This window comes from Allomuricauda sp. d1 (genome assembly GCF_039592695.1).
GTDB lineage: Bacteria > Bacteroidota > Bacteroidia > Flavobacteriales > Flavobacteriaceae > Flagellimonas_A.
The window spans coordinates 920,176-977,846 of sequence record NZ_JBBUTK010000001.1 but is presented as its reverse complement, the minus strand read 5'-3'; the positions used below and the strand labels follow the sequence as shown (position 1 = coordinate 977,846).

General features: G+C 42.5%; 52 protein-coding genes (2 of these 52 only partly in view). 43 read left to right on the top strand and 9 right to left on the bottom strand.

Going from position 1 to position 57,671, the window contains the following annotated elements:
* The 4 genes in view from AAAH86_RS04565 to AAAH86_RS04550 are tightly spaced (at most 59 nt apart) and all read left to right on the top strand, a layout consistent with a single transcriptional unit that may run on beyond the window.
* A protein-coding gene (locus AAAH86_RS04565; RefSeq protein ID WP_343486318.1) for a pirin family protein crosses the window boundary here: on the top strand, positions 1-171 show its end. Its footprint begins 705 nt before the window's first position; only the last 171 of its 876 coding nucleotides appear in the window; its start codon lies beyond the left edge, outside the window; the stop codon is at positions 169-171.
* A gap of 59 nt (positions 172-230) precedes the next feature.
* The gene (locus AAAH86_RS04560) at positions 231-611 is read left to right on the top strand and encodes a hypothetical protein (RefSeq protein WP_343486317.1); all 381 of its coding nucleotides are present in this window, start codon (positions 231-233) and stop codon (positions 609-611) included.
* Positions 612-618: 7 nt separating this feature from the next.
* Positions 619-1,290 (top strand): peptidoglycan recognition family protein, encoded by a 672-nt coding sequence (locus AAAH86_RS04555; protein ID WP_343486316.1) that lies wholly within the window; start codon positions 619-621, stop codon positions 1,288-1,290.
* Between the two features lie 4 nt (positions 1,291-1,294).
* Positions 1,295-2,737, top strand: coding sequence for a M14 family zinc carboxypeptidase (locus AAAH86_RS04550; protein ID WP_343486315.1), 1,443 nt, complete (start codon positions 1,295-1,297; stop codon positions 2,735-2,737).
* 11 nt (positions 2,738-2,748) lie between these two features.
* Here the strand turns inward: AAAH86_RS04550 and AAAH86_RS04545 are convergent, their stop codons facing one another.
* The 4 genes from AAAH86_RS04545 to AAAH86_RS04530 form a co-directional block, all read right to left on the bottom strand.
* On the bottom strand, positions 2,749-2,913 hold the full coding sequence (locus AAAH86_RS04545) for a hypothetical protein (protein WP_343486314.1): 165 nt from the start codon (positions 2,911-2,913) through the stop codon (positions 2,749-2,751).
* A 100-nt stretch (positions 2,914-3,013) separates the two neighbouring features.
* The gene (locus AAAH86_RS04540) at positions 3,014-3,943 is read right to left on the bottom strand and encodes a DUF1080 domain-containing protein (protein ID WP_343486313.1); all 930 of its coding nucleotides are present in this window, start codon (positions 3,941-3,943) and stop codon (positions 3,014-3,016) included.
* Between the two features lie 76 nt (positions 3,944-4,019).
* Positions 4,020-4,847: an OmpA family protein gene (locus AAAH86_RS04535; RefSeq protein ID WP_343486312.1), complete on the bottom strand. Its 828-nt coding sequence runs from the start codon at positions 4,845-4,847 to the stop codon at positions 4,020-4,022.
* 111 nt (positions 4,848-4,958) lie between these two features.
* Entirely contained in the window at positions 4,959-6,047 is a 1,089-nt protein-coding gene (locus AAAH86_RS04530; protein ID WP_343486311.1) for a VWA domain-containing protein, read from the bottom strand.
* 212 nt (positions 6,048-6,259) lie between these two features.
* Here AAAH86_RS04530 and AAAH86_RS04525 point away from each other — a divergent pair, with 212 nt between their 5' ends.
* The 11 genes from AAAH86_RS04525 (at position 6,260) to AAAH86_RS04475 (ending at position 16,680) form a co-directional block, all read left to right on the top strand.
* Complete coding sequence (locus AAAH86_RS04525; protein ID WP_343486310.1) at positions 6,260-6,721, top strand: (2Fe-2S)-binding protein; 462 nt, start codon at positions 6,260-6,262, stop codon at positions 6,719-6,721.
* A 16-nt stretch (positions 6,722-6,737) separates the two neighbouring features.
* Positions 6,738-9,032 (top strand): molybdopterin cofactor-binding domain-containing protein, encoded by a 2,295-nt coding sequence (locus tag AAAH86_RS04520; RefSeq protein ID WP_343486309.1) that lies wholly within the window; start codon positions 6,738-6,740, stop codon positions 9,030-9,032.
* Between the two features lie 4 nt (positions 9,033-9,036).
* A complete protein-coding gene (locus tag AAAH86_RS04515; protein ID WP_343486308.1) occupies positions 9,037-9,291 on the top strand; it encodes a MoaD/ThiS family protein in 255 nt (84 codons plus the stop codon).
* A gap of 169 nt (positions 9,292-9,460) precedes the next feature.
* Complete coding sequence (moaA, locus tag AAAH86_RS04510; RefSeq protein WP_343486307.1) at positions 9,461-10,447, top strand: GTP 3',8-cyclase MoaA; 987 nt, start codon at positions 9,461-9,463, stop codon at positions 10,445-10,447.
* A gap of 85 nt (positions 10,448-10,532) precedes the next feature.
* Entirely contained in the window at positions 10,533-11,165 is a 633-nt protein-coding gene (locus AAAH86_RS04505) for an NTP transferase domain-containing protein (RefSeq protein ID WP_343486831.1), read from the top strand.
* Positions 11,162-12,238 carry a HesA/MoeB/ThiF family protein gene (locus tag AAAH86_RS04500; RefSeq protein ID WP_343486306.1) on the top strand — a complete coding sequence of 359 codons (1,077 nt, stop codon included), beginning with the start codon at positions 11,162-11,164 and terminating at the stop codon, positions 12,236-12,238. Before AAAH86_RS04505 ends, AAAH86_RS04500 begins: the two co-directional genes overlap by 4 nt.
* The gene (locus AAAH86_RS04495) at positions 12,222-13,001 is read left to right on the top strand and encodes a sulfite exporter TauE/SafE family protein (protein WP_343486305.1); all 780 of its coding nucleotides are present in this window, start codon (positions 12,222-12,224) and stop codon (positions 12,999-13,001) included. The genes AAAH86_RS04500 and AAAH86_RS04495 overlap by 17 nt, the downstream gene beginning before the upstream one ends.
* A complete protein-coding gene (locus AAAH86_RS04490; protein WP_343486304.1) occupies positions 12,998-14,194 on the top strand; it encodes a molybdopterin molybdotransferase MoeA in 1,197 nt (398 codons plus the stop codon). The genes AAAH86_RS04495 and AAAH86_RS04490 overlap by 4 nt, the downstream gene beginning before the upstream one ends.
* Before the next feature lies 1 nt (position 14,195).
* Positions 14,196-15,203: an XdhC family protein gene (locus AAAH86_RS04485; RefSeq protein WP_343486303.1), complete on the top strand. Its 1,008-nt coding sequence runs from the start codon at positions 14,196-14,198 to the stop codon at positions 15,201-15,203.
* Positions 15,196-15,789: a nucleotidyltransferase family protein gene (locus AAAH86_RS04480; protein ID WP_343486302.1), complete on the top strand. Its 594-nt coding sequence runs from the start codon at positions 15,196-15,198 to the stop codon at positions 15,787-15,789. The genes AAAH86_RS04485 and AAAH86_RS04480 overlap by 8 nt, the downstream gene beginning before the upstream one ends.
* A 39-nt stretch (positions 15,790-15,828) precedes the next feature.
* Positions 15,829-16,680, top strand: coding sequence for a dienelactone hydrolase family protein (locus AAAH86_RS04475; RefSeq protein ID WP_343486301.1), 852 nt, complete (start codon positions 15,829-15,831; stop codon positions 16,678-16,680).
* 36 nt (positions 16,681-16,716) lie between these two features.
* Here AAAH86_RS04475 and AAAH86_RS04470 read toward each other — a convergent pair whose 3' ends face one another.
* Positions 16,717-17,352, bottom strand: coding sequence for a GntR family transcriptional regulator (locus AAAH86_RS04470; protein ID WP_343486300.1), 636 nt, complete (start codon positions 17,350-17,352; stop codon positions 16,717-16,719).
* 73 nt (positions 17,353-17,425) lie between these two features.
* Between AAAH86_RS04470 and treF the strand changes: the two genes are divergently transcribed.
* The 15 genes from treF to AAAH86_RS04395 all read left to right on the top strand — a co-directional run bounded on the left by treF (position 17,426) and on the right by AAAH86_RS04395 (position 35,181).
* Positions 17,426-19,018, top strand: a complete 1,593-nt coding sequence (treF, locus tag AAAH86_RS04465) for an alpha,alpha-trehalase TreF (protein ID WP_343486299.1) — start codon at positions 17,426-17,428, stop codon at positions 19,016-19,018.
* Positions 18,987-19,544 carry a hypothetical protein gene (locus AAAH86_RS04460; RefSeq protein WP_343486298.1) on the top strand — a complete coding sequence of 186 codons (558 nt, stop codon included), beginning with the start codon at positions 18,987-18,989 and terminating at the stop codon, positions 19,542-19,544. The genes treF and AAAH86_RS04460 overlap by 32 nt, the downstream gene beginning before the upstream one ends.
* 2 nt (positions 19,545-19,546) lie before the next feature.
* Positions 19,547-19,957 (top strand): DUF3052 domain-containing protein, encoded by a 411-nt coding sequence (locus AAAH86_RS04455; protein ID WP_343486297.1) that lies wholly within the window; start codon positions 19,547-19,549, stop codon positions 19,955-19,957.
* An 80-nt stretch (positions 19,958-20,037) separates the two neighbouring features.
* Positions 20,038-23,289: a glycosyl hydrolase gene (locus tag AAAH86_RS04450; RefSeq protein ID WP_343486296.1), complete on the top strand. Its 3,252-nt coding sequence runs from the start codon at positions 20,038-20,040 to the stop codon at positions 23,287-23,289.
* Between the two features lie 34 nt (positions 23,290-23,323).
* Positions 23,324-24,013: a protein-L-isoaspartate(D-aspartate) O-methyltransferase gene (locus tag AAAH86_RS04445; protein WP_343486295.1), complete on the top strand. Its 690-nt coding sequence runs from the start codon at positions 23,324-23,326 to the stop codon at positions 24,011-24,013.
* A gap of 67 nt (positions 24,014-24,080) precedes the next feature.
* Positions 24,081-24,998, top strand: coding sequence for an EamA family transporter (locus AAAH86_RS04440; RefSeq protein WP_343486294.1), 918 nt, complete (start codon positions 24,081-24,083; stop codon positions 24,996-24,998).
* A 130-nt stretch (positions 24,999-25,128) separates the two neighbouring features.
* A complete protein-coding gene (locus AAAH86_RS04435) occupies positions 25,129-26,346 on the top strand; it encodes a hypothetical protein (protein ID WP_343486293.1) in 1,218 nt (405 codons plus the stop codon).
* Positions 26,347-26,470: 124 nt separating this feature from the next.
* Positions 26,471-26,590 carry an EamA family transporter gene (locus AAAH86_RS04430; RefSeq protein WP_343486292.1) on the top strand — a complete coding sequence of 40 codons (120 nt, stop codon included), beginning with the start codon at positions 26,471-26,473 and terminating at the stop codon, positions 26,588-26,590.
* Between the two features lie 151 nt (positions 26,591-26,741).
* The gene (locus AAAH86_RS04425; RefSeq protein ID WP_343486291.1) at positions 26,742-27,521 is read left to right on the top strand and encodes a hypothetical protein; all 780 of its coding nucleotides are present in this window, start codon (positions 26,742-26,744) and stop codon (positions 27,519-27,521) included.
* 154 nt (positions 27,522-27,675) lie between these two features.
* Positions 27,676-28,242, top strand: coding sequence for a DUF4251 domain-containing protein (locus AAAH86_RS04420; protein WP_343486290.1), 567 nt, complete (start codon positions 27,676-27,678; stop codon positions 28,240-28,242).
* 75 nt (positions 28,243-28,317) lie between these two features.
* Positions 28,318-29,517 (top strand): PQQ-dependent sugar dehydrogenase, encoded by a 1,200-nt coding sequence (locus tag AAAH86_RS04415; RefSeq protein WP_343486289.1) that lies wholly within the window; start codon positions 28,318-28,320, stop codon positions 29,515-29,517.
* Between the two features lie 189 nt (positions 29,518-29,706).
* Positions 29,707-31,665, top strand: a complete 1,959-nt coding sequence (locus tag AAAH86_RS04410; protein WP_343486288.1) for a hypothetical protein — start codon at positions 29,707-29,709, stop codon at positions 31,663-31,665.
* Positions 31,666-31,668: 3 nt separating this feature from the next.
* Complete coding sequence (locus AAAH86_RS04405; RefSeq protein ID WP_343486287.1) at positions 31,669-32,496, top strand: DUF2490 domain-containing protein; 828 nt, start codon at positions 31,669-31,671, stop codon at positions 32,494-32,496.
* A 4-nt stretch (positions 32,497-32,500) separates the two neighbouring features.
* Positions 32,501-33,379 carry a hypothetical protein gene (locus tag AAAH86_RS04400; RefSeq protein WP_343486286.1) on the top strand — a complete coding sequence of 293 codons (879 nt, stop codon included), beginning with the start codon at positions 32,501-32,503 and terminating at the stop codon, positions 33,377-33,379.
* Between the two features lie 158 nt (positions 33,380-33,537).
* A complete protein-coding gene (locus tag AAAH86_RS04395; RefSeq protein ID WP_343486285.1) occupies positions 33,538-35,181 on the top strand; it encodes a tetratricopeptide repeat protein in 1,644 nt (547 codons plus the stop codon).
* Positions 35,182-35,199: 18 nt separating this feature from the next.
* Here AAAH86_RS04395 and AAAH86_RS04390 read toward each other — a convergent pair whose 3' ends face one another.
* Positions 35,200-36,180, bottom strand: coding sequence for a PHB depolymerase family esterase (locus AAAH86_RS04390; RefSeq protein ID WP_343486284.1), 981 nt, complete (start codon positions 36,178-36,180; stop codon positions 35,200-35,202).
* A gap of 146 nt (positions 36,181-36,326) precedes the next feature.
* On the opposite strand from AAAH86_RS04390, the gene fabD reads away from it, so the two are divergent.
* The 3 genes from fabD to AAAH86_RS04375 all read left to right on the top strand — a co-directional run bounded on the left by fabD (position 36,327) and on the right by AAAH86_RS04375 (position 44,651).
* Positions 36,327-37,202, top strand: coding sequence for an ACP S-malonyltransferase (gene fabD, locus AAAH86_RS04385; protein WP_343486283.1), 876 nt, complete (start codon positions 36,327-36,329; stop codon positions 37,200-37,202).
* A 79-nt stretch (positions 37,203-37,281) separates the two neighbouring features.
* Positions 37,282-38,751 carry a hypothetical protein gene (locus AAAH86_RS04380; RefSeq protein WP_343486282.1) on the top strand — a complete coding sequence of 490 codons (1,470 nt, stop codon included), beginning with the start codon at positions 37,282-37,284 and terminating at the stop codon, positions 38,749-38,751.
* Positions 38,752-39,089: 338 nt separating this feature from the next.
* Positions 39,090-44,651 carry a hypothetical protein gene (locus tag AAAH86_RS04375; protein ID WP_343486281.1) on the top strand — a complete coding sequence of 1,854 codons (5,562 nt, stop codon included), beginning with the start codon at positions 39,090-39,092 and terminating at the stop codon, positions 44,649-44,651.
* A 107-nt stretch (positions 44,652-44,758) separates the two neighbouring features.
* On the opposite strand, the gene AAAH86_RS04370 is transcribed toward AAAH86_RS04375, so the two are convergent.
* Together AAAH86_RS04370 and AAAH86_RS04365 are read right to left on the bottom strand one after the other, a co-directional pair.
* Positions 44,759-45,454, bottom strand: a complete 696-nt coding sequence (locus AAAH86_RS04370) for a response regulator transcription factor (protein WP_343486280.1) — start codon at positions 45,452-45,454, stop codon at positions 44,759-44,761.
* Positions 45,454-46,383: a histidine kinase gene (locus AAAH86_RS04365; protein ID WP_343486279.1), complete on the bottom strand. Its 930-nt coding sequence runs from the start codon at positions 46,381-46,383 to the stop codon at positions 45,454-45,456. Before AAAH86_RS04365 ends, AAAH86_RS04370 begins: the two co-directional genes overlap by 1 nt.
* Before the next feature lie 290 nt (positions 46,384-46,673).
* On the opposite strand from AAAH86_RS04365, the gene AAAH86_RS04360 reads away from it, so the two are divergent.
* The 9 genes from AAAH86_RS04360 to AAAH86_RS04320 all read left to right on the top strand — a co-directional run bounded on the left by AAAH86_RS04360 (position 46,674) and on the right by AAAH86_RS04320 (position 56,815).
* Positions 46,674-48,638, top strand: coding sequence for a serine hydrolase (locus tag AAAH86_RS04360; protein ID WP_343486278.1), 1,965 nt, complete (start codon positions 46,674-46,676; stop codon positions 48,636-48,638).
* Between the two features lie 503 nt (positions 48,639-49,141).
* Positions 49,142-51,217, top strand: coding sequence for a glycoside hydrolase family 172 protein (locus tag AAAH86_RS04355; protein WP_343486277.1), 2,076 nt, complete (start codon positions 49,142-49,144; stop codon positions 51,215-51,217).
* Between the two features lie 297 nt (positions 51,218-51,514).
* Positions 51,515-52,327 (top strand): deoxycytidine triphosphate deaminase, encoded by an 813-nt coding sequence (locus AAAH86_RS04350; RefSeq protein ID WP_343486276.1) that lies wholly within the window; start codon positions 51,515-51,517, stop codon positions 52,325-52,327.
* Positions 52,327-52,902, top strand: a complete 576-nt coding sequence (locus AAAH86_RS04345) for a nucleotide pyrophosphohydrolase (RefSeq protein WP_343486275.1) — start codon at positions 52,327-52,329, stop codon at positions 52,900-52,902. The genes AAAH86_RS04350 and AAAH86_RS04345 overlap by 1 nt, the downstream gene beginning before the upstream one ends.
* A gap of 60 nt (positions 52,903-52,962) precedes the next feature.
* Complete coding sequence (locus tag AAAH86_RS04340; protein ID WP_343486274.1) at positions 52,963-53,958, top strand: nucleotide kinase domain-containing protein; 996 nt, start codon at positions 52,963-52,965, stop codon at positions 53,956-53,958.
* Complete coding sequence (locus tag AAAH86_RS04335) at positions 53,939-54,439, top strand: TIR domain-containing protein (RefSeq protein WP_343486273.1); 501 nt, start codon at positions 53,939-53,941, stop codon at positions 54,437-54,439. The genes AAAH86_RS04340 and AAAH86_RS04335 overlap by 20 nt, the downstream gene beginning before the upstream one ends.
* A 1-nt stretch (position 54,440) precedes the next feature.
* Complete coding sequence (locus tag AAAH86_RS04330) at positions 54,441-55,067, top strand: hypothetical protein (RefSeq protein ID WP_343486272.1); 627 nt, start codon at positions 54,441-54,443, stop codon at positions 55,065-55,067.
* A 13-nt stretch (positions 55,068-55,080) separates the two neighbouring features.
* Complete coding sequence (locus AAAH86_RS04325; protein ID WP_343486271.1) at positions 55,081-55,494, top strand: hypothetical protein; 414 nt, start codon at positions 55,081-55,083, stop codon at positions 55,492-55,494.
* A gap of 877 nt (positions 55,495-56,371) precedes the next feature.
* A complete protein-coding gene (locus AAAH86_RS04320; protein WP_343486270.1) occupies positions 56,372-56,815 on the top strand; it encodes a hypothetical protein in 444 nt (147 codons plus the stop codon).
* Positions 56,816-56,903: 88 nt separating this feature from the next.
* Here AAAH86_RS04320 and AAAH86_RS04315 read toward each other — a convergent pair whose 3' ends face one another.
* Positions 56,904-57,233, bottom strand: coding sequence for a hypothetical protein (locus tag AAAH86_RS04315; protein WP_343486269.1), 330 nt, complete (start codon positions 57,231-57,233; stop codon positions 56,904-56,906).
* Positions 57,234-57,388: 155 nt separating this feature from the next.
* Here AAAH86_RS04315 and AAAH86_RS04310 point away from each other — a divergent pair, with 155 nt between their 5' ends.
* Positions 57,389-57,671: the 5' portion of a YceI family protein gene (locus AAAH86_RS04310; RefSeq protein WP_343486268.1), read on the top strand. It continues 242 nt past the right edge of the window; 283 of the gene's 525 nt are visible here — the first part of the coding sequence; its start codon is at positions 57,389-57,391; its stop codon lies off the right edge, out of view.

The following is a 57,671-nucleotide window of genomic DNA, read 5'->3' as shown; positions in this document are numbered from 1 at the left end:
GCCCATGTACTGCTTTTTGGGGGAGAGCCTTTTGAAGAGGAGCGACACATTTACTGGAATTTTGTATCCTCGAGCAAAGAAAAAATAGAAATCGCCAAAGAAAACTGGCGAGACAAGACCTTCCCCATGATGGCAGATGACAACACCTATGTTCCCTTGCCCAAAAGATGATACAGTTAAGGCGACATTGTGTTTTTATTATCCTCTGGGGTCTCTTACTACTTTTTGTTATGACTTCTTGTAAAAGAACCCAAAAAAAAGAATCCGCGCATGACTGGGTCGCCCTTGAAGTTACCGCGACTGCATACAATTCAGTGCCTTGGCAAACCGATGGCAAACCCACCTTGGCCGCTTGGGGCGATACTTTAAAGCCTGGCATGAAAGCCATTGCAGTGTCGCGTGACCTTATCAAAAGGGGGTTGACACATAATACGATGGTCAAAATCGATACCTTTCCTGATACGTTTTATGTGAAGGATAAAATGCATCGTAAATGGCGAAAAAAAATTGATATTTATATGGGCAACAATATCGATAGTGCCCGAAACTGGGGCAGAAAAAAATTGATGATCTGTTATGCGGTCCCTAAAAATGATTCGATTACAAAATAGTGGAAGTATGAAAAAGATTTTTGTAGTTCTATGGATGACTGCCGTTTTGGTTTCGTGTGGGGTCTCAAGTGACATTCCTCAGGTTATAGTTGACAAACCTATTGTTTTCAACGAACAGCGTATCGAATTGACCAAAGAATATTTAGAAGACCGATACAATTTAAGTGGTGATTCTGTTGAAATAACCCCTAAAATGATTGTACTGCATTGGACGGCCATACCAACTTTTGAGGGTTCGTACAGGGCTTTTTATGAGCCCACACTTCCCTCTTGGCGGCCAGATATTGAATCGGTGAGCGGGTTGAACGTTTCCACACACTTTTTGGTCGATAGAGATGGTACCATCTATCGTTTGATGCCCGAAACCTACATGGGGCGTCATGTGATTGGCCTAAATCATTGTGCCATCGGAATTGAAAATGTTGGAGGCACCGATAAAACCCCTTTGACGAGAAAGCAATCAAAAGCGAATATCTGGTTGGTAGAGTATTTGGTTGACAAGTATGATATTGACTATTTGATTGGCCATTATGAATATACCCAATTTGAAAACCATCCTTTATGGCTTGAGGTTGACGAAGGCTACCGTACTGAAAAGACCGATCCGGGAGAGAAATTCATGAAAAGGGTACGTCAGGCCACCAAAAAATATAACTTTAAGCCTGTTCCTGAAAAATGAAGCTATGAATCCACTGAAATTTGTTTTGCCATTTTTTATTTTGGCCACAACCTGTAACGCCCAAACTGATTTGACCAGCCAGCTGTACGAGACATACGAGAAATTTAAAGAACCATCTCTTGAAAAACGGCGCATTAAATACAATCAAATACAGCCGTTGATTGATAATTTTCGGAACAACCCAAAATTTGAAGTCCAAAAAGTGGGGGAATCCATCGAGAGCAGGGATTTGAACTTGATAAGCATCGGCGAGGGAGAAACCAATATTTTTCTTTGGTCACAGATGCACGGCGATGAGCCCACGGCTACCATGGCCACTTTTGATATTTTGAATTTTTTGGATTCCGAAGACTTTTCAGCGGAGAAAGAAATCATCCTATCCAAGTTAAAACTACATTTTCTACCAATGCTGAATCCCGATGGGGCAGAGGTCTATCAAAGGAGAAATTCACTGGGTATAGACATCAACCGTGATGCCCTTCGCCTACAATCCCCTGAAGGGCGAACCTTAAAAAAGATACGTGATAGCCTTAATGCAAAATTCGGCTTTAACCTGCACGACCAAAGCCGCTACTACAATGCGGAGCGAACCCCAAAACCCGCTACCATATCCTATTTGGCCACGGCATACAACTATGAGAAAGATATCAATGAAGTGCGTGCTGATGCGATGAAGGTCATCGTCTTTATGAACAACATCATCCAAAAATATGCACCGGGCCAAGTAGGGCGCTATAGTGACGATTTTGAACCACGGGCCTTTGGTGATAATATTGCAAAATGGGGCACGAGCCTGATTTTGATTGAGTCTGGGGGGTACAACGATGACCGAGAAAAACAAGAGATACGCAAGCTCAATTATGTTTCGATTTTGTCTGCATTGTATACGATTGCCAATGAAAGCTATAAAGAGATTCCGATTGGGGAGTATGAGAAAATCCCCAGAAATGACCGTAATCTATTTGACTTGAAGATTGAGAATGTCACTTATGAACTGAACGGTAACGATTATATCATTGATTTGGGCATTCTACGGCAAGAAATTGACAAGGCAGGGCATAATGACTTCTACTATAAAAGTATCATTGCGGATCAGGGGGACCTCTCTACCTATTACGGATATGAAACCTTTGACGCCACAGGATTTAAGATTGTTCCGCCTAAAGCTATCCCGATGAGCTCAGGAAAACAGAAACTCCTCGGAGAAGGATACGCTTATGTAAGCGGTGAATTACCAAAAACTGGATTTCACACAGAAAAATATGTACACTTAGTGGGTAAGGATTTTCAGTTGCCGAAAAAGTTTCAGTTACAACCAGGGGTCAATCCCACATTTTTCTTGGAGAAAGAGGGAAACATCACCCATGCGGTCATCAATGGCTTCCTACTTGATTTAAGCAAGCCGTTGAATCAACAAGGGTTTGGCAATGCCCTTATTTACCGTTAACGTAGTCTTGCTCAATATCCAAACTGTATGTTTTGGGGCATCGTGGCGAATAGCAAGACCATCATGATGACCAAGGTGCATACAATTGAGGTAAAGAGTGAGAGTACCACTCCCTTTGACCAATTTGAATATGGCCCTATGGCACTGTTCTGAATAATTTCTTTGATTACATCCATGACCTGAGTTTTTAGCATTAAACTTTATTCAGTCTTTAGGATGTTGGTAGTTGTAGTCTTTGTATATAGAACAACAGTTATGCCAAAAACCCTACTTTGTTCAATTCTTTATGGGGGTCACCACAAGTTTCTTGAACTCGATGGGGCCATGGTCACCTTGGATCATAATGGGGCCGGGTTCCCCTTCTTTGCTGTTCAATGCACCGCCCGTAATACCTGGAATGGTTTGGTCATTGATGACCGTTTTGCCATTGGCTATAATAGTAACCCGATTTCCTACCAAAGTGATGCCGTACGTTTGCCATTCTCCGGCAGATTTAGCGGTATTCTCATTGGGTTCTAGAAAGCCATAAATGCCGCTGAAATAGATGTCTGAGGGTTCAAGGTCTTTGTTGTCGGCGATTTGTACCTCGTACCGCCCACGCAGATATATTCCGCTATTGCTGCCTTCTGGGTAACGGAATTCGGCTTCCAGCTTAAAATCGGTAAATTTTTGGTTGCTGATCAGGTTGGCTCCTGCCTTTTTATTGGTCAATATGCCGTCAATGACCTCCCAATTGTCGTTTTCCCTATCAAAATACCAATTATCAAGGTTCTTGCCGTTGAACAGTTCAATCGGTTTTGCCCAAGTGGGGTTTTCATTATAAGGCAGGTTAGGTGCTCGAACGCCTGTCCAGTTTGAAACACTACCATCCGTATATATTATGGTGCCTTCCAAAGTATCATTCTCCAATGTTCCATGAAAAACCATGTCACTTCCTTCAGGCTCCCATTGTCTGGGGATGGTAAAAGTGAAGCTATTTCCGAAAGTTTCGATTTCAGAAACTGGTCTTGCGCTGCCGAAAGCAAAGACAAATCTGCCCACTAGGGTGTTGTGCCCTGAATGCCTGACCTCAAGCCATGAAGGTTGTGTTTTTCTCTGAAACTGCACCTCAAGGTCCCAACGGCCTTCCAACGGATGCTGTTTTTGTGCGTGTACAGCTGTGATTACAATTACCAGAAGAAGGGTCAGGGGTGTACGGATATTCATTATCAGATTTTTTTGAATTTGAAAGATAAAAAAAGGGAGGCAAAAACCTCCCTTTTAATTGATTTAGCTTTAAATTCTAGCTTTCGGAATCCAAAAGGGCGAAAAACTTATCCAAATCTGGAATGATCACGATGCGTGTTCTTCTGTTTTTTGCCATGCTTTCTTTATCGGTGTTCTCTACCAACGGTTGGTACTGGCTACGACCAGCGGCAATCAATTGTGTTGGATTGACATTGAACTCTTCTTGTAGCTTTCGCACTACCGAAGTTGCTCTTTTTACACTTAGGTCCCAATTGTCTTTGACAACCGCAGTGTTGATGGTTCTTGGGTCGGTATGGCCCTCGACCATGACTTCCATACTGGGTTCAGAATTGATGACCTCAGCCAGTTTGCCCAATACCTTATCGGCCTTTTCATTGATCCTGTAGCTGCCGCTCTTGAACAATAGGTTATCAGAGATGTTGATCATCACGACCGTTTTATCCACAAAGACATCGATATCACCATCAGCATCTTCTTCTGACAATGAATTTTTCAAGTTGTGCGAGATTGCCAAATTGACTTTGTCTTCCATGGTCTTGGCCTCGGCAACTTTAGCAGGATCGACCTTCGCCAATGTGGCATCAAGTTTCGCCCTGGTGTCATTGCTCATGACGGTACCGTCTTCTATGGTATATTGGCTGTCATTGATTTCTTTAAGGGATTCGATTTTTGCATTGTACTCTGCGGCACGGGCCTCAATTTTGTCCAATTTTGATTGAAGTTCTTCTTTTTCAACCTGAGTCTTGGTCAACTGGCTTTGGGTGTTCGCCAAATTCTCTTCAAGGGCCACATACTTTTTCTTTGAAACGCAGGCAGTCAGCAATAAAACGGCAGCTGCGCTGGAAAGAATCATTTTTTTCATTATAAATTTTTTAGTGTTCATAAAATGTTACGCCCTTATGTACGCATCAAAAGCAGCAATGGATTACGAAAGCCGTAATCCATTGCCATTTTAACTAATATTTTGATGGTATCACTCGCAGCCTCCAGTAAATCCGGCGGCATTGAACTTGGTCTGTACCGCTCCTTGCAGGGAACCATCGGTCAGTTGAATGACCAAATTGCTTTCGCCACTGCCATCGCGTTTGGGGGTACAGTACTCGAAAAGATAAAAGCTGTTGGCCTGTTCAGAAACACGCTGCGATATCTCATTGAAGGTTGCTTCAAGTTCTTCTTTGTTGTTGGCGAAGACACTTGCTGTCTTACCTATTTCGGTCAATACATCCACATCAATCTCTGCTCCAAGTCCGATACTGAAAAATGAAATGTTATTGTTGGCATTGTCCACAGCACGCAATGCGTTTTCTTCAGTAAATCGTGACGCTTGGTCAGTACCGTCGGTGAAGATAACTACTGAAGCTGCACCAATAACCGAGTTTTGGCTGTTATCACGAATCAATCCTTCAGCAATGTCGGTGGATTTGATCACCGCTCCATATAAATCTGTGGACGGATCGTTGCTAATGTCAGAAGTGATACCGTCAATGGCCGTTGTCAATTCTGTTCTTGAGGATGTCAGCTCATTCAGCAAATGCAACTCATTCTCACCATCAAACCAATAAATGGCCATTTTGAACGATTCCGTTTCTGAGGTAGGCATGACGTTTTCGACAAAACTGGTCGAAGCTGCCTTTAGTTCTTCCAGACTACCTTCGAGTACGGAATTGCTCAAATCTAGCACCAATAGGGTATTGTTATTGAATATCTGGGAATTTGGCGAAATACGTGCCAATGATTCAGACAACGAAATCGTGTTGAAACATTCGTCATTTCTACCCTGTTCATAAATGGTGAACTGATCAGCGGTCAAGCCAGAAATCGGGTTTCCTTGGGTATCGGAAACCTTAAATAGGATAGAGACCTTACCTGGCAGCGTGGTGAACTGTTCCTGTATTGACAATAGCAGCTCATTATCTTCAAAACCCAAACAATCATCGGGTTCTTCTCCCTTGCCCAATTCTCTTTGATTGAGGTCGAAATTGACATCATCATCAGCATTTCCGCAAGAAACAAATAGAATAAAAAGAGATAGTATTGGAAGTATTTTCAAAAAGCTTTTCATTTTCATCAGTTTTTCTGTTCTGCAACTTGAACGCAAAAACCAAGCCGATAGTATGCTGCACCAAAATTTTATAGTTTCATAATGCAATGCCAAAGCAAATCATAAACATTAAAGCTTTGTTAAATGAAGTCCTTACTTGTTAAAAAAAGGAGGCCAGAAAAATTTATTGGTAACTTGAACGAACAATCCAATGTCGAATCAATCTAAAGACTATGCCAACGTATCAAATCAAGATCAACGGTGAGAACACTTCCGTTGATGTTTCAGAAGACACGCCCGTATTATGGGTGCTTCGCGACCATTTAGACCTTGTGGGCACCAAATATGGTTGCGGAATCGGCCAATGTGGTGCCTGTACCATTCATGTAGACGGTACTGCCATGCGCAGTTGTTCACTTACCATGGGCCAAGTTGAAGGTAAATCCGTAACTACCATTGAAGGCCTCTCCGAATTTGGGGAACATCCTGTTCAGCAAGCTTGGAAAGAAATGGACGTGCCCCAATGCGGCTACTGCCAAGCTGGACAAATCATGACCGCCAGTGCTTTTTTAGAGAACAATCCAAATCCCACCGAGGAAGATATCAAGAATGCCATGCACGGCAACATCTGTCGCTGCGGCACGTACAACAGAATTTATAAGGCCGTTGAAAAAGCCGCCAGCAAAATGGGCTAACCTAAAAACAGCGAAAATGAAATCAAATAACAACATAGCATTTAGTAGAAGGGCCTTTATGCGCACCACAGGCTTGGCCGGTGGGGGCATGCTCATTGGTTTTAACCTCTTTCAGGCCTGTAAGCCCAAAACAACATTAAAAGCTCCAGTCGATTTATCACAATTGGATTATCGGGATTTCAATGCCTTTATCAAGATTGCCGAGAATGGGGTGGTGACGATCTTTTCACCCAATCCAGAAATAGGGCAGGGAGTCAAGACCTCTATGCCGATGATCATTGCTGAAGAATTGGACGTGGCTTGGAAAAACGTACACGTGGTACAGGGAAAACTGGACCAAGAAAATTACGACCGCCAAGTGGCAGGTGGTAGCCAATCCATCCGCCATGGTTGGGATGCACTCCGGCAGACCGGGGCCACTGCCAAGCAAATGTTGGTCAATGCGGCTGCCGCACGTTGGGGCATCGACGCTGCCGAATGTTCGGTCAGTGAAGGGGTGATCACCAGTCCTACAGGAGAAACGCTGGGTTATGGGGAAATAGTCAATGAAGCTGCCGTTTTGGAAAAAGAGCGAATGGAAAAAGGAGCAGCCTTAGTAGCATCGCTGTCAGAAGGCGAGGAGGCACCTGAAGATACGATTGAATTGAAAGACCCCAAAGACTATAAAATCATTGGCAAGGAAATCCCCAATGTAGACATCGATGAAATCATCACTGGCAAGCCTTTATTCGGATTGGATTACAAACCAGAAGGCATGGTCTATGCCGCTGTGGTACGACCTCCCGCTTTTGGGCAACAGTTGAAATCCTTTGATGCTTCAAAAGCGAAAGCAATGCCAGGTGTTATTGATGTGGTGACCATCGGCGAAAAAGCCAGAAAATTGATTGAAGCACAACCCAATGTCGGCGGCATTCTGTCATCGAGCGATAAAGTGGTCGTGATTGCAGAGACTACTTGGCAAGCTTTTAAGGCCAAAGAGGCCATTGAGGCTGAATGGGAAGATGACGAAAGAATGGAAAGTACGGCAGATCATGACACTGAATTGAACAAATTATTGGATGGCAAGGAATTTAATACCATGCGCGAGGATGGCAATGTAGTAAAAGCCTTTGCCGAGGCCGATCAGATTTTGGAGCGTACCTACGAAGCACCTTTTCTGCCGCACAATTGCATGGAACCCATGAATTTCTATGCAGACATCACGGACAGTAAGGTGCACTTGGTAGGGCCAATTCAAACTCCGGCTTGGAAGGCTGGAGCGGTCGCTGCCATGCTCGATAGAAAACCTGAAGAGATTGAATTGGAAATGACACGACAGGGCGGGGGTTTTGGTCGTCGCCTGTATGGGGATTTTGTGCTGGAAGCTGCCGAAATTTCCGATAAGATTAGAAAACCGGTCAAAGTAGTGTACACCCGTGAAGACGATATGAACGATGGCATCTACCGCATGGCTTTGAAATATCGTATCAAAGCAGGTGTCAAAGACGGCAAGGTCACCGCGTATCACTTAAAGGAAGCTGCGGTAAATTCGAACATGTACGGTTTGATTCCGAATTTCTTTCCCGCAGGAGCCATTGAAAATTATAAAGTCGATACGGCAGCCTATAGCAGCAATATCACCACTGGGGCCTGGCGGGCACCGTACACTAATTTCTTGGCGTATGCCGAACAGAGTTTCTTTGACGAATTGGCCGAGTTGATGGAGGTGGACAAAGTGCAGATGCGAATCGATTTGTTGAAAAAAGTGGATCCCAGTGCTGACGAGCGTATTCAATATTCCCCGGAACGTATGATTGAGGTCATTGAAACTGTGGTCGAAAAATCGGGTTGGGGCACCAAACCCAACAATGTATACCAAGGTTTTGTGAACTACTACTGCCACAACTCCCACGTTGCCGAGGTCGCTGATGTAGAAATTGAAAATGGAGAACCTGTCGTAAAGAAAATCACCTGTGTCGTAGACTGTGGTATTGTTGTCAATCCGTTGGGAGCTACGAATCAGGCTGAGGGTGGTGTGATTGACGGAATGGGCCACAGCATGTACGGTGACTACGGATTTGAAAATGGAAAGCCGTTGGCTACTAATTTTGACAAATACCGTTTGATTCGGATGAAAGAAGCACCAAAGGTAGAGGTGCATTTCATCAAGAATGAATTATCACCAACAGGTCTCGGTGAGCCGACCTTACCACCTGCAGGTGGTGCCATAGCCAATGCGTTTAAGGCAGCGACCGGCAATCGCCTCTACCAACAACCGTTCACTAAAAATCCTGATTTATTGAAACCAAAGAAACAGGAAATCATAGGTTAAAAACATGAATATATTATTGTTCGGGGTTACCAAAGACATTATTGGTAGCCCTTCGCTTTCTATACCGGCATCAACTTTTACGGGCAAAAAGCCTCCTAAAACCGTGGGTGAACTGCGTAACTTTCTAAGAAATGCGTATCCAGACCTAAAAAAATTGTCTTCCTTGGCCATCGCCGTGAACAACAACTATGCTGATGATGAAAAGAAAATCAATTCTTTTGACGAAATTGCATTGATTCCGCCAGTAAGCGGAGGATAAATTAAAATGCGAAGTACGAAATCTTAACGAGTTATGAACGCAGGGTCAAGAGTTATGAATAAATGACGGCAAGATGCGTATAGCGAAAAGCGAAACTGTCAAAATGAACAGTGGTACTGGAATAAATAAAATTTTGCGCTTGAACTTGATTCTTGAATTTGAATTTTAAATGCTGATAGACAACCACAACAGAAATATCAATTACCTGCGACTGGCCGTCACCGACCGGTGCAACCTGCGGTGCAATTACTGCATGCCCGCCGAAGGCATCAACTTTGCCAAAAAAGATGAATTGTTGACCACCAATGAATTAAAAACAGTGGCAAAACTTTTGGTTGATATGGGCATCGATAAAATCCGTTTGACTGGAGGAGAACCTTTTGTACGAAAGGATTTGATGGAATTGTTGCACTTTCTTTCGGGCTTAGAGGGATTGAATGACATTTCAGTGACCACCAATGCCACGCTGATTGGCCCCCATATTGTCCAACTGAAAAAAATGGGTGTTAAAAACATCAACGTAAGTCTGGATGCCATCAATAAAGACACCTTTGAGCACATCACCCGTCGCAACAATTATGATATCGTACGCGAGAATCTTTACCGATTGATTGACGGGGGTTTCAACGTGCGTATCAATTTTATTGTGTTGGATGGTCAAAATGAACAAGATATCATTCGGATGTTGGAGGAAATGAAAGATTTTCCCGTGGGAGTGCGTTTTCTCGAAGAAATGCCCTTCAATGGCGGAAGCAAAGCTTTTGGCAGCATCAAATGGGATCATAAGGCCATTCTGAATCATATTGTTTCCCACTATCCGAATTACAAAAAATTGGAATCCCCAAAAACATCCACTTCGGTCAATTATCAGATTGAGGGACACAGAAGTACGTTTGGTATCATTCCATCCTTCAGCAGAACCTTTTGCGGAAGCTGTAACCGATTACGGGTGACGGCCAAAGGTGACGTGATTACCTGTCTCTATGGAAAACCAAAGGCCAACATACGAGATTTGGTACGAGGGGAAAACTCCATCGAAAGAATTAGGCTTGCTATCGAAAATGCAGTGGGTACTCGGGCCAAAACGGGTTTTGAAGCCCAACGTGAACATGAAGCCTCAGTTTTTGAAGCAAGCATGACCTCAATCGGGGGATGATGTTCAAAGCATGAAATGCGAAGTTAGAAGTACGAAATGCTAAATTAGAGATAGATAAAGCGCATAGCAATATTAGAAATACAAAATTCCTTTAACCATTAACCCAATAGTAGAAAACATAGAAACCGGAAACCACATACCAAAACTAAACGGACTCATTCTCGCCGGAGGCAAAAGCACCCGCATGGGCAGGGACAAAAGCGTGTTGGAATATCACGGGAAACCGCAACGCAAAGTTTTGTTTGACCTATTGCACCAGTACTGCAATGAGACCTTTTATAGCATTCGTGAAGAGCAGCAAGAAGAATTTGCAAAACAGTCCGTGATTGTTGACCAGAATGAGTATCGAGGTCCATTCAATGGTATCTTGAGTGCCCATGAGAAATTTCCTGATGTGGCTTGGTTGGTCTTGGCCTGTGATCTTCCCCTTTTGGATGCAAAAAGCATCTCACAATTGATTGCAGAACGGGATTACCGTAAATCAGCCACAGCTTTTGCCACTAAAAAGACAAAACTGCCAGAACCTTTGGTAGCAATTTGGGAACCAAATGCACTGGATGAGGCCAAAGCGTACTTGAAAACCGCTGAAAGTTCATGTCCTAGAAAATTCTTGATCAATTCAGATGTCAAGTTGGTACACCCAAAAACTGACGAAGTGCTCTACAATGCCAATTCTTTGGAAGAATTTAAGGTAGCGCAATCAATTTTGAACCCATGAGCCAAAAGCAACGCTACATACGACAAACGGGGTTGACAAGATTTGGCCCAGAGGGTCAGAAGAAACTGGAAAACGGTAGTGTTTTAATTGTCGGTTTGGGCGGTTTGGGCATTCCCGCTGCGCAATATTTGAACAGCATGGGTGTGGGCACTTTGGGTCTTGTTGAGCAAGACGCTGTTGAATTGCACAACCTGCAACGGCAAGTGCTGTATGATGAAAAAGATGTTGGTAGGCCAAAATTGGAGGCCGCACTGGAGAAACTGCGTCAACAAAATACAGAAACCAACTTCAAGACTTTCGATACTTTTTTGACCAAAGACAATGCGCTGAACATTATCAAAGGTTTCGACCTGGTCGTTGATGCCACAGATAATTTTGCTACTCGCTATTTGATCAACGATGCCTGTGTGATTTTAAAAAAACCTTTCGTATACGGTGCGCTGCATGGGTTTGAGGGCCAAGTGGCGGTTTTTAACCAACAAGATGGGCCGACCTATCGTTGTTTGTTTCCAAATCCACCTGATAGCGATGAAATTCCCAACTGTGATGAAAATGGGGTGTTGGGGGTTCTGCCCGGTATCGTAGGAACGCTACAGGCCTTAGAGGCTGTCAAAGTCTTGACAGGAGTGGGCGAGGTGCTTTCTGGAAAACTGTTGTTGTACGATGGACTCATCCAATCCACCCAAAAAATCAACCTCAAAGCCATTCCCGAAAACAAGAATACCACCAAATTAAACACGTCATACGATGTCTCTGAATGTACTACGATTCATTCTGTTACCGCTGATGAGTTCATTTTTCACCACGGCAAGGGGGAACTACAGCTCATTGACGTCCGTACCGAAAGAGAATTTAAGAACCACCATCTTGATGGTGCGAACAACATTCCTCTACGTGAATTGGAATCCAGTCTTGAACGTATCAACTTCAATATGCCGGTGTACCTGATTTGCCAATCGGGCCAACGAAGCAAAATCGCTTTTGAAAAGTTGAGAAAACACCACCCAGAAGCAATTTTGTTTAATGTCTCAGGAGGCATGGCCAATCTTTCACTGCATGTTGGCACCGACTGAATTGCTAATTCTTACAGGAGCTTTCTTTATCATCGCCCTGCTCTATTCTAGTGTGGGGTTTGGGGGCGGTTCCAGCTACTTGGCCATTCTGACCTTGGCCCTGACCAGTTTTTTTCTCATCAGAAGCTCGGCGTTGCTATGCAACTTGGTCGTGGTCTCCAGCAGTTGTTTTCTATACTATAGAAAAGGGCATTTACCGTTCAAAAAGTTTTTACCTTTTATCATAACAAGTGTCCCGCTTGCATTTTTGGGTGCTACCTTTCGACTACAGGAAAGTGTGTTCTTTATCATCTTGGGGGCTTCATTGATTATTTCTGCCATTGCCTTGGTCGTACAGACAGTTCAATTAAAATCAGAGTATCAGCCCAAGGCATATCCAAAGTACATTCCATATTTTTTGGGTGGTGTCATCGGATTGCTCTCTGGCTTGGTCGGAATCGGTGGCGGAATTTTCTTGGCGCCCTTATTGAACCATTTAAAGTGGGAAAAACCGATTGTCATTGCATCACTGGCCAGCTTTTTTATTTTGGTAAACTCCGTTTCTGGTATTTTTGGGCTTTTGAACGCAGCGACCTTTGAATTGCCATTACCAGAAATTTTATATTTGGTAGGGGCCGTTTTTGTTGGCGGTCAGATAGGGGTACGCATAAGTTTGGGCAAATTCTCGGAAAAGACCATTCGCTTGGTGACCGCATTTTTGGTGTTTGTTGTGGGATGCCGTGTTTTGTTCAATAATGGACTACAAATACAATTTTTACCATGATTTCATTTGAAGAAGCCTATAAAATTGTACTTGATTCCTATATGGAATTTGGCACTGAAACTGTATCGCTTTCGGATAGCCATCACAGAATTTTGGCTGAGGCTATTTATGCGGACAGAGACTTTCCACCCTTTGACCGAGTCACCAAAGACGGCATTGCCATCAACTTTGCGGACTATCAAAATGGCGTCAGGGCTTTTGAGATTCAGGAAGTGGCGGCGGCCGGGGAGGCCCAAAAAGAATTGAAAGGTTCAAAATCATGCATCGAAGTGATGACCGGTGCCATCGTGCCAAAGGGTACTGATACTGTAATCATGTACGAACATGTAACCATAAAAGATAGTACGGCGCACCTACAAAAAGAAATCGCAAAAGGGCAAAACATTCATTATCAAGGCTCCGATGAACCAAAAGGAAACCTTTTGCTCAAAAAGGGTACGAGAATCACTGCCGCTGAGATTGGCGTACTGGCTTCCGTTGGAAAAGCTACTGTTTCCGTGAAAAAGATGCCAAAGGTCGCCATCATTTCCACCGGGGACGAGTTGGTGGATGTTGAAAAAACTCCGAAACTACATCAAATCCGTAAGTCAAATGCTCTTTCCATAGCAGCTGCACTAAAAGTTGAGGGTATAGAATCTAAAAAATTACATTTCAATGACTTAGAAGAAGAATTGATGGTTGGCTTGCAGCGTGCTTTGGAGGATTTTGATGTTTTGCTGTTGAGCGGTGGCGTTTCAAAGGGGAAGTTTGATTTTCTACCACAGGTGTTGGAAGATTTGGGGGTCACCAAGCTTTTCCATCGGGTGAAACAACGACCCGGAAAACCTTTTTGGTTTGGCAAACATATTGGTATGGACTGTACCATTTTTGCTTTCCCTGGCAATCCCGGTTCTACCTTTGCGAATTATCATGTCTATTTTTTGCCTTGGCTTTTAAAATCATTGGGAATTCCTGTTGACAATCATCATGTCATTTTGAATGAACTCTTTGAGAACAAAACCGGGCTTACAAGGTTTATACGTGCATCGTCACACTTGGTTGATGCACAGATAAAGGCTAACTTAGTAATGGGCAATGGTTCAGGTGATTTGACAAGTTTGAGCCAGTCCAACGGATTTATCTTGTTGGAACCGGAGCGCGCGTATGAAGTAGGGGAGTTGGTACCGTTTTTCCCCACGAAAAGATTGGTATAAGATGACGCATGAACTAAAAAAAATCATAAGGGCCTACGAGAAAGCCGCCGCATTGGGTGTCAAAAGTGTCTTGGCGACCGTGGTCGCTTTGGATGGGTCGTCATACCGAAGACCCGGGGTTCGCATGTTATTGTTGGAAAACGGTACCATGGTCGGGGCAGTGAGCGGGGGCTGTGTTGAAAAAGAAGTTTTTCGACAGGCGGAAAGTGTTTTCAAGTCCGGTATCCCAAAAATGATGACCTATGATGGAAGGTATCGCTTGGGCTGCGAGGGAATTCTCTACGTTCTTTTGGAACCCATGGATGTATCCACTGAGGCATTAAAAGCGTTCCACCAAGTCTTGAAGGCTCGCGAAACCTTCAATATCGAGAGTTTTTATCAAAAGGGACATGCTGAAAACAAGAAGTTTGGCTCTCAATATATCATTGGAGATTCCATTTTTCCCTTCCGGAGCGATACAAAACTGGATTCAAATCTGGATGCCTTCAAGCAAAAGATGAATCCCTGTTTTCGATTGGTGATTATCGGAGCCGAGCATGATGCCGTACAATTGTGCTCTTTTGCTGCAATGACGGGATGGGAGGTTACCATGGTGGTGCATCCGAAAGAAGAGAAGACCATTGAAGACTTTCCTGGAGCGACAACCTTGATAGCGGATGAGGGCGAAACCATGAATTTGGTCTTCGATGATACGACCGCTTTGATGCTCATGACCCATAGCTATGTGAAAGATTTAAAATATTTGATAGCCTTAAAAGAAGAAAAACCTAGCTATTTCGGACTTTTGGGCCCAGCCAGAAGACGCGAAAAATTGTTTGATGAACTGTTGGAGGTGGATTCTGACATCAATCCCAATTTTTTAGAGCAGATCAATGGTCCGGCTGGATTGGATATCGGTGCTGAAACGCCACAAGAGATTGCACTGGCCATCCTCTCAGAAATCATTGCGGTTGTCAATGAGAAAGAAGTCAATTCTTTAAAGGAAAAACAAGGAAAGATTCATGCCTAAAGTAGCTGCTTTAATCTTGGCCGCTGGCGCCTCTTCACGTATGGGTCAGCCCAAGCAATTATTGCCTTGGAAGCATACCACACTTTTGGGGCATGCCCTTGGAAATGCCAAAGCTGTTGCTGATGAGATTGTAGTGGTATTGGGTGCAAATGCCGATAAAGTCAAGAATAGTTTGTCCAAAGAATTTGAAATCATTGAAAACGAGCGGTGGAAAAACGGTATGGGCAGCTCCATTGCCGCTGGCGTCACTTATTTGGCTACGAAGTCGAAAATTGATAGTATTTTGATTATGACATCCGATCAACCATTGATTGACAAAGGCCATTTGACACAACTGCTCAATACATACCGGGCGCATGAGGATTTTATTTGTGCTACGGCATATAATGATAAGAGTGGAGTGCCCGCAATTTTTCCAAAATCTTTTTTTGGGGATTTAAAAAATTTGGATGAGGACTTTGGTGCCAGACAATTGATTGCCCAAAATATGAATCGGGTAGTGACCGTAGCCGCCAAGGGAAAAACAAATGATATTGATTACATGAAAGATTATGAAAACCTTTACAATACACATGGATTACAATAGAACAGTTTAAAATTACCTCAATAACTAAATACCACAATCATGAAAACACTAAAATTAATGGTATCACTTGCCATCATTGGAGCAATTACGTTCTCATGCAAAGAAAACAAGAAAGAAAGCGATGCTGTTGAGGAGGGAGCGATGGACCAAACAGAAGCTAAGGTCGATATTGTGGGCAAAGAGTTGACCTACGCCACAGACACGACCCAAATGAAGGGGTATATCGTTTTTGACGATGCACTTGCTGAAAAGCGCCCCGGGGTACTGGTCGTTCATGAGTGGTGGGGCCACAACGACTATTCGAGAAAGCGTGCCGAAATGTTGGCCGAATTGGGGTATACAGCATTGGCGGTTGATATGTACGGAGATGGCAAACAAGCGGACCATCCGGACGATGCCGGAAAATTTGCAGGGATGGTTATGTCAAACATGCCAGCAGCCAAAGCACGGTTTATGGCAGCCATGGGGCAGCTCAAAAATCATCCATCGGTTGATTCAACAAAGATTGCCGCCATCGGGTACTGCTTCGGTGGCAGCGTGGTATTGACCATGGCCAATGCGGGCATGGATTTGGATGCCGTGGCCGCTTTTCACAGCGGAGTGGCATTGCCCGTTATGCCTAATGAGGATTTAAAGGCAAAAGTACTGGTCTGCAATGGTGCCGATGACCCATTTATTTCCGAAGAATCTGTTGAAACGTTCAAAAAGAAAATGGATAGTATCGGTGCGGATTATAAATACATCGCCTATGAAGGGGCAAAGCATTCATTTACCAGCAAAGAAGCCGATGCCAATGGGGAAAAATTCAACCTTCCGTTGGCATACAATGAAAAAGCCAATCAGGCTTCTTGGGAAGAGTTGAAAAGTTTGTTGAATGAGGCTTTTGAATAAGTAAGGTATTTTATTGGGTAGCGCAGCGGGCAATGCTCAGTTTTTTGAGCTCAATCTTTTTTCCAAATATTGCAAGACAATCATCCAATTCATCTTGAGAATGAGAGCTGCAGTAGGGGTGTTGTCTTCTTCGAGTGCCTGTACAATGGCATCTTTTTGATTGTCAACATTGTCATAGACAGCCGCATCTTTAATGAATGCCTGTTCATAAAACAAAACCCGGTGCTTCAATTTTTTGAATATCTCAACGAGAATGCGATTATCGCAGGGGTCAATCAATAAATCATGAAATTTGTACCTAGCCTTCAGTCGAGCACTATGGGTATGGCACTGCTGTAAGTCCATCAGGCTTTCTTTCAATCGGTGTATCGCCTTTTCAGTGTATGTTGAATCTTCAATGGCCATGACCTCAAGCTGGGATGTGGTATTGTACAAATCCCTTGCTTCTTTAAGGTTGAGTTCGGCGACTACAAAACCACGATTGGGTACTGCCTTTATGATTTGTGATTCCTCGAGTTGACTCAGTGCTTCTCGAATGGGTGTCACACTTACTCCGATTTTTCGGGAAACAGCGGCAAGATTGATGGTTTTGCCTACTGTAAGCCTCCCTTTTTGCATTTCCAGAAGCAAAAAATCCTTTACTTTATCCCTTAATATGGTATGCTTGGGCATGTTAATCGTATACGATATAATATACGCAAGGTATTGAATAATTGCTGTATATTGACATTTAAAATCGACTACCGTGAGACAAAATCTATTTTTTTTAATACTGCTGATACTACTTTCATTTGGTTGTAAAGACACCAATGAAATAACAAAAGTCGAATCCCTTTACGAGACTGAATTATTCAAAGATGTACAAATGACGGCCGTCTTTGAAGATTCAAAAACATTTGTTGATCTGGTACCAAAAATGCCTCCTTCAGAACTGGAAGCTAAATATTTGGAAGAGCGCCAACAGCCAGATTTTAATTTGGAAGATTTTGTGGCAGAGAATTTTGAGGACAGGTCAATGAAATCGTTGGAATTCAAGACCGACACGACCAAAACCATGTATGAGCATATTGATACCATGTGGAACAAGTTGACTCGTGGCCCAGATAGTCTGATACCAAATTCAAGCCGATTGCCATTACCAAAAAGCTACGTAGTACCCGGTGGCAGGTTTCAAGAAATCTATTATTGGGACAGTTATTTCACCATCGAAGGCCTTTTGGCTGCCGAAGAGTGGGATTTGGCCAAAAGCATGACCGATAACTTCGCACATTTGATTGACAACTACGGTTTCATACCAAACGGAACCCGTGACTACTTTCTAACCCGCTCGCAACCCCCATTTTTTAGTCTGATGGTAAGTGCCTTGGCAAAGAAAGAAAAGAATTTACTGGCCCAATACTTTCCGCAACTATCAAAAGAGTATAACTTTTTTATGGCACATGACAGTATTGAACAGCCTTTCAATGGTAGCCAACATGTCGTGAAAATGCCAAGCAGCGGATTTTTAAACCGTTATTGGGACAGTGGCAGCACTCCAAGGCCAGAAGCCTACAAAGAAGACCATCACCTTGCCCAAGATATGGGTACTGAAGCAGAAAAAGAACAATTGTACAGAGATTTAAGGTCTGCAGCTGAAAGTGGTTGGGATTTCAGCTCGCGTTGGTTCTTAAAAGATGATTTTTCCAGTACGGGAACAACGGCAATACTACCCGTAGACCTGAATTGCCTGCTTTATCATCTTGAACAGCAACTGGCGGTAGGGGCGCAGTTGCAGGGTGATGAAAAATTGGCCGATTCTTACAAAAAGCTTGCCGCTGACCGTCGTGAACTCATCAATGAATATATGTGGAACGATGAAATCGGTTTTTACATGGATTACAATTTCAAAGAGCGACAGCAAACGCCCCATTTGACCCTTGGTGGGGTATTTCCCTTATTTTTTGAAATTGCGCCCCCTGAACAGGCCAAAAAAGTAAAGGAAACATTGATGCAGAAATTTCTAAAAGATGGTGGCTTGGTCACCACCCTCAAACATACGGGTCAACAATGGGATGCACCCAACGGCTGGGCACCCTTACAGTGGATTGCTGTCAATGGGCTTTTGAATTACGGCTTTGCCGATGAGGCAAAAGAAATCATGCAACGATGGTTGGCCCTCAACGAGAAGACCTTTAAGAATACGGGCAAGATGATGGAAAAGTACAATGTTGAAGATTTGAGCCTACTTTCCGGTGGTGGTGAATATGAGACCCAAGATGGTTTTGGGTGGACCAATGGTGTAGCACTGGGTTTTAAAACAATGTTGGATGAAATTGAGACTGCCCAAAAGAAACCGTAATTTCTGGAACTCTGATAAGTTGTTCGGCCTCACGGCCATGCTCATCAGCTTGGTGACCCTTATCATTTTTGTGCGCCAGACCAACATCATGGACAAACAAAGCCGACTTTCGGCCATGCCCTACTTGATGATTGAAACCTCTGACAATGGGTATGAGCACGAATTTACATTTGAGTTGGTCAATTATGGCGTTGGTCCTGCAATTATTGAAGGTAAAACCATATTCCATAACGGTAAATCTTTCGAGATGGAGTTTGACGATTTTTTAAAGTCAAACTTTGATGGCATGGATACTATAAATATCATCAGTTATGCAACAATACAGCCCGGGCTAGCCATACCAGCAGGTGGGTCAAGGACAATATTGAAAATTGGCGGCTCACAAGACGATTATATGACATTTAAAGATTTTTTCAGCACTACCCAAGAAAAGAATCCGATTAACTTCGAGATCCGTTATCGTTCAATCTATAATGATAGGTGGCAAATTTCAGCTAGCAATGAAATACCACAAGAAATAAAATAGTCATGCCAGCAGGATATTCAAAAACCCCGCTTGCCAAAAAACTGGGCATCAAGCCTGGTTTCTGCATCCATCTGATAAATCAGCCTGAGCACTACTGGAGGCTTTTTGACCTTTTGCCGTCTGATATTGAGGTAGTGGAAAATCCAAGACCAGAATCCGTAGATTTTGTCCATCTTTTCTGTAAGCACCTGAACGGGTTAAAAGAAGCTGCCCCAACATGCAAAACATTTTTAAAAAAGAATGGCACCTTTTGGGTAAGTTGGCCGAAGGGAAGCTCAAAAATACCAACGGATTTAAAGCGTGAACCCATCAGGGAGTATATGATTGACTTAGGATTGGTCGATACCAAAGTCGCGGCTATTGATGAAGACTGGAGCGGCCTTAAATTTATGTATCGCTTGAAAGACCGCTGATTTCCTTTTTGCCTGCCTGTTCTTTTTCAAAATATAGTTTTTGGTTATCTTCAATACTTCTTAAACCAAAACTATCTACAATGAAAAAACGCTTCGCCTATTTGACCCTATTTCTATCGTTATTGATTTCTTTCTCTTTGACAAGTCAAGACAAGGAAAAGGAAATTTTTTCGGGTCTAAAGTTCAGAAACTTGGGGCCAGCCTTGACTTCAGGTAGAATTGCAGATATCGCCATCCATCCCGAGAATGAAAATGTTTGGTATGTGGCGGTAGGTTCAGGGGGCGTATGGAAAACCGAAAATTCTGGCACTACTTTCAAACCCATATTTGACGGTGAAAAAAGTTATTCCATTGGCTGTGTTACCATTGACCCTAACAATCCGGCTACAGTTTGGGTCGGGACTGGAGAGAACGTAGGTGGTCGCCATGTTGGTTTTGGCGATGGTATTTATGCCAGTCATGATGAAGGAAAAAGTTGGAAGAACATGGGGCTTGACAAATCTGAGCACATCTCTAAAATCATTGTCCATCCAGAAGATTCCAACAAAATATTCGTTGCCGTACAGGGGCCGTTATGGAGTAGTGGGGGTGAACGTGGTTTTTACCGTTCTGAGAATGGCGGTAAAACATGGCAGAAAACATTGGGTGATGAAAAATGGACGGGTGTAACAGATTTGGTCATAAGTCCTGACAATCCAGATATTCTCTATGCCGCCACATGGGATAGGCACCGTACTGTTGCCGCATACATGGGTGGCGGCCCAGGTTCTGGCCTACATAAAAGTACCGATGGTGGAAAAACATGGACAAAATTGACACAGGGCATTCCAAAATCCAACTTGGGAAAGATAGGATTGGCCCTATCACCGTTCAACAGCGAAACCATTTACGCGGCCATTGAATTGGACCGTAAAAAGGGCGGCGTGTTCATCTCGAAAAATGGCGGGGCATCTTGGTCAAAACAGTCCGATGCCGTTTCAGGCGGTACCGGTCCACATTACTATCAAGAACTGTATGCCTCTCCACATCAAGAGGGCCGTTTGTATTTGATGAGCAACACTGTTCAAGTTTCCGATGACCACGGAAAGAGTTTTGAGTTCATGAATGAAAAGAACAAGCACGTTGACAGCCATGCCATGGCTTTCAAGAAAGATGACCCAAACTATGTGCTTTTCGGTACGGATGGCGGATTGTATGAATCCTACGATTTGACCAAGACATGGCGCTATTTTGCGAATCTTCCCATAACCCAATATTACAAAGTGGCCGTTGATGACTCGGCTCCATTCTATAACATTTATGGTGGCACACAAGACAATGGCTCCCATGGCGGGCCCTCCCGAACTACTAGTTCGGCCGGAATCCTCAATCATGATTGGTGGATTACCCTGGGGGCAGACGGGCACCAATCTGCCGTGGAACCCGGTAATCCTGATATCACTTATGGCGAATTTCAACAGGGATGGCTCTGGAGGATTGACCAGACCACGGGCGAAACAGTGTTCATTCAACCACAACCCGCCGAGGGTGATCCCCACGAACGCTTCAATTGGGATGCCCCGATTTTGGTGAGCCCACACAAGCCCACTCGGCTCTATTTTGCATCCTACCGGGTATGGAAATCTGAGGATAGGGGTGATTCGTGGACGGTCATTTCCGAAGACCTCACCAGAAACGAAGAGCGATTGACACTTCCCATCATGGGAAAGCAACAAAGCTGGGACAATCCATGGGACGTCGGGGCCATGAGTGTTTACAACACCATAACTTCCTTGGCAGAATCACCGAAACAAGAGGGATTGATCTATGCGGGCACCGACGACGGTATCTTACAGGTTACTGAAGATGGTGGTGCCACATGGCGCAAAGTCATGCTTGGCACTATCAAAGGAGTGCCCAATAGGGCTTTTGTAAACGATGTCAGGGCAGACCTATTCGATGCCAATACGGTGTATTTGGTTTTGGACAATCACAAAGAAGGTGATTACAAGCCTTATTTGTTGAAGAGCACTGATAAGGGCCGCACTTGGTCATTCATCAATGGAAACTTGCCCAATCAATTGCTGACATGGCGTATTGTACAGGACCACGAACAGAAAAACCTGCTTTTCGCAGCTACCGAATACGGAATTTATTTTACCAAGGATGGCGGCACGAATTGGAAGCAGTTAAAAGGCGGTCTACCAACAATATCTTTTAGGGACATTACCATTCAACGAAGGGAAAATGATATTGTGGGCGCCTCTTTTGGGCGTGGGTTTTATGTTTTGGATGACCTGACCCCCATACGGGAATTTGACGAAACCAAAAAAGGGGAAGTACAGCTATTTAACACTAGACCGGCGTATTGGTATGTACCAAAAGACGGTGTTTATGGCCAAGGCGACAACACCTATGCCGCCAAAAATCCACCTTTTGGGGCGGTATTTACCTATTACCTCCCCGAAAAGTTAGAATCGCTCAAAGACAAGCGTACCAAAAAAGAGAAAGAACTCACAAAACAGGAAGCCAATATTCCCTTCCCCGGATGGGAAGCCTTTGAAAACGAAAAACAGCAAGAAGGCCCAAGTGTTGTATTGATGGTAAAAGATGCCCAAGGCAATCTGGTAAATACAGTGAAAGGCACCAATGAAAAAGGGATGAACCGTGTAGCATGGGATTTGACCCATGCCGAAAGAAGCGGCGTTCCGCTAAAAAAGCCAGAGCCGAGTGACGAAGACGGTTTTTTTGGTTCATCCAATATGGCCACGCCTGGTACCTATTCCGTAAGTCTACACCAAAATGTTGATGGAACCCTCACCCAATTGGCAGGCCCGATGGATTTTCAAGTAGAGAAATTGCGTGATGGTGCCCTGCCTGCCAAGCCAACTTCAGAAATTGATGCCTTTAGAAATGATTTTCAGGAGTTTCAGCAAAACCTGATGGCCGTCAACACCACGCTTGACAAGAGCCTGAAATTAGTCGATGCCATGAAACGGGCTTACGGCCAGGCAAAAAAGCCATCGGCCCAACTCTATGAAAACATACATGAAGCCAAAAGCAAGCTTTTGGAAATGAAAACCACTATGCGTGGCAATGCCGCTAAGAATGAAATAGGGGAGCGCAATCCACCAACTCCAGGTAACGGGTCTTTTATTGGCTTCGTGGCCTTGACCAATACGTATGGCCCGACAGAGAACCATAAAAAGGCATTTGGACGTGCCGAAAAGCAATTGAACGATGTCAAGTCTGATTTGCGTACCATGGTCGAGACCACCTTACCGGGATTGGAAACCGCTCTCAAAGAAGCTGACGCTCCTTGGATTGAAGGCCAAGGACTGCCAAAAGATTAAATAGTCGACAAAAATCTGTTTAAAACAGCTCCGAATGCGTTGGGGTTTGGGCGTATTGTTCTCACTAACGACATGGTTAAATGGTCAAGCACAAATTGACTATCATGCCCTTAGGCTTGCCATGGTCGAAAACCAATTGATGGAGCGCGATATTTATGACAGGGCTACCCTTCGGGCCATATCTAAGGTGCCCAGACATCTTTTTGTGCCCAAAGAACAACAAGTCTATGCCTACAGCGATAGCCCTTTGCCCATCGGCGAAAAGCAGACTATTTCGCAACCGTATATGGTCGCCTATATGACTCAGGCCATAAAACCAAAAAGCACAAAAAAAGTTCTTGAAATCGGTACGGGCTCAGGGTATCAAGCTGCTGTGCTCGCAGAAATCGTCGATTCGGTCTATACCATTGAGATCATTCCTGAATTGGGAAAAAGGGCCAAAAAATTATTGGATGATATGGAGTATGGTAATGTAGTGACCAAGATAGGTGATGGATACCATGGCTGGGAAGAACATGCGCCTTTTGATGCCATAGTGGTTACTGCTGGCGCCGAAGAGATACCCAAACCTTTGATTGAGCAATTGAAAGATGGTGGCCGCATGATTATTCCCGTGGGTCCCCATCATGGGATTCGAGATTTAATACTCTTAACAAAAAACCGAGGAAAAATCAAAACAAAAAACATGATGTCAGTAAGATTTGTTCCCTTTACACGACAATGAAATTATTTCTTCTTTTCAGACCCAAGTCTTGTCGAAAAGAATGATATTGCCACTTCATTGAAGCTGAATGAAAGCACAAAAGAACACACTTTTGATCCTTTTGGCATTTTTCTCAATTTATGTCATTTGGGGCTCCACCTATCTGTTGAACAAAATTGCCGTGACCGACCTGCCGCCTTTTTTCTTGGCGGGTGTCCGTTTTACCACTGCCGGTCTTTTGATATTCTTGATTGCAAAACTCATGGGCCGGTCGTTGGCAATTACAAAGAGGCAATTTTTGAATACTGTTTTTGTAGGCTTTCTTTTTTTGAGCTTTGGCAATGGGGTAGTGGTGTGGGCATTGAAATTTGTGGACAGTAATTTTGCCGCCTTGGAGATATCTGCCCAGCCCTTGGTCATATTGTTGATGATGTTCTTTTTGCAGGGAAAGAAAATCAAGCCCATGTCTATCATCGGCATCATTTTGGGCATGTTGGGCATCTACCTTTTGGTCAGCCAGAAAGAATTGCTACAATCAGAACATTCCTTTGTGGGAGTCCTTATGATTTTCGCGGCCATGCTGGCGTGGGCCTACGGCAGTCTTTTTGTCGGCAAGGCAGACTTTCCGAAAAACTATTTTGTCAATACGGGATATCAAATGTTAACAGGTGGAATTTTACTGGGGATCATGAGCCTAGCTTTTGGCGAATCGTGGTCTTCACCGCTGGGTTGGAGCACGCAGGTACAATGGGTTATGGTATTGTTGGTCATTCTTGGAAGCATTGTGGCATTTACCTCCTTCAATTATCTTTTAAAGTTTGTATCTCCAGAAAAGGTATCCACCAATACCTACGTCAATCCTATTGTCGCCATGTTTTTGGGTTGGTATTTTTTGGATGAAAAAATCACGTTGCAATCCATAGTTGCAGCCATTATTTTATTGACCGGGGTCTATTTTATTAACAGTAACAAGAAAAGCTTTAGACCAACTCGCTTTAATCGCTGATGCTTTCCTGAATTCCTTTCACACAAGGAACAATACTTTTCATACTTGATACACAGTCATTTACACACATTGATATAAGATTTTTCTTATTTACGAGTAGCTTTAGTTATTTGAAAACTAAATCGTCGTCATGAAATACACCATTACAGCAGTTCCTAATTTCGGAGGATTTGGATCGAACGCCAATGCGATTAACGAAGAGGGTACAGTTGTCGGAGACGCTTCTGGGGGCACTTACGTTCATGCGGCCCGTTTAAAGAACAATAATTTGAAAGACCTTACCCTGAATCAAGGAACCAGCACGAGTGAAGCCTACGATATTAATAACATCGGTAAGGAACAGATTGTGGGTGAGTTTAAGGCTGGCAATACCACCCATGCTTTTTTATGGCAAGAAGAGGTACTTATTGATTTAAATGAAGAATTGGGCTCAACCTGGAGCATTGCCATGGGAATAAATGATTCTGGACTTATTGTGGGGACTCGTGGTGGGAGCAGTGCAGAAGCTTACTTATATAACAGTAACACGCAGCAAGTCATAAATCCCTTTCCCAATGCTTACATTGCATTCGGACACGCGGTAAATGCCAATGGCCACATGGTAGGACGTGCCTATGACCTACCACAAGGATTTGTATACGATGGCAGCCCTAATTTTCTCCCTACTTTGGGAGGAAATGCAACAGATCCTACCGATATCAATGATATTGGCCTCATCGTGGGCGCTTCGATGACTGCTGACGGAGACTGGCACGCTTTTGTTCATGACTCAAACGGAATACATGATATTAATGACCCAACAGCGATTTATAGTAAAGCCTGGGGAATTAACAATAACAACGTGATTGTCGGTAAGGTAACTTATCAGAGTGGAATTGAGGCATTCATTCGTGAGCCTGGTAAGAATATGGAAATACTCCGGTCAAAGATTACCAATATTGCGGGATGGACGGAACTTTGGCGAGCTTATGACATTAATGATGAGGGGCAGATTTGCGGAACGGGAGTCTTCAATGGAGAACGACACGGTTTTGTGCTGACACCAGTAAAAACAGATATTAGAGACAAAATTGAAATGGATTTACCAACCTTGGTGGCTGAGATTCTCTTTGGCGTGGGCACCGGAGGTGGAGGGGTCATCGTGGTTGGCGGCAAAATTATTCCCATCGATCCTCCCAGGCCCTATAAAGAATTGATACGCCTGAATCAGAGAGCTTTGGGTGACCTAATGGTGCAAGGCCTGATGTCGCATAACGCAAAACGTCTAGATATCGAAACTTTAATTCGAGAGGTGTACAATCAAAGCGTGGAGAACCACAAAGCTTTCTTCAAGGGCAAGTTGAAATAAGGCTTAAAGAGATTACATACCTTCACCTGTATGAAAACTGGCCACCGCCTATAAATCACAGCATTGAGGTACGGCAAGCTAAGGTATTCTTTATTGTTTATAGCGTTTACTTCATTCAAATTGCTTGCTAAAATTTATATCTCCAGAAAAGGTATCCACCAATACCTATGCCAATCCTATTGTCGCCATGTTTCTGGGCTGGTATTTTTTGGATGAACGAATCACGTTGCAATCCATTTATTGACCGGGGTCTATTTTATCAATTCCAGAAAAAAATTGCCCCTTCCCTCCAGATTCATAAAATAAAGGGCATTTCAACGATTTATCGGTTTTGACGGCACTAAATCTTCCAATTAAGCGTTGCCATTGCATAACCTTAAAATCTTTAAATACCCATGAAAAAGATAATGAACAACGTATTCAAATATGCATTTTTGTTTGGAGCGGCACTTTTTATCGTTTCTTGTTCTGATGACGCCGAGGATAACGGAATGATCGAAACTGAGCTTTCGCAGGCCGAGGTAAATACATTATTGGAAACTGAAGACATTGCCTCATCTGTTGATACGGCATTGGCCGAACTGTTCAATGATAACGGCAGTACTGCGAAGACTGCCAAAAATGATTGTTATTCCGCCGAGTATACCGACACCGGTTTTACGGCCACTTTCAACAATTGTGTTCTGAACGGTACTGACAATATCAACGGAACTTTGGTCGTCACCTATGGTGCAAACGAAAACACCGCCGAGTTCACGGCAACCTACACTGACTTTTTTGTGGGTGATATCAAAATAAACGGTACCAGAACGTTTGTCATCACAAGCAGCAATGAAGAAAGTGTTGCCTTTACGGTAAACAGCACGATTTCTGTTGAATTTGCAGATGGAAGCACCATTTCTGAAAATGGTACAAAAACCTTTGCCATAGTTTTTGAAGAAGGGCAAGACACTCTTTGGAACCTTTCAGGAAGTTGGACGATACAGAAAGATGGCAATACCTATTCGGTATCCGGTGACATCTCTAAGCAGTTCACCTGTGCATACTGGTCATCTGGCAGCATGACAGTGAACAAAAACGGATTGGAGGTCGATGTTGATTTCGGCGACGGTACTTGTGATGACAAAGCGACACTTACCTATCCGAATGGAGCTTCCGAAGAAATCGATTTATAACATTCCCCAATAACCTACATTAAGAATGGCCCCTTTTTTTGGGGCTTTTTTTATGGGCTGTTCGCGAATGAAATACATTTCAAATTTTAAGAAAAGTTAAAATAATTGTGTATTGGGCCATGGTTGCATAAATTATATGGAAAAGAAGAACACAATGAAGACAGCTATAAAATTTGGATTGTCGGTGTTGGTTGCATTTGCTTTAGGATGTACCGGTACAAAATCAAAGCTTTCAGCAGAAGAGCAGCAAAAATTTGATCGAATGGTTCAGCAAGAACCTATTGAGTTTGAAGCGGATTGGGCCATGCCCATGACCACCAACAGCATCAATCAAATCAGCAATGCTGGCCTATTGCCGCCCGGAAGCACTGCCGGAAGAATCAATCTGATTGGCAATGTCAACTATTTAAAGATCAAAAATGATAGCGTTATGGCCCATTTGCCCTACTACGGTGAACGACAGATGGGCGGGGGTTACAACCAAAACAAGACAGGAATCCAATTTGAGGGGAAGGCCAAAAACCTTGAAATTCAAAAGGACAAAAAATCAGGTGGTTACCAAATCAAATTCAATATCAGTGAAAAAACCGAAGACTATCAGGTGTCAATGCGGGTATTTCCAAATCTGAACACCTTTGTGAATGTCAACAGCAATCAACGATTTACTATAAGCTATCAAGGCCATGTGAAGGCATTGAGTTCTGATGAGCAGGGCAAATAAGAAGAATTCATTTTGACTATTGTACTGACCCGATAGAACAACAATGTTGTATTTTAGGGGAGTAAATGTATATCCATGTTAAAAAAAATAACTTTCCCTAAATACCTGTTTGTTCTATCGGTAGTGGTATTGGTAGCATCCTGTAATCAAAAAAAGAAAGAGGATGCTTCCCAAGAAACCGAAAAAGAATTATCATATACTTCCGGCCTTCCTTTAGATAGCCTAAATCTCCCTTCAGGGTTTTCAGTACATACGTTTGCAGAAAATCTGGATGGCGCCCGTTCTATGGCGATGGGCGACAATGGTACGCTGTTCGTCGGTACACGCACAGAGAACAAACTTTACGCCCTAGTGGACGAAGATGGAGACTATCGTGCCGACCGAACGATTGTTTTAGACACTACTTTAGAAGTTCCGAATGGGGTTGCCTTCAAAGATGGGGCGCTTTATGTTGCCGAAGTAAACCGCTTGTTAAGATATGACAATATTGAATCAAATCTTGAAAATCCTCCAGAACCGGTTGTTGTCTATGACGACTATCCCGATGAGTTCCATCATGGATGGAAATATATCGCCTTTGGCCCAGACGATAAACTGTATGTTCCCGTTGGGGCACCCTGCAACATTTGTGACAGTACATCGGCAGACAAACGCTATGCCACCATCACCCGCATGGATGCTGACGGAAGCAACAGGGAGATTGTGGCCCATGGCGTTCGAAACACTGTCGGATTTACGTGGCATCCCGATACCGATGTGCTCTATTTTACCGATAATGGCCGTGACATGATGGGCGATGACATACCGCCCTGTGAATTGAACAAGGTGACCGAAATCGGCCAACATTTTGGATATCCCTTTTGCCATGGTGACACCATTGCCGACCCAGAATTTGGAGACCAAAGACCCTGCGCAGAGTTCATCGCGCCAGTACAAAACCTGAATGCCCATGTTGCACCATTGGCCGTCAAATTTATTTCGGGCACGATGTATCCTGAAGAATATAAAAATCATGCCTTTATCGCAGAACACGGTTCATGGAATCGCACTAAAAAATCGGGGTACCGCATCACTATGGTAAAACTTGACGATGATGGTAAGGCCCTGAGCTACGAACCCTTTATTGACGGATGGCTCAATGAAGAAAACCAAACCCGTTGGGGGCGGCCCGTTGACCTTTTGTTTTTAGAAGATGGTTCGCTGCTGATTTCTGACGATTTTGGGGACGCCATCTACCGCATCACCTATGAAGAGACTGCCATGGCTTCAAATTAAAGGTGAGAAACATCAAATGCCCAGATAGGCCTAATACCAGCTTCATTATTCAGTAATCCTGAAGAAATAGTGGGTTTTGAGAATCCAAAGCGGCACTTAGAACGTATGTATGTGTTTTCAAGGCATACTAGGCATCAAAATTTCTTTTACAGCCAGCCGTTCTAGAATAATTTTAGTTTATTTGGCCAAATGAAGCCAGCACTGAGAACACATTATATCAAAATCATTCTTCTGTCTTGGGCGTTTTTGACTTCAACGCTTCTGCTAAGCCAAAACAATTTAACCTATGAGGGCGAATTAAAAGTTGGCAATTATGTTGGCAATGCCAATTACCACTACAAAATTGTCGATGGCGATACACTGTTGCACGGCCCCTTTGAAATGCAACGATCCAACCTCGGTGCGCTTTTAGAGGAAGAAGATGTGACGTTTCTTTTTTCCGGCGGTTTTCAAGACAACTATCCGGAGGGCAGGTGGCGATTCGAATTTGGTGAGTTTCGTTCAGACAGGCAGACCGAGGTTGTTGGCTATCAGTACAAGGTCAATATCAGTGGGTCTCAAGAACTGGCTCAAGGAAATATCGAAAAAGGCAAGCCTGACGGGGAGTGGATTTACACCATCAACCAAATCGAAGACTCTGAAGTGGCCGAGACCCAATTTCAGAGTACCATCGAATTTGACAACGGTGTGCCCCAAAAAAGCTTCCGCATTGAAAAAGGTGACAGTACTTTGGTGGGGCGTTTTCTCAGAAATGGCCTGGCACACGACGAATGGACACTGTTTTCAGATACGGCCATCGAAGCACTTGAACGATGGCATTTTGAGAATGGACGATTGCAACGAATTGAAGTTCAACGAGACGGGCAAAAAGAGCTGATTGATGTGTATGTTGGGGCGATTCAAAACGGCCAAACCATCAATTTGGATGAGCACTACATCCAAATTTTGAAAATACACGCTGAGAAAGGTGCAGCATTCGATGTTTTTGCAGGGGGAATGAACCAATTGCTCGCTGAAAATGCGAAGTATTATCAAAAAATAGACGATATCTTATCTGAACTTGGCGAATCGGAATTTCTGCCAAAGTTCAAGGTAAAAGTACCATATTTTCCGCTGGATTCTCTCGAAATCGCACAACTGGATTCTATTAAAGTGCAGACAGAAAAATCAAGTGCCATAAGCTCCGCCTTACTTGAAGACACCCAATTGAACATTCTTAAACTATCAGATGAACAGGCCAGTTTTCTTTACAATGCGGTCGAAGAAATTTCAAGACGGTTTCTTAAGCCCCTGAACAGTTTGGTCCGCTATCAAGAAAATGATATTGTAGCTTATGTATCGCGAAATGCGTTGATAACCCATCTTTGGCCAAAGGGGGTTCCACTGACCGAGATGGCAATTATGGGCAATGACAGTACAGCGGGTGCAAAGACCTTTGCTGGGCCAAATGCCTCTGGCTATGACTTCTCAAAAGAAAACATAGAGACCCTCTATAAAATTTCCACGTATGCTTCGGCAAGTCTTGACTCGATTCAACTGGTGCTGAACACCAAACTGGCCAAACAAAAACGCCAGTTGGAATTGATTGCGCTTGAAGAGCAATTAATTGCCAAAACTGATGCCTTGACCCAAATGGTCGATTCTGTGGATGGAAAACTTCCGAAGAACGAAAATCAAGCCCTGCACAACATCAAAAAGATGTTGGATACAGAATTAGCAACTTATTCCAAGATGGAAGAAACGCAGGGGAAGCTGGATAAGGCCCGCCAACTGGCCGGTTGTTTTGAAGCAATGGAAAAGCTTGCCATTGCAGTAGCCAAACAATCCTCTCGATGGGAAGAAATACAGCAAAAATATACCGATGCGATATGGAACCCCTTTATGGCAAACATCATGGATGAGGAAGTTAAAAAGCGCCTCACAAATGCCTACCGAAAGGTGTTGATTCCGCATATCATGAATATCATAGCGAACGATTTGAGCTGCGAAAATGCCGAAGATCTGGCAACACTATTGGATGATGCCTACACGCGCATGCTGCAATTGAGGGATGAGGACACCTCAAAACTGGAACGCAAGTTGAAACGAGAGGAAGACCCGAATGTGGTGATGCAATTGTTGAACCTACAAGCCGTTGACGAAAACTAGAGCATGGGCAAACAGTACAAAAATTCCTTTGGATTAGCGGTGGTTCTCCTGCTTGGTATGTGCACAACAGCATTGGCCCAAGAAGAAGTGGTGCTGCCAGAAGAATCTAAGTTCAAAGACCCCAAGAACAGAATATGGTTCAACACCTACGGCAACATTCGAATTTCAAAGCGGCTGTTCTGGGATGCCCAGACCCATTTCAGGTTTGAGGAAACCGAAAATACCCCGTTCATAGGCCAAATTGGCCAAATTTATAACCGACATGCCATTGGGTACATCTATTCCAAAAAAATCAATTTCAGTCTGGGTGGGGTTTTGCGGATCAATTTTAACACCGACGAAGATTCAACCGACAGAAATGTGGTACCCGAATGGCGTATATGGCACCAATACCAATTTGCCCAACCGCTTTACAGTGCCATGATTTACCACCGCATACGTATTGAACATCGGTGGACACAGGGTTTTGCCGAAGACAGCGATTATATTTTCAGAAATCGCTGGCGCTATATGTTTAGGGCTAAAGTACCCTTGAACAGCCATAAGCTTGAGCCAAAAACCCTGTATGTTTCCCCAGAGGCCGAACTGATTATGCAAAGTGGCAAGGAAGTCGTGGGCAGTGTGATGGAAGATCTCAGGCTTACGGCCACTTTGGGTTATATTGTAACCCCAAGGTTGACACTGGCCGGAGGGCTCATGTATTCCCATGGGCAGACCCTTGAAAATCCGGGGGAATTCAAACAGAACTGGACAATTCGATTACATTGTTATTTTTCACCTGATTTTCGAAAGGTCAGAAACAAATTACCGGCCATACATTTAGACGATTGAGAGCATGAAAGGCACTAAAAGACAACTGATTACCTATGCGCTGTTGGGGCTGGCAACAGCATTCGCTGTGTTCTACGGATTCAAGGCCTACAAATTGAAACAGGAGTTAAAAGCTGAAGTAGAAAAAGAGGCCGAAATACAGAAAGAAGTCGAGAGCCATCAAAAACTGCTCCGTATCGATTCGATGTTGGTCGAGGGCGAGTACAGTTCCGCACTCCGTGCCTATAACGCAGCATTTGACAATAAAGATATTGATGATGTGGCCGGAGTGCAGCTGCGGATCGATATCGCCGAGCAGTTACTGAGAATGAAATCCGGTGAACATCCGAGTCAAGCCGCATTGGCAGTACGAGATTCGTTGGATTCCATACAGATGCGGCTTGCGTCCATGCCTCTTGAAGTAAGGCAATATGACTCTATAAGCTTTGCCTTGGAAAAGACCAAGGTACAACTGGCCAATATGCGTAGTCAGCTGCAACGAAAATCCTTTGGAGAGTATCTTCAGTTTACCAATTCCAAAGGAAGCCAAATGCACTACGTAGGGCAGGTGAGTGGCAAAAAGGCAAACGGCTATGGTGTGGCCCTTTTGAACACGGGCAGTCGCTACGAAGGAGAGTGGAAAGACAATCAACGCCATGGCGAAGGTTCATTTTATTGGTCTGATGGCGAGTATTATGTTGGCAGCTACGAAAATGACCAACGCAATGGCCTCGGCACTTACTATTGGCCCAATGGTGAAAAGTATGTCGGTAGCTGGAAGGATGATAAACGTAACGGAAAAGGTATTTTCTACGGAAAAGATGGCAACATTATCACCGAGGGCATCTGGAAAGCGGATAAGTTGGTCGAAGCCGAAAAGAAAGAAAAAAACAACGGAAGATAGTCACGGGCTGCTTCCAATGTGTATCTACAGACAAACCTACTACCACCCACACTTCAGCAGTGTTTTATAACAATTCGGTAAGCACAATTTCAAAAGAAAGATTCAAAAGGTGAGATTGCAGCATCATTACTATTGAGTGACCCATTAAAACTAAGATGATGAAAAAAATACTTTCTGTACTTATCCTGCTAGTGCTTTGTCAATTATCGGCCCAAGAAAAACCATCAGTAGAGGAATGGCAAGACGATATTCGATTTTTACAAAAAACGGTACATCAGAAATACCCTTTCCTCTTCAAGAAAATAACTGCTGAGGCATTTGACAAAAAGATAGATGCGTTTTATGGGGCAGTTCCAGATTTAGAAGCACATGAGATAGTTGTGGGGTTTTCTAAAATTATCGCATTGTTCAAGTACGGCCATACCAGAATGAGCTTTCGCGATAGCCCAGTGCCATTTCACAGCCTTCCGTTGGACCTGTATCGATTTAAAGATGGATTGTACATAAAGGCAGCCCATCAAGAGTATAAAGAATTGATTGGCGCCACGGTTGTCGCCATTGAAAACAAACCCATTGAGCAAGTGCTAAAGGCAGTGTATCCTACCGTTCCCGCAGAGAACAGTATGTTTTATGATGCATACGGGTTAGATCATTTGATGATTCCAGAAATCTTGCATGCCCAAGGTATTACCACATCCCTAAATACAAAAATCACGCTCACACTCAAGAAAGAGGATGGCACTTTTGACTACACCGTTGATGCGATTAAAAACTTGGATATTCCTTTAAAGTATGGCGAAATAAGGCCTGACTCAGATTGGACAAATGGCCGTGATACCACACAGACACCCTACTATCTCAGACATTTTGACAAGGTATATTATTTTGAATATTTGGCAGATGCAAAAACGGTGTACGTACGGCACAGTAGAATACGCAATGATGACCATGAAAATGTAACCACTTTTTATAACCGTCTATTTGATTTTATTGATGCCAATGAAGTAGAAAAGTTGATTTTGGATGTTCGGCTCAATGGCGGGGGAAACAACTATTTGAACAAGCCCATTATCACGGGCATCATCGGCAACGAAAAAATTAACCAGCCGGGCAAGTTTTTTGTCATTACGGGGCGTCGAACATTTTCAGCTTGCCAGAACCTTATCAATGAGTTGGACAATTACACCAACGTGCTTTTCGTGGGTGAACCCTCAAGCGAAAACATCAATTTTTATGGGGATAATAAAAGGGTTACCCTGCCCAATTCTAAATTGCCTGTCTATTTGTCGTTTGCGTGGTGGCAAGACAAACCACAATGGGAAAATGCCGATTATATCACGCCTCATTATCCTGTTGAAATGACCTATCAAGACTATGTGGCCAATCAAGACCCTGTGCTTGATGTTGCATTGAACTTCAAATCCAAAGCGTTTATACTCGACCCGATGGAATATCTGGCGCAATTGTTTGAAGAAGGAAAATACGATTTGATTGCCTCAGAGGCAAAGCGAATGGTCAATGATTCGGGCTATAACTTCTTTGACTTTGAAACCCAGTTTAACCGTGTAGGCCAAATGCTGTTGGGCAACAATAATGAAGGTGCGCTTTTTGTACTCGGCATGAATGCCGAGCTCTTTCCAGAGTCTTTAAACGCTTGGTACAATCTGGCACAAGCCTATTTAGAGGTGGGTGAAATCAATAAAGCAACAAAAAACTATCAAAAAGTGATACAACTGGATCCAAAAAGTACTGCAGCTACAAGTGCTAGGTCAAAATTGGAAAAGATTCAAAAAAGAGATTAGTGTTCGTGTGGTTTCTAATCAAAGCCCATTAAAAAAATCCCAGATAACATCACAGGCCACAAACTCTTTACTGGTACGGCCCACCAAAACTTCCGATAGCAGTTCCTGACCGCTTGGCCAGGTGTGCCCACCGCCTTCAATACGATAGAGTTGTACGGACGCCTGGCCATTACATGAAGGATACTCATACACCTGAACCGTAGTACCGTCGTCTTCGGTGTCAGGAAGGTCAGTAACCATGGGAGTGGATTCACATCCATTGGCATTGGCCCAGAATTGCATGTAGGCATCAGTAGAAACTATCAAGCCCCTTTCTTGGCCCAATATGGTGATTTGTCCCCCCTCATACGGAACCAATGGGTCTTCGGTGCCATTCATCACAATAACGGAAGTTGGATTCGTGGGGTTACAGCTACTCAAATAGTTATCGGGAAGTGTTGCTGTGATGATTGCGCCACCCTTAAAAATATCTGACCTATCACAAAGTAGGCGCGAAGACATGAACCCCCCATTGGAAATACCAGAGGTGAAGATGTAGTTTTCATCAATAGTAAAATCACTTTGTAGCCTTCTGACGATTTCTGAAATAAAGCCAACATCATCGATATTTTCATCCCATGTCGTTCCCAAGCCATTGGCGCCACGGCCATCATTCCATTGTTTTTCAAACCCTTCGGGATAGACCACGATAAAACCGTGTATATCGGCCAGTTCATTGAAACGCCCAAAAGTTCCTTCAATGAGTCCAGTAGCATCACCGCCACCGCCATGCAGAACGAACAATAAGGGTAAAGCGTTTTCAGAAAACCGTTCCTCAGGAAAATATACCTGATACGTACGTATGCGATTTTCCCAAGTCATTTCAAAAAACTGAAGGCCGGCTTCGTAATCGGTTTGCTGAGTATTGGGGTCGTCATCGCTGCTACCACAACCAAAAAATAATACGGCAGCTGAAACAATCAAAAAAGAACAAACTAAAAGATTTCGTGACGTTTTCATGGCACAAAATAGAGGTCTATTAAATTAACGCCAACAAAGACAAACAATTGCATGTGTACGTCTTAAGAAAATGGTTTACAACGAAATTATGGTGCCGCGTGCAGCTTATTCTTGACTAAGACCTATTTTTATTTAAACTTTATGGCATGCATGCATTTGTATTCCCTGGTCAAGGCACTCAATTTCCCGGTATGGGAAAAAAATTGTATGGCACATCGAAATTGGCCCAAGAATATTTTGATGGCGCCAATGATATTTTGGGGTTCTCAATTACTGACGTAATGTTTGAGGGCTCTGCTAAAGATTTGAAACAAACAAAATTTTCGCAACCTGCAATTTTTCTGCATTCCTATATTTTGGCGAAAGACTTGGGCACTAAATTTAACCCAGATATGGTTGCTGGGCATTCTTTGGGTGAGCTGTCTGCTTTGGCCGCTATTGACGCCTTAGATTTTGAATCGGCCCTGAAGCTTATCTCTAAGCGTGCATCTGCCATGCAAAAGGTATGTGAGGTCGAAAATACGGGTATGGCCGTTGTCATTGGATTATATGACGTCATTGTCAAGAATATCTGTAATCAGGTAGATGGTGTGGTCGTACCGGCCAATTACAATGCCTTGCGCCAGGTGGTCATCTCAGGTGAAAAAAAAGCGATTAAGGAAGCTTGTGAAAAATTGAAACCCGGTGCAGTCAGCGTGGTAAATTTACCTGTAAGTGGTGCGTTTCACTCGCCCTATATGGAGCCGATAGTCGAAGAGTTCAAAGCTGCGGTTGATGAAACTCAATTTAAAACACCCAGATGCCCTATTTATCAAAATGTTGCAGGAAGACCGAGCACTGATGTTGATTTGATAAAGAAAAATCTGATTGACCAATTGACACATCCAGTAATGTGGCGGCATACGATTCTGCACATGATAGAAGATGGAGCCACGGAATTTACAGAAATAGGTCCTGGAAATCTTTTGCGGGGGCTGGTGCGCCAAATCGATAAAAAAGTGAAAACGAACGGAGTTTCGTAAACCATACTCAATCTATGGCAAAGCCCTTCAGGCACTAACTGCTGTTTTTTTACGTTAGGTATTATCCAAACCTAACCCCATGAATTTTAGCCTTGAGCCTTTTAAAATTGTATTCTTTTCTCTAATTTTTTTACTGCTTTTTTCCTGTGAAAGTGAAGAAGTCGCTGAACAGACGGCTCCCACCCAAATGCTTCCTATCGAGATAGTCACCGTGACCGAAGCCACGGGGGTTGGAGATTTGGTAGTGATTCATCCGAATGGGCGTAGTGACAGACAGGGCTCCCTTCCATACAACCAAGTGCAAGAGATTGAAATAGATTTGGCATCCGAAGGCACCTACATTTTTGAAATTGAAGACCCCACCTTTGGTAGAATAAAGATGTACGCTACCCGTGAAATCCTGCAGAGCCATACAATAGAAAATCCTTTCAGGCTTCATTTTGAGCACTATAAAAATCAGATAGTAGCCACTTTTGAGGTCACATCCGAAATAGGTCCGTCACGAACCAGAAAAATCGATTTGATCGTAATTCAAGGCTATGGGTCGTTATATCATATCGATTGGGGCGATGGAACGGAAGAAGTGGCCGAAGCTCCCACTGAATATCGCAACGATGGTGACCCCGTCTCACACAACTACGCTGCATCAGGTGAATATACCATAACGTTACGTACCACAAATCGGGAAGAAGTGACCGGTCTCGAACTACAATATACCGCAAACGGAACCGGTGATCGAATTCAAACACTTGAGTTGGAAAACCTACCAAATTTGACCTATTTAAGTTTAGGGGATAGTGATATGCCCACTGTGGACTCCATCATAGAAAACTATCCCGACCTCACACATCTAAGCCTTCGATTCGGTTCCTTGAATTCAATTGATGTATCGGAGAATCCGAAATTGGAACTATTGAACATTACGGGCAACTACGATACGGCCATTAAAGGATTATCGAATTTGATACATTTAAAAGGCCTTGGTATTACGGGTGATATTGAGAACCTAGATTTAAGCCAGCATCCCGAATTGACTTCTTTGACGATACGAGGGCATGATTTTACAACTCTTGACCTGGCCACAAATCCGAAACTTACCACCGTAACCTTGCAATTGAATAATTTGGAGCAAATAGATGTAAGCGCCAATGTGCAACTGAAGAATTTGTCCATTGTAAATAACAACCTGACGGAACTGGACATTGCCAATAATCCCGAAATAGAGTATTTAAATCTCTATGCCAATTACATAGAAGAATTGGACATTAGCCAACAAGAAAAGCTGGAATACCTAAACCTGTCTTCGGTACATCTAAAACAGATTGCGCCTCCTGAAAGTTTGGATGTGATAACACTTCTTGACTTGACGAACGCACGCTTCTTGGATGAAGCGGATTTACTCGATGCTGTTTTTAAAGGACAGGAAAACAATCCCAAAACAGGCGGGCGAATCATTTTTCATGAATTAGCGGTTGTTCTGGATAGGCAAATCGAACTGTTAAACGAATTGGTTGATAACCACGATTGGAATATCAATGTTCCTGAATAGTTCACTTCAAAAGCCCATAGCCCCACTCGCGCTATCTATATGCCAACAGGCGTAACTTAAGCTTTGATCATGGCCGTACGAAAAAGGGCTAGTAGCCCTTTGAAGTAGGAGCGATACTGCCTGAGCCACCTTGCCAACCATGCGAGAATTCGTGTAGCTGACATAATTTTCGCTTCAAAACATACAATTTATACTACATATTTATATATAAGTAGGTAGCTTTAAGTGATTTTTTAAAAGGCTTCCGACAATGAACTCTCCTTTCATTGCTAGCCTTTAGGTCGTTCCCTCCATTTATATAGTCCAATACAGAACACTACAGTTAATCCACAAACAAAATGGAAAGAGTTAGCGCAAATGGCCAACTTGTCCCCTCTGATGGCTCCACGATCACAGATGAGTATGCCGGCCACTTCTTAAAAGTAAGTTACACACAAATGATATCGGGCCATCCGGTATTCAGTAAAGACCGCACAGACGTTCTCCCTGATGGAGGATTTAGATTTTATGTTCCTAAAAAGGAATTGTTGGCGAACGATTTGGTCATCATCGAGGTGTATGCCCCAGATGGTGAACAATTGGGAAAACAAAGCTATACCCATGGCGCCCTAAAGACAGCTGACATTCCTATTGGCTCAGAAGATGACAGCCAGCTTTTAGAAATAGAGGTAAATCCAAAGACCATTACCTTCAATCAATCATCACCCGCAGAACAAGCTTCAAAAAAATTGAGTGGCCGTGTCATTGACATTTCCGGTGAATCAAAAACATCCGGACTGCAAGTATTGATCATGGTCAGCGATGACGCCGCAGCAGAATTTGACATCGAAAAGTTTGAGGCCGTCTTTTCGGCAACCACAGATGGCAACGGCTATTTTTATGGCCAGGTAACCAACCAAAGTGTACAACAGGCCTTTGGTGTTATTGCGGGCAACGAAAAAAGCCCGATCAGCGTTCCTTTAGAGAACAGTAAACTGCCCAAGAATGTAATACTGGTAGCTGACCTGTCAAGCATGTCAGAAGAAGATGGCTGTGGTTGTGGCGAGAAGGTACCTGGGCTTCCCGATAGTGATGATTTGGTAAACTCGAATGCATTCTCACAGGATATTGGTGGCAAATGTGTAGATTTTACCATTCCCAATAGAACCCTTGAAGAATTTAGTTTTTTCCACAGTGTACGTACCACAGAACCTGAAATCAGGGGACTCACCATCAATTCAAAACAATCGCGTAACATCAAGAACGAGCTGCTCGATATTTCTGATAATGCCTTTAAAATCATAGGTAGGTTGAACAATTCGTTTACCTCGCTCTCTATGGTTTCCTACACCATCGAAGAGGATAAGACCGTAGAAAAACGGGCAGCCACAAACTTGGAAACTGTTGAAGGAAATACTGTAGCGGCAGTAGCCACCTTTCCCAACTATTTGCTAAAAATTGATACGGGCACCAAATCAAAATTTGCGATCAATACGAACGATCTAATCGCTGTCAATGACAAGTTACGACCTTTTGATATTGTAACGCTGGCCGCTGAACAGCGTAAGAAAAAGAAAAAATTACTGGCGTTGCACCAAAAGTTAGCGGCCGCTTATTGTGGCAAAACAGGGGTGCAAGAAGCGAAAAGCTACTGTGAAGAACTAGTGGCAAAAGGAAGCTTGGACAGGGAAGAGCTAAAATCGATTTTGGGCCATGTCGAGGGTTTAAAATCGCAAATGGATCTTGCTGCGAGAGAAAAAAAGCTGTACAACAGTGCTATTGTAGAATTGGATAAGCTTCTTGAAAGCGATTCAGCAGATAAGAAAACCCTTTCCACGGCAAGTAAAAAAGTCGAGGCACTCATTCAGGGCATCGACAGCGCTGATTTGAACGCACAGCTCAAAGAAACCATGTTGGGCTATTTACGGCGCATCATTGTTGAGCTTGCCAGGGCCGAAGAAGGCTCGAACCTTGACTTTGAACCCTGCCCGCCCGCGAACAAGCCAGAGACCATGGGCATATTGTGCCTGATACAAAAGTTCAACGACCTCAAAGAAACCTTAAAGAACAAGTCGATATTTACTTTGGCTGAAATCTTGGAAATACGTGCCTATTACACCATATTCTTGCACAGTATTTCTACTTTCTTGGATTTGTTGGATGAGTTTTACACCTTCTACACCTCCAATCTGAGTTTTGCCACTGAACTTGACGATGACTATTTCTTTGAGAATTATGATGAAATAAAGAGCTCCCTTACCGCTCTAAGGCGACAAATCTACCGCGCCATTAGAAGGGTTGAGGAACTTGAACGTGCCTATATACAAAACCACCCGGGTCGTGTAGATTTGACCGTTGAGAACAGTATAGATTGGGATGAGACCCCGACCATCTATGAAAATACGACGATAGCCCATGGTCACATCCTACATTTTAAGCAAAAATGGAAGGCAGCGGGATACTCCCTCGGGGATTTATTGTACAGCCTGCCGCTGGCACCCTGCCAAGAAAAACAGATCGCCATTGTTGATTGGGACAGGGTAGAAGAGGGCACCAGAACAGAGGAACAAATTGCCTTGGAAGAGCTGGATGCGCAAATATCAAGGGATAGGGATATCACCGAGATAATGAACTCGTCTTTTGGGGAATCAATCACCGCATCATCAACAAACAAGACCAAATCGACCAGTGCAGGTATCGGTGGGGGAGTCGGCGGTTTTATCAGTGGCGTTGTGTTTGGTGTCGCCGGGGGCATTTCACATTCAGGCGCTTCCTCAAAATCGACAGCAAACCAAAATTCATCCCGTAACTTATCAGCGAATACGCTGAACAGTCTTCAAGACAATACCTCCCAATCTGCGTCGAGCCTTCGTAGCCAGCGAAGCACGGTCATACAGACCGTGGGCCAAAACGAAACCGTAAACGTGCAGACAGAAGTCATTAAAAACAACAACCACTGCCATGCGGTAACCGTTGAGTATTTCGAAGTATTGAAGCATTATGCCATAGAACAAGAACTTGTAGATGTACAAGAATGTCTCTTTGTGCCCATGCCCCTTGGTCATTTTGATTTCAAGAAAATACTCCGTTGGAAAAACACCTTGCGCAGGGCCATTTATGGAAGAAAACTGAGACGGGGCTTTGATGCCATTGAACGCATAGAATCGAATTATGCGAACTCTGATCTGCCCATTGGCAGCTATGCCGATGAGATGATCCAAGAATTTACGGGACACTTTACCATTTCCTTTGAATTGGAGCGCCCATTTATCAAAGAAATTGATGAGGCCACCAAGACTGAAGAGTACGATTTAAACATTCCGTTCCCATGGTTTTTTGGCAAGATGGTGTTTCATCTTGAACGCGAAGTGCCTTTGACCGAAGCTGAAAAAGATGCCATTTTTGAAGAACAGTACGCGCCGGACATCGTACGTGGATTTATCGATACCATGTTCTTTTATGCCATTGCTGACGACGGAACAGAGGTAGCACTCGATTTTGATGTGACCCTATTATCCAACTACAGAAAAGGCGTGCCCTTACGTGTAAGCATCAATACGGCCAATGTGCCAAACATCACCAGAAGGCAAATCAAGTACTTGCGTTTTAGGGCAAATACCCTGGTCAAACCGACCTCTAAAATCATCTTACGATCGGCCTATTTGCAGTACCGCACCAATCATTTGAGTGAGTATATAATTCAAAAAAATAGGATAAACAACGACATCATCAACACGTTGACCATCAATCTCGGAGGAATCGGCATAGCCACCGATGCCGCTTTGATGTTTACGCCCATGAACAGTCGCGAACAACGCAACCCAAGAAAAGAAGATAGGGATGCGGCCCAAGCTCTTGTGGCTTTCTTGAACGAATATCTTGAAATGTCACATAAGATCATTTGGTCTAGCATTGATTCGAGTCGTCTTTTCGGCCTTTTAGATGGCTACATTGCACCCCACAGCGGTGGTAGAAGTGTTGCCAGCGTAGTCGAAAATAAGGTGATGGGTATTGTGGGCAATAATTTGGTGCTAAAGGTAATTCCTGGTGAACGGTTGGATCCCGTGTTCAAGAGTGTGGAAAATTTGCTGGAATACTATCAGCCCACCACCAAACCCGACCCATATCGTATCAGCGTTCCGACCAAGGGGGTATATGCCGAATCTGTTATGGGGCAATGCAACAGCTGTGAAGAAATTGACGAAACCAGGCACTGGCGTTTTGCTGATGAGCCTTGTGGCACCTCGCCAACCGCAATTGAGCCCATATCCACGGCCAGTAGACGCAGTGATCCAGGTGATTTACAGCCTAAAGACTTCCCGACGAATATCGTTAGCATGCAGACCGCACCAGCGGCACCCGACCCAACAAGTTTGGCAGCTGCTTATGGGCTTTTGGGCAAAGGTGATGCCTTCAAAGACTTTACCGGATTGGCAGGCACACAGGCCAACGCCCTTGGTGCGTTGCAGACCACTTCTAAAAGTGTGACCGACCTTGCCAGTATTTCAAAAGATTTTGCAAGCCTTGCGGTCATGGCCAACCAAAAAGAAGATGGTGCCAAGCAGATTGAGCAAATCAAGAAATTGAACAAGGATGGATATCTGAATGATGCTGAAACAAACGAGCAAATCAAAAAAGTGCTTGATTCATATACGGATGCAGCCGATAGTGTCGTGGGCAAAAAAGATTCGACCAATGCCAAGCCTCTGACCAGCACTCCAGAAATCAAAAAGGCAATTTCAAGCGCTGGTGATTCTGAAAGCGGTAGTATCAACGTTTCAAGAACCACACCTTTGGGTACAGAATCGGTATCGGTCTCTAAAGACTCCAAAGCAGGTACTCCAAGAATCATTGAAAATCCTGATTTGGATGCGGCCTCGAGAAGTTTTAGTCCTGCGACAGCGGCATCTCCGGGTGCCGGAAGTAAAACCGGAATAACTTCTTTTTCAGTCAGGGTAAGCAATATGCCTGCCGGAGGTACCGTACGTTGGAGCGTACCACCCAGCAACAACGGTGATTTCACCATTAAGAACGGCCCTAACGCCATAGTAGGCGAATCGGTCACCGTTCATGGTATGCGGCCCGGATTGAGCAATATCGATGTTGAAGTGAGGGATGTTAACGATGTGGTTGTGCAAAGCATGAAATTACCGCTGAGCATACCGCAATTTGTAACCGTCGAGGAAGATGCAGCTGCATTCAATCAAGCATTGACCGATTTGGGGCTTTCGGCTTTAAAGAATGATATTATTACCATGGCCAAAAACACCTGCGATGACATTTTGGTCGGGTGCAACGTAAGAACGCTCTGGCAACTCGGCGGCTTTGCCGATGTGGTACCCGGGCACTTACCTGCAAATATGATTACGAAAGCGACCATTCGCAATCAAGATGCGGCCAATAAATTGTTGATGGGGGTGACTACAAATGCGGCAGGTGCGGTTGGCAATATAGTGCCTAACCGTACTATAACCATCTTCCCGAACGCCTTTGATGATTCGTTACCAGGTGGTGCCATTGACCCAACCGGGCTCGATGTAGAAACCCAAGCCTTGTTGATACAGTTAAAATCTCAAGGAGTAGGGGGTGACCCAGCGCTTGAAAAATTTGCAAGCGATGTATATGGTCGATTGATTGGTGAAACCTTGGCCCATGAAATCATTCATGCACTGTTATGGCAAATCATAGATGTAAATTTCCATAATAATCCAAGTATCGCCAACGATGTCATGAACAAGGGGTCAGAACGAACCTTTACGCACCGTACAGGTTTTGTCGACAACGCCCATCAAAGTCCGGTCGACCCGATTAATTTTACCGATAACGGGATTGCAGCAATAAACAGGTTGACCGCTTTGAACAATACCAGAATGGATGCCAATTTTCCAGTTCCGGGCAGTCGTGTAACCTCATTTACTTGATGCAGTTCAATATCTAGTGTATCATTAACCAAACCACCACTTTTGTGGTGGTTTTTTTGTTTTCTAGTGCCTTTCATACCAAAAATAGAGCAAGGGAATCAACCACTCTATGATTTTACTAAAACTTCTATTTTTTTTGATACAATGACCTTATACATGGTACTAATAGGCACTTTATTATCTTCAATCAATAAATGTGTTTTAGTCGCTTTGGTTACCCTTTCCAAATTGGCAATGTACGATTTGTGTGTGCGTTGGAAGTTTTCTGGTAATACCGTCGTAATACTAATAAGTGTTTCAGAAATCAGGTACATCCTTGAATCGGTAAAAATTTTCAAATAATTTCCGAAACTCTGGATATATAGAATTGATTTGAAGGAAATATTTACGGGAACTCCATCATGTTTTATTTGAAGTTCTTCGCCCCCTTTATTTTTTTTAGGCTGTTTTAGTTTTGAAGTTGCAACCTTGTTTATTGCTTTCAAAAACCGTTCAAGTTTTATAGGTTTAAGTAAATAATCCACAACACCATAATTGTAACTTTCGAGGGCATATTCAGAATATGCTGTGGTTAAAATAACTTTGGGGGGATTGATAAGCGAACTCAAAATTTTCAATCCGTTAAGTTCTGGCATTTCAATATCAAGGAAAATAAGATCAACTTCATTTTGCTGGGCGAAATTGATAAATTCAAGCGGATTTCCGGTACTTAGCACAAGTTTGAAGTTTTCAATTTTGGCACAATAATCTTCCAACACTTTACGCGCCAGAATTTCGTCATCTATGATACCTATTCTGATCATTAAGTCGAAGCTTTTAAATCAATAGCTAAGTTCACTCGATATGCTTTTTCCGTATTATCAATTTTCAATACATGGGAATTGGGATATAGCAGATTTAAACGTCTTCTCACATTTTCTAGCCCTATTCCTTCTCTTTTCGATTCAGTAGCCATAGTAGGCTTTGAATTCACTACACAAAAATGGAAGGTGCTATTTTTCATCTGGGCGGAAATATCAATTGTACTCTGTTCATTGGTACTTTGGGCGCCATGTTTAATGGCATTCTCGACAAATGGAATGAGCAACATCGGTGCTATTGCAAAGTCCGATACATCTCCATCAATTGAAAATTCAATAATACAACGTTTACTCAGTCTTTTTTCTTCAAGTAATAAGTAGTTTTCTAAAAACTCGAGTTCTTCTTTTAATAAAACAATATCTTTTTTAGCACTCTCCAACTGATATCGCATTAATTCTGAAAGTTGCATGACAACATCTGGGGTTTCTGAAGATTGTTGTCGGGAAAGTGAGTAAATACTATTCAATGAATTAAATAAAAAATGCGGATTTACCTGCTCTTTCAAATAGGTGAGCTCCATGTCTTTTTGTAACTTTTCCTTTTCGTCATTTTCCCTTCGAATGATCATATTTCTTCTTAAAAAGAAGGCAGCCATTCCAGTTCCGGTAGTATAAATTAGAAAAGAAATCATTTTATAAACACCAATCCAGTTAGGATATGCTTTTAAATATGCCCCGAGAAATATGCTCCCAATAAGCAGTATCCCATATAAAAAATAGCTTCTCTTATCATAAAAAAGGGGAATGAGAATAAAATGATTTATCCAAATGACACCCATAATGGTAACTGCATAGCTCAGTTGCCATACATAAAACTCATAATCACTATGAAATTTATCTTTGAATAACCACCCGCCCAATATTTCAAGCATGGCTACCAATAGAAAGGCACCCACGTTCAGGAGTATCGTATTCCGTAAAGACTTTTTTACCATAAGCCAAAGATGCTATTGAAAACTGAATAAAGATACCATCATGAAATGTATAGCGGCACAACTTCTTTACAAAACCCTGATATCAATGACAAAGTGGTTTCATCATTTATTTGTTGTGTTTGTCCGATTTGAAAGCATCTAGACGAATTCTGTGATATTTTTATCCAGCAGTTAATTCTAAGTGTACAATGCCCTATATGTCTATCATTCATAAAAACAATTTCAATATGAGAGCAACTAAATTAGTAGTACTGATACTAACCATAGCTGTAAATACTGCTTTTGCCCAGAAAAATTTTGAATTGTCAAATACAAAGATTATCCCGATACAAGATTCTAAAACAGGAGGAAACTATGAATTGTATGTAGAGCTGCCAGAAAAGTATGCTGAGAATCCTGATAAAGCGTATCCTGTCCTGTATTATACTGATGCCGTGTGGCATATCGAAGCGCTATCTGCCTGTCAAGAATTCATCCTTGAAGATGTCATCCTAGTTGGCATCTCTTGGCAAAAAGACATCAATGAAGACTTGAAAGAAGAAGTAGGAGCACATGTGAGCCGGTTTCGTGATTACTCGATAAGCAAACACGACAATCCAGAAGTTCAACAAAAATATCAATTGGGCCAGGCCAAAACTCATTTGGACTTTATTCGAAATGATGTGATTACGTATGTTGACAACACCTACCGCACTGACCCAGACAGCCGTACTTACTTTGGCTATTCATTGAGCGGTGAATTTGGTGCTTATATACTGCTGACCCAACCTGATACTTTTAATAATTATATCATTGGAAGTCCATCAATCAAAACTGATGTACCCGCTTTGGCAGCCCTTAATTCTGAATTTGGCCCTTTTGAGGCATCAAATAGAAACTCGAGCCTAAATGCCAATGTTTTTATTGCCTATGGCTCATTGGAAGAGGAGGAGGTAACCGAACCTATCGAGGAGTTCATTAAATTATTGAATGATAGAAGAGATAACGGCTTATCCTTACAGAGGGAAATCATTGAAGGCAATCATCAAACGGCATTCCCGATGACTGCAGTGCGTAGTGCCGCCTGGCTGTCAACAGCGATTACCCATGATTCAAATACCAATAATGAACTTTCGCTCTGGAAGGTTCCGCAACTCAACAACGCATTTATCAACACTTCACCTGAAGACAAAAAAGATGGTATCGCCGTAGGTGAATTGGGCGTGGATACCGGTGACAAGGAGACGATTCTAACCCTGGCAGAAGAAATCGCAGATCATAAACATGGCCGATTCGACAGCTTTCTTATTGTACATAAAGACACCCTCATCTTTGAATCTTATTATGCACGTGGCCGCATCGATTTGCCCCATGGCCAAGCATCGGCAACCAAAGCCTATACCTGTTTGGCGCTCGGTCGTGCAATTCAAATGGGATATTTATCTATGGATGATTTGGACAAAACAATAATTGACTTTCTCAACGAATTGGACCCCACCAAATTTGTAGAGGGCGCAGAAAAAATCACACTGAATAAAGCATTGACGATGCGTTCCGGAGTCCGCATTGATGAAGAAAAATGGAAGGAAATTGAAAAAGATACAAATAGGTTAAAAGGCCAGGGGCATGTTCAAGTTTTACTCGAACATAGCGAGCCGATTACCACAGCATCCCAAAGTTTTAAATATCAAGATGATCCCGGGTTGGTGATGCAGGTTCTTGATGCTGTGGTTCCAAGTTCTGCCAAAGACTTTATCAAAACCGAATTGCTCGATAAATTGGGAATCACAAATTATAAATGGCGGACTGACGTTAGCGGACTGCCAACCGCAGGATGGGGGTCGAGCATGACCTCACGCGATATGGTCAAGTGGGGCATCTTGGTCATGAACAAGGGCAAATGGAATGGTGAACAACTCATCCCAAAAGCGTATATCGACAAGGCCTTGAGCCGCCTACTCTTAACCGGTGATGATGATGTTTATGGCGGCGGCAAAGACGTCTCTAAGCAAGGATATGGGTACTATTGGTGGAGTGCTGATTTAAAACATGGTGATACCACTTATTTCGCATCATCTGCCCAAGGTGGCGGCGGCCAGTATATCATTTTGGTTGAGGAGCTTGACCTAATGGTTGTGATTACCGCCCATGATAACGATAATGCTACGCTGCAGCTGACCGCCGAGCGAATCATACCTGCTTTTTTAAAGTAAATGTTTTGGTTAGGAAACTCGTATGGGTTTGGTGTTGTGAATTGTATGCAATTCCGCCTACTGTATCAATTTGAAGTGGTCGACTGTAAACCGAAAATGTACGAGCCAAAACATTGTAAGGATACCATGGAAAAAATAACTGCCTAGCAAAAGTTACCTCGCTAAAATTATCTGAAAATTCTTCTAAAAGCTACTTTAAAGAAGGCAATGAAGTCGTCGAGGGCAATTGATGAACACCGTTAAAAAGCAATGGATTAGCCATGAATAAACACTTTTTATACGACCCTTGGCAGGAGGGAGGGTAGGAGAATGGGTGTGGAATAGTGTTTTCTCTATCTTTGTACTGGGGTTTCCAACTACTTAATAGTTATTGGATTGCATACTTGTCATTGCCGAAAACTCGATTCGGATAAAGTAGCGCTTCAGGAAGAAATACATACCATTACCGTTCGGTCTCATAAAAATGCTATCATTACGAGAATCCGCATTTATGGGGTCCATAAATGATAAGAAGAACCGTGGAAAGAAAAAGCATACAGATTATCGGCTTCGTAGCTCTGCTTATTTTATCAACTTGCCAAAAAGAAGAAAAAACGGTGTCGTATGCCGACTTGGTCAATCGACTGACCGACCTTAAATCATTGGCAGAATTGCCTGTTGCAGGTGAAAAAAGTGCCATGTGGTCCAGCTATGACCGTGACAGCAAGATAGATTCAACTTCAGACAAGTTCATCGATTGGGATGCCAACAACGATGGTTTTAAGCCCCAATACATACGAAAGGAAGGCGATAACGAGGTGCTGGCTGAAATGACTGGCCCTGGGGCCATAGTGCGAATATGGTCTGCGAGCCCCCGTAAGGGCAAGGTAAACATCTATATCGACGGTAGCGAGGAACCCGTGGTCAGTGAATCGTTCATCGATTATTTCAGCCCGAGCATTCCTGCCTTTGACTATCCCGAACTGGTCTATGAGACCAATGCCAAGGGCTTCAACAATTACGTGCCGATACCTTATCAGAAAAGCTGCAAGATAGTGGCCGAACCGGGTTGGGGGCAATACTATCACTTCAACTACATCACCTTCCCCGAAAGCACACAATTGGAGGTTTTCAATCCGAATCCAACACAAGAAGGAAAACAGACATTGGATCAAGTAAACTCCTTTTTTGCCGAGCGTATGGGCGACTATCCACATGAAAGGGAAGACCTAAAAAAGGAAGCGGCAGAGATAGAATTGGCCGCCAATGAAAGGAAGACGGCATTTTCGTTAAAAGGGAAAGGGGCCATTGCCACCTTTAAGGCCAAGTTCAACAATTTCGATCCGGCAAATATTGAGGAGATTATGCGAAAGACTATTCTGGAAATACGATGGGATGGAGAAGAAAACCCCTCGGTATGGACACCGCTCGGCGACTTTTTCGGCACCTCCCCAGGTTGGAATGAATACAAGACCCTCCCCATGGGCATGACCGATGAATGGGCGTACAGCTATTGGTATATGCCCTTCGCGGATGGAGCGGAAATCTCCCTCCAAAATCACTACGATGGCCCGGTATCGGTGACCTTGGAATTGCAAAAAGAAGAGCTCAGCGGAAATATGGACTGTTACGGCAGGTTCCACGCCAAATGGCATCGTGATCTTGCACCTTTGGAGGAAGAACGCTGGCCGGATTGGAGGCTTTTGGAGACCAAAGGCAAGGGAAGGTTCTTGGGTGCGCACTTGTTGGTTTGGAATCCCAAAGGCGGTAGCTCCGAATCCGGTGGTCCCGGCCATTTTTGGTGGGGTGAAGGGGACGAGAAATTCTTTATTGATGGGGAACAATTTCCCTCCACTTTTGGTACGGGTACAGAGGATTATTTTGGATATGCCTGGTGCAATCCCTCAGTATTTGAACAGGCGTTCCACAGCCAGACGCAGGACAATGACAATATGGGCTACCAACCCATGAACCGGTGGCAGATAACCGATAATGTGCCCTTTCAAAAATCGTTTGACGGCTATTTGGAAAAGTATTTCCCCAATGAACTGCCCACGCAGTATAGCACCGTGGTGTATTGGTATTTGGATTCGGAGGGAGAGGACACGCTGGCAGCAGTAGCACCCGATGAACTTTATGGGTACGAGACCCCCTTTGAGGTATTTAGGCAGGAAGGTGCCTTGGAAGCGGAAAACCTTACCGTAGCGGAAAACACTGGCGGATGGGTCTCAACAGATTTCTGGGCACACGAATCATTGTTCGAGACTGTCAGCGGACATAAAATCATGGTCTGGTTTGCAGCCAAGGATAAACCAAATAATTTGGAGGCAACCTTCGAGTGGCCTAAAGCCGGCAATTATGAGGTATATGCCAATCTGGTAAAACGGGAGGATGGTGGCAAATTCGATGTCAAAATAAACGGGAAGAAGTTAAGCACGTTGGATTTTTATGCCCCAAAGGATGATAAGCAGACCGAAAGGGTCAGGCTTGGACGTGTACGTCTTCAGCCGGGCGAGCAGCAGGTAGAGCTCGGTTGGTCTGGCAATGGCGACTTTCCCCAGGCCATGCGTATGGATTATTTGGAGTTCAAGAAAGTTTAGCCAGTCTTCGAAGAATTTGAATAGCCTTAGTGCTACCCATAAGCATTTGTACTATAATGTACCGCGTTATGTAACTTGAGCTTTGGTAAAAGCGAAAGTTTGTACCGCACTTCCAGAAAAATTTCTACTAAGAATTCTTTGAAAAGGCAATGGAACACTTTTTTCACTACCCGAAAGGGTAGGGGAATGTGTGTGGAATGATTTGTTAATTAAAATGTTCATAAACATTTCAAATTCAGATTCCAACAAATCAAAAATAGCTTTATAATATCTAATTTTACTTTATATAGTTTAAAAATGGCTTTTTTAGCAAATAAAGAACTCAAGAAGGAACTCCCAAAAATAATTGTGGAGGGATATATAGAGCAGAACATAAAACATGCGTCTTATGAATTGCTATTAGGAGATGAGATATACGCTAACAACGATTCAACTAAAACAATTTTAAATGAGAATAATTCTCAGTTTGAATTAAAACCCGGACAATTTGCCCTATTAATGACCAAAGAGACACTGAATATCCCTACCGGATTTATCGGTTTCATTTCTTTAAAATTTGGATTTAAGAAAAGAGGATTAGTAAATATCTCCGGATTTCATGTCGACCCAGGGTTCAAAGGAAGATTGAAATTCTCCGTTTATAATGCAGGTTCAAAGAGTATTATTCTTCAAAGAGGCAAACCTTACTTTATGATATGGCTATCGGAATTGACTTCTAAACTGTCGAAGGAAGAGGCATATGGTGATGAGAATGAGCATCAAGATCAAAATCAAATAACCCCAGATGATATAATGACCATTCATGGAGAAATAGCTTCGCCAAATGAGTTATTATATAAAATAAATTCCTTAGACAGTAAAATAGAACTGGTGGGCTCTGAGGTGAAATCAAAAAAAGAAAGAAATTGGTGGGGCATAAGAATCATTATTGGTATATTAATAGGTATAGCATTAAAAGTTTTTTGGGATTGGTGTCAATATAAAAATGGATATCAGGATGCGATGGAGAAAGTTGAAACCGATAATAGGCAGATTAATGATTTAAAAAATGAAATGTTTGAATATATTGATATTCAAATGGATAGTATTAAAAGAGATTCGATTAAGTAATGGTGAAAAAACTTCAAAATATAGATTTTGACTCTTCTTTTGAAGAGAAAGAAAGGCTTCCAAAAACTTTCATTGTTGATTTTAAGGAAGTTACTATTGATGGAGAGGAGAGCGTAAGAATTACAATAGATGGAACTCAAATCGGAGATGTTATTGATGACAATTCCTATGAAAAGGATTTTTATCGCTACCACGATGTATTTCACTACACTTTTGCCACCATGTTGGATTGGTCGCCATGTACCCGCGCAATGCTAGGGAGAAAAAGAAAAAGTATTCCCCTTATTGATGAATGTGAAGACGGGGCGAGGGCAACAATTACAGAGGAGGCCATTTCTCTTATTTTATTTAATGAATCCAAACGAACCAATCTTTTTAAAAGTGGTAAAGTAAGTAAAACTATTTTGAGAATTATAAAACAAATGACAGAGCCATTTGAAGTAAGAGTAAAAACAGAGCTAGATTGGGAAAAAGCAATATTAAAAGGGTATGAACTGTTTAGAGAACTTGTCGCAAATAGGGGTGGAAAGATAGAGTTTAATAAAATCAAAAGAGAGGCTTATTACATTGGTTAATTAAAGGAAATTTTGATACTCATTTTTAAGCAATTTTAGCTGTTAGTTCAAAACCATTAGTTGGAAATAATAACAAAAAAAACTTTACCAAAGACTTCCGAGGTGTATAACACTTATTGGAAATTTGCGGTTGAAAGACAGAATATTTTTTTTAATAGAATTAGCGGTTTATCAGTTTGGACTGATGATGATATTATGTCCGAACATAAATTCACTAATGCTTACAGAGCATCAGATAGGGTTAGTCAATTTTTAATCAAAGAAGTCATCTATGGTTTTGAGGGCAACCCTAGAGATTTACTATTTAGAATTTTACTTTTCAAGATTTTCAACAAAATTGAGACTTGGGAGAGATTGATGATGGAAATTGGCTCGATAAAATATGAAAATTATGATTTCGAGCAATATGATAAAATCTTAACTAGTATTTCGGAATCTGGGGAAGCTATTTATTCTGGTGCTTACATAATGACATCTGGGAAATCCGCTTACGGTTTTGCAAAAAAGCATCGCAATCATCTAAAATTAATTCAGTTCATGATTGAAGATGATTTAGCAGATAAAATTGCAGATTTGAGAAGCATGAGCGAGCTTTTTTATTTATTAAAGTCATATCCAACAATAGGAAACTTTTTAGCTTATCAATTTGCTACTGACATAAATTATAGTGAGTTATGTGACTTTAATGAAATGGATTTTGTTTTTCCTGGACCAGGAGCGTTAGACGGTCTGACGAAGTGTTTTATAGATTATGGAGATTACGATGAAAGCGATTTAATAAGATATGTTACAGAAAGGCAAGAGGATGAATTTCTAAGACTGGGATTACAGTTCAAAAATTTGTGGGGAAGAAGTTTACAATTAATAGATTGTCAAAACCTTTTTTGTGAGGTAGATAAATATGCCAGAGTTGCTCATCCTGAAGTCAAAGGAATTTCGGGAAGAGTCCGAATAAAACAAAAATTCAAACCGAAAAGAAATAATATAAGCTTTTGGTATCCTCCTAAATGGGGTATTAACGAAAAAATATATAGTAATGAAAGTAGTTCAGAATAAAAAGAATAACGTTTTCATAAGTCATTATTGGAAAGATGACGATAAAGTTCAACAGCTTAAAAAGAGATTGGCTGATAAGGGATATAGTATAAGGAACTATTCCATGGATAGTACCAAACATACGAGAAAAAGAAGGCCTAGTGACGAAGTGATAAGAAGGTTTTTGAGAATTCAAGTAAACTGGTCAGGCACTTTTATTTGCCTCCTTGGCCCTAAAACCCACACTAGGAAATGGGTTAACTATGAGATTGAGCAAGCGCATAAACTTGGAAAAAAGATTGTCGGAATATATACACATGGCAATAATGAAAAAGTTGAACTACCTCAAAATTTCAAAAAATATGGGGGACCAACTATTGGTTGGAATTCTTTGGATAAATTGGCCGACATTATGAATGACAAAGAATTTCCTTTAGAAAACCCAGGCGGTTTGCCAAGTCTACCAATTCACAAAAAACCTGCTGTGAAATGTAGTGCGTAAAATGAATTTCTTTTCCTATAAAGTTGAGCACGACTATGGCTTGGCTCCAAATCCTTTCGGGAAATATTGCACTTTGGCCGTTTGCAAACCTAGTATTCGAAAGAATAAAAATTTGTCAATTGGAGACTGGGTTATCGGAACTGGAACGAGGAATTTGAATCGAATTAATCACTTGATATATGCGATGAGGGTGAGTGAAAGATTAACCTTTAATGAATACTGGAGGGATATCAGATTCAGCTATAAAAAACCTAATGTAAATGGTAGCTTAGTTCAAATATTTGGGGATAACTTCTACCATAAAAATGAAAATTCTGTATGGACACAGGAAATCTCTGCACATTCCTTTGTTGACAAAGAAAAACATACTCAAACTGATACAAGTGGTGAAAACGTTTTGATTTCAGAGGAATTTTACTATTTGGGCCGAAAATCACGCTTAATACCTGTGGGGCTTAGAGAAATCTGCAATAAAGGAAGGGATATGAAGTATAAAGGTATTTCGGAGGAATTGGGTCTTGAGTTTATAAGTTGGGTAAAATCAAACTTTGATATAGGCATCAATGCTGACCCTATAAATTGGATTGATTTTGAAAATGAAATGAATCAACTAACTTTATTCGATTAGTTTCAAGTCAGGGATGGAAGAAAAAATAAAACACTTAGAATTCATTCAAAATATAATATCAAGAATGAATAGTAATTCGTTTAAAATTAAGGGAATGAGCGTTACTATTACATCTGCTTTGCTTGCACTTTCTGCTAATGATTTCAATCTATTATATATATCTATAGTTTATTTTTCTCTCTTTGTATTTTGGGGATTGGATGCCTACTATCTTAGCCAAGAAAAGGGTTATCGGGCATTGTATGACAAGGTAAGAAGTAAAGAAGGTAAAACAGATTTTTCGCTAAAATTAGACCCTTCCAATATTAAAGGTGAAAATTCTTGGAATAAAACCTTGCTGAATAAAACTATATTGCCTCTTTATTTAATACAGGGGTTAATAGCTTTGGCGCTAATTCTCTTTTTTAAGTATAAACTATCTCAATAGGTCCTATGGAGTAATGGCCTGAAGAAAATGCGGGCCGGTAGGGGAGTGAATTTGTGGCTTGGCACAATGAGCCATTGCCCTGGGCTTTGTGTTAGGGCGTGAAACGCCCACATAGCGAAGCTATGAAGACACAAAGGGAGCGGGGAAGCATATTTTCTTCTTGAATTTTTGTTTCTTTTGTTTCAAGACAAAAGAAAAGAGAAAACCAAAAGGCTCCATTCTATTTGACATAATGTTATAAGCACTTACAAAAGAAGCCGAACTAGAGGGGGATGTGAGCAAGTGCTAAGAATTTTGCTCGAAGACAAAATTTTAGCTTTTGCGGCAAGCTGACGATAAGCCGAGGAAATTTTTCTTCAATAAATTCACAATTAAACAAAAGGTTTCAATAAAACGAAAAACTGGAGCTTTTAATGGCGCTGGCCAAGTGGCTGAGAATTGCGTATAAAAATAAATGCAAGGGCATTTACTTTTTATGAAAGCAATATGCTGTTGGCCGAGCGGCTATTTTACATAGCGACAAATTATGGTACAGACGCAAACATGCGGTGTTAGCCGACCGCTTAAAAAAGTTTCATGACCCTGTTGTTACGTTGAATAGAAATAATACTGGCGAGGGATATTTGACATAATAGAATTATGACCTACAGCCAAAAGGTTGAATCAGAGAAACCCATAAACCAATCTGTATCATAATTTATATTATGTAAAATATAAATTTTCATCTACCTCTATCACAGCTTCCCTTAACAAGGTTGCCGAAGTTCTTTTCCTCGTAATTTTAATTGACTTCATCGAAAAAATAAAATAAAATACAGGTCGTGAAATTCCTTCTTTTAAATTTGAATGTGTAAGAAAATAACTCAAAAAAATGAAAATGAAAAGTTCCCCTTATTCGCTCATGGCGCTCGTGTTGCTTGTGTTTATTGGTTGTAAAAGTGACGATATTGATTCTGTAATTCTTCAAAGCACAGAATATCGTTTGAACGCAGTTAATGGTTCTGGCATCACCGGTACCGCTACATTTACACAAGACAGCAATGGTTCAACCGAAGTTCTGATTCAATTGGATGATGGTTCATCTACCGCTATTCATCCTGCTTTTATCCGCTTTAACAACGCAAATGAAGGTGGTGCCGTAGCACTTACCCTAGAGGCTTGTGAATGTGCTGTCAGTAGAACTGCTGTAACAGAATTGGATACGGGAACAGCCATCTCTTATGACGATTTATTGACTTTAGACGGACATATAAGCATCCATGAAAGTCCAACAGATATGACAGTGATTTCAGTTGCTGATATCGGGGCAAACGCTAATTAAGACATAAGATTCAAGTAAAAAGGGGCCGGAAGCAATTAGCTTTCGGCCCCTTTTCTATTTTTCCACTGCCAATAAACGTATGCCGCGCTCAATAGTGATTGTTTATTTGCGATAAATAAGCCGCCATATCAACTTCCAATTGATGGTATCGCTTCTCACAACTTTCAATCTTTCTCGCTTGCTCTAACTTGAAGTTCGATTTGTCACGAACGATGTCCAATAGCAGTTTTTGATCTAGAGCCAGCGATGTCAATCCGTCCTTCAGTTTTCTGACCATGATAAAACAGCTATAATCGGTTGGCTCACAACGATAGGACTTCAGTTTTTCAAGGTATTTGAAAATACTGCGTTGATGGCGCTCCAGTTTCATAATGGAACGGGCCATACCGTGTCCCCTATTGATAACCGTATCGGTCATTGTATGTAATTGGAAAGGTTTTACCCTCAAGTTACTTAAAAATTGTACTCAAACGAAACAGTTTAACGTTGGTTTGAGAAGATTTAACAAAGAACTCGTTCAAGCGCAATGATAGTTTCTACATTTTTCTCGAACAAAACACATAAATTGTCCACATGAAAATGGTTTTTCCAATTCTAATGTTTGTCATTGGGTGTCTTATCCCCCCACACTATTCAGATTCACAACAGCAGAGTGCAGAAATCTCTAAAGCCGAAATTTCCTTTGTATTTGTTTCCAAAGATGTGGCAGGTACCATCAGTGGATTTCAATCCAACTCCAGAATTGATTGGGATAATCCTGAAAACTCCTATTTTGAGGGTGCTGTGGCAGTAAAAACTTTAGATACCAACAATGGGTTGCGAAACTGGTCGTTGAAAGGGCGCAAGTATTTTGATG

Coding starts and splice junctions, on each gene's coding strand:
- AAAH86_RS04560 (WP_343486317.1), top strand. CDS start 231: ATGACTTCTTGTAAAAGAACCCAAAAAAAAGAATCCGCGCATGACTGG.
- AAAH86_RS04555 (WP_343486316.1), top strand. CDS start 619: ATGAAAAAGATTTTTGTAGTTCTATGGATGACTGCCGTTTTGGTTTCG.
- AAAH86_RS04550 (WP_343486315.1), top strand. CDS start 1,295: ATGAATCCACTGAAATTTGTTTTGCCATTTTTTATTTTGGCCACAACC.
- AAAH86_RS04545 (WP_343486314.1), bottom strand. CDS start 2,913: ATGGATGTAATCAAAGAAATTATTCAGAACAGTGCCATAGGGCCATAT.
- AAAH86_RS04540 (WP_343486313.1), bottom strand. CDS start 3,943: ATGAATATCCGTACACCCCTGACCCTTCTTCTGGTAATTGTAATCACA.
- AAAH86_RS04535 (WP_343486312.1), bottom strand. CDS start 4,847: ATGAAAAAAATGATTCTTTCCAGCGCAGCTGCCGTTTTATTGCTGACT.
- AAAH86_RS04530 (WP_343486311.1), bottom strand. CDS start 6,047: ATGAAAAGCTTTTTGAAAATACTTCCAATACTATCTCTTTTTATTCTA.
- AAAH86_RS04525 (WP_343486310.1), top strand. CDS start 6,260: ATGCCAACGTATCAAATCAAGATCAACGGTGAGAACACTTCCGTTGAT.
- AAAH86_RS04520 (WP_343486309.1), top strand. CDS start 6,738: ATGAAATCAAATAACAACATAGCATTTAGTAGAAGGGCCTTTATGCGC.
- AAAH86_RS04515 (WP_343486308.1), top strand. CDS start 9,037: ATGAATATATTATTGTTCGGGGTTACCAAAGACATTATTGGTAGCCCT.
- moaA (WP_343486307.1), top strand. CDS start 9,461: ATGCTGATAGACAACCACAACAGAAATATCAATTACCTGCGACTGGCC.
- AAAH86_RS04500 (WP_343486306.1), top strand. CDS start 11,162: ATGAGCCAAAAGCAACGCTACATACGACAAACGGGGTTGACAAGATTT.
- AAAH86_RS04495 (WP_343486305.1), top strand. CDS start 12,222: ATGTTGGCACCGACTGAATTGCTAATTCTTACAGGAGCTTTCTTTATC.
- AAAH86_RS04490 (WP_343486304.1), top strand. CDS start 12,998: ATGATTTCATTTGAAGAAGCCTATAAAATTGTACTTGATTCCTATATG.
- AAAH86_RS04485 (WP_343486303.1), top strand. CDS start 14,196: ATGACGCATGAACTAAAAAAAATCATAAGGGCCTACGAGAAAGCCGCC.
- AAAH86_RS04480 (WP_343486302.1), top strand. CDS start 15,196: ATGCCTAAAGTAGCTGCTTTAATCTTGGCCGCTGGCGCCTCTTCACGT.
- AAAH86_RS04475 (WP_343486301.1), top strand. CDS start 15,829: ATGAAAACACTAAAATTAATGGTATCACTTGCCATCATTGGAGCAATT.
- AAAH86_RS04470 (WP_343486300.1), bottom strand. CDS start 17,352: ATGCCCAAGCATACCATATTAAGGGATAAAGTAAAGGATTTTTTGCTT.
- AAAH86_RS04460 (WP_343486298.1), top strand. CDS start 18,987: ATGAAATTGAGACTGCCCAAAAGAAACCGTAATTTCTGGAACTCTGAT.
- AAAH86_RS04455 (WP_343486297.1), top strand. CDS start 19,547: ATGCCAGCAGGATATTCAAAAACCCCGCTTGCCAAAAAACTGGGCATC.
- AAAH86_RS04450 (WP_343486296.1), top strand. CDS start 20,038: ATGAAAAAACGCTTCGCCTATTTGACCCTATTTCTATCGTTATTGATT.
- AAAH86_RS04445 (WP_343486295.1), top strand. CDS start 23,324: ATGCGTTGGGGTTTGGGCGTATTGTTCTCACTAACGACATGGTTAAAT.
- AAAH86_RS04440 (WP_343486294.1), top strand. CDS start 24,081: ATGAAAGCACAAAAGAACACACTTTTGATCCTTTTGGCATTTTTCTCA.
- AAAH86_RS04435 (WP_343486293.1), top strand. CDS start 25,129: ATGAAATACACCATTACAGCAGTTCCTAATTTCGGAGGATTTGGATCG.
- AAAH86_RS04425 (WP_343486291.1), top strand. CDS start 26,742: ATGAAAAAGATAATGAACAACGTATTCAAATATGCATTTTTGTTTGGA.
- AAAH86_RS04420 (WP_343486290.1), top strand. CDS start 27,676: ATGAAGACAGCTATAAAATTTGGATTGTCGGTGTTGGTTGCATTTGCT.
- AAAH86_RS04415 (WP_343486289.1), top strand. CDS start 28,318: ATGTTAAAAAAAATAACTTTCCCTAAATACCTGTTTGTTCTATCGGTA.
- AAAH86_RS04410 (WP_343486288.1), top strand. CDS start 29,707: ATGAAGCCAGCACTGAGAACACATTATATCAAAATCATTCTTCTGTCT.
- AAAH86_RS04405 (WP_343486287.1), top strand. CDS start 31,669: ATGGGCAAACAGTACAAAAATTCCTTTGGATTAGCGGTGGTTCTCCTG.
- AAAH86_RS04400 (WP_343486286.1), top strand. CDS start 32,501: ATGAAAGGCACTAAAAGACAACTGATTACCTATGCGCTGTTGGGGCTG.
- AAAH86_RS04395 (WP_343486285.1), top strand. CDS start 33,538: ATGAAAAAAATACTTTCTGTACTTATCCTGCTAGTGCTTTGTCAATTA.
- AAAH86_RS04390 (WP_343486284.1), bottom strand. CDS start 36,180: ATGAAAACGTCACGAAATCTTTTAGTTTGTTCTTTTTTGATTGTTTCA.
- fabD (WP_343486283.1), top strand. CDS start 36,327: ATGCATGCATTTGTATTCCCTGGTCAAGGCACTCAATTTCCCGGTATG.
- AAAH86_RS04380 (WP_343486282.1), top strand. CDS start 37,282: ATGAATTTTAGCCTTGAGCCTTTTAAAATTGTATTCTTTTCTCTAATT.
- AAAH86_RS04375 (WP_343486281.1), top strand. CDS start 39,090: ATGGAAAGAGTTAGCGCAAATGGCCAACTTGTCCCCTCTGATGGCTCC.
- AAAH86_RS04370 (WP_343486280.1), bottom strand. CDS start 45,454: ATGATCAGAATAGGTATCATAGATGACGAAATTCTGGCGCGTAAAGTG.
- AAAH86_RS04365 (WP_343486279.1), bottom strand. CDS start 46,383: ATGCTTGAAATATTGGGCGGGTGGTTATTCAAAGATAAATTTCATAGT.
- AAAH86_RS04360 (WP_343486278.1), top strand. CDS start 46,674: ATGAGAGCAACTAAATTAGTAGTACTGATACTAACCATAGCTGTAAAT.
- AAAH86_RS04355 (WP_343486277.1), top strand. CDS start 49,142: ATGATAAGAAGAACCGTGGAAAGAAAAAGCATACAGATTATCGGCTTC.
- AAAH86_RS04350 (WP_343486276.1), top strand. CDS start 51,515: ATGGCTTTTTTAGCAAATAAAGAACTCAAGAAGGAACTCCCAAAAATA.
- AAAH86_RS04345 (WP_343486275.1), top strand. CDS start 52,327: ATGGTGAAAAAACTTCAAAATATAGATTTTGACTCTTCTTTTGAAGAG.
- AAAH86_RS04335 (WP_343486273.1), top strand. CDS start 53,939: ATGAAAGTAGTTCAGAATAAAAAGAATAACGTTTTCATAAGTCATTAT.
- AAAH86_RS04330 (WP_343486272.1), top strand. CDS start 54,441: ATGAATTTCTTTTCCTATAAAGTTGAGCACGACTATGGCTTGGCTCCA.
- AAAH86_RS04325 (WP_343486271.1), top strand. CDS start 55,081: ATGGAAGAAAAAATAAAACACTTAGAATTCATTCAAAATATAATATCA.
- AAAH86_RS04320 (WP_343486270.1), top strand. CDS start 56,372: ATGAAAAGTTCCCCTTATTCGCTCATGGCGCTCGTGTTGCTTGTGTTT.
- AAAH86_RS04315 (WP_343486269.1), bottom strand. CDS start 57,233: ATGACCGATACGGTTATCAATAGGGGACACGGTATGGCCCGTTCCATT.